The sequence below is a fragment of the Vibrio sp. PSi01 genome, from assembly GCF_054960695.1.
Genome location: NZ_JBHNYN010000024.1, coordinates 1 through 51,269 on the forward strand (window position 1 = coordinate 1; position 51,269 = coordinate 51,269).

At 43.9% G+C, this 51,269-nt stretch carries 41 protein-coding genes and 3 tRNA genes; 9 read left to right on the forward strand and 35 right to left on the reverse strand.

Annotated elements, in window-relative coordinates; translation table 11 throughout:
* Positions 1-388: 388 nt before the first annotated feature.
* The 7 genes from ACFI6G_RS20465 to dusA form a co-directional block, all read right to left on the reverse strand.
* Entirely contained in the window at positions 389-1,165 is a 777-nt protein-coding gene (locus ACFI6G_RS20465; protein ID WP_016799327.1) for a phosphoadenylyl-sulfate reductase, read from the reverse strand.
* Positions 1,158-2,885, reverse strand: a complete 1,728-nt coding sequence (gene cysI, locus ACFI6G_RS20470; RefSeq protein WP_016796224.1) for an assimilatory sulfite reductase (NADPH) hemoprotein subunit — start codon at positions 2,883-2,885, stop codon at positions 1,158-1,160. The genes ACFI6G_RS20465 and cysI overlap by 8 nt, the downstream gene beginning before the upstream one ends.
* A complete protein-coding gene (locus ACFI6G_RS20475) occupies positions 2,885-4,750 on the reverse strand; it encodes an assimilatory sulfite reductase (NADPH) flavoprotein subunit (RefSeq protein WP_016794666.1) in 1,866 nt (621 codons plus the stop codon). Before ACFI6G_RS20475 ends, cysI begins: the two co-directional genes overlap by 1 nt.
* Before the next feature lie 123 nt (positions 4,751-4,873).
* Positions 4,874-5,104: a hypothetical protein gene (locus ACFI6G_RS20480; RefSeq protein ID WP_004735813.1), complete on the reverse strand. Its 231-nt coding sequence runs from the start codon at positions 5,102-5,104 to the stop codon at positions 4,874-4,876.
* 204 nt (positions 5,105-5,308) lie between these two features.
* Positions 5,309-5,980 (reverse strand): TIGR04219 family outer membrane beta-barrel protein, encoded by a 672-nt coding sequence (locus tag ACFI6G_RS20485; protein WP_010434222.1) that lies wholly within the window; start codon positions 5,978-5,980, stop codon positions 5,309-5,311.
* Between the two features lie 135 nt (positions 5,981-6,115).
* A complete protein-coding gene (gene pspG, locus ACFI6G_RS20490; RefSeq protein WP_010434219.1) occupies positions 6,116-6,337 on the reverse strand; it encodes an envelope stress response protein PspG in 222 nt (73 codons plus the stop codon).
* 275 nt (positions 6,338-6,612) lie between these two features.
* A complete protein-coding gene (gene dusA, locus ACFI6G_RS20495; RefSeq protein ID WP_462710447.1) occupies positions 6,613-7,593 on the reverse strand; it encodes a tRNA dihydrouridine(20/20a) synthase DusA in 981 nt (326 codons plus the stop codon).
* A gap of 221 nt (positions 7,594-7,814) precedes the next feature.
* Here dusA and ACFI6G_RS20500 point away from each other — a divergent pair, with 221 nt between their 5' ends.
* Entirely contained in the window at positions 7,815-8,882 is a 1,068-nt protein-coding gene (locus tag ACFI6G_RS20500) for a tyrosine-type recombinase/integrase (RefSeq protein ID WP_462710448.1), read from the forward strand.
* A gap of 180 nt (positions 8,883-9,062) precedes the next feature.
* The gene (locus ACFI6G_RS20505; protein ID WP_462710449.1) at positions 9,063-10,124 is read left to right on the forward strand and encodes a tyrosine-type recombinase/integrase; all 1,062 of its coding nucleotides are present in this window, start codon (positions 9,063-9,065) and stop codon (positions 10,122-10,124) included.
* Between the two features lie 102 nt (positions 10,125-10,226).
* Here ACFI6G_RS20505 and ACFI6G_RS20510 read toward each other — a convergent pair whose 3' ends face one another.
* From ACFI6G_RS20510 to ACFI6G_RS20535, 6 genes are all read right to left on the reverse strand, one after another.
* Positions 10,227-11,792, reverse strand: coding sequence for a DUF3987 domain-containing protein (locus ACFI6G_RS20510; protein WP_462710450.1), 1,566 nt, complete (start codon positions 11,790-11,792; stop codon positions 10,227-10,229).
* Positions 11,793-12,036: 244 nt separating this feature from the next.
* A complete protein-coding gene (locus ACFI6G_RS20515; RefSeq protein ID WP_462710451.1) occupies positions 12,037-15,276 on the reverse strand; it encodes a type I restriction endonuclease subunit R in 3,240 nt (1,079 codons plus the stop codon).
* On the reverse strand, positions 15,276-16,646 hold the full coding sequence (locus tag ACFI6G_RS20520) for a restriction endonuclease subunit S (RefSeq protein ID WP_462710452.1): 1,371 nt from the start codon (positions 16,644-16,646) through the stop codon (positions 15,276-15,278). The genes ACFI6G_RS20515 and ACFI6G_RS20520 overlap by 1 nt, the downstream gene beginning before the upstream one ends.
* Entirely contained in the window at positions 16,646-18,688 is a 2,043-nt protein-coding gene (locus ACFI6G_RS20525) for a type I restriction-modification system subunit M (protein ID WP_462710453.1), read from the reverse strand. Before ACFI6G_RS20525 ends, ACFI6G_RS20520 begins: the two co-directional genes overlap by 1 nt.
* Before the next feature lie 372 nt (positions 18,689-19,060).
* Complete coding sequence (locus ACFI6G_RS20530) at positions 19,061-19,819, reverse strand: hypothetical protein (protein ID WP_462710454.1); 759 nt, start codon at positions 19,817-19,819, stop codon at positions 19,061-19,063.
* A 290-nt stretch (positions 19,820-20,109) separates the two neighbouring features.
* Positions 20,110-20,379 (reverse strand): hypothetical protein, encoded by a 270-nt coding sequence (locus ACFI6G_RS20535; protein ID WP_152549209.1) that lies wholly within the window; start codon positions 20,377-20,379, stop codon positions 20,110-20,112.
* A gap of 733 nt (positions 20,380-21,112) precedes the next feature.
* Here ACFI6G_RS20535 and zur point away from each other — a divergent pair.
* Both zur and ACFI6G_RS20545 read left to right on the forward strand, forming a co-directional pair.
* Positions 21,113-21,571 carry a zinc uptake transcriptional repressor Zur gene (zur, locus tag ACFI6G_RS20540; RefSeq protein WP_010434215.1) on the forward strand — a complete coding sequence of 153 codons (459 nt, stop codon included), beginning with the start codon at positions 21,113-21,115 and terminating at the stop codon, positions 21,569-21,571.
* A gap of 17 nt (positions 21,572-21,588) precedes the next feature.
* Complete coding sequence (locus ACFI6G_RS20545; protein ID WP_009847897.1) at positions 21,589-22,050, forward strand: chemotaxis protein CheX; 462 nt, start codon at positions 21,589-21,591, stop codon at positions 22,048-22,050.
* A gap of 139 nt (positions 22,051-22,189) precedes the next feature.
* On the opposite strand, the gene pgi is transcribed toward ACFI6G_RS20545, so the two are convergent.
* Complete coding sequence (pgi, locus tag ACFI6G_RS20550) at positions 22,190-23,842, reverse strand: glucose-6-phosphate isomerase (RefSeq protein ID WP_016787894.1); 1,653 nt, start codon at positions 23,840-23,842, stop codon at positions 22,190-22,192.
* 326 nt (positions 23,843-24,168) lie between these two features.
* On the opposite strand from pgi, the gene ACFI6G_RS20555 reads away from it, so the two are divergent.
* Positions 24,169-24,588, forward strand: a complete 420-nt coding sequence (locus ACFI6G_RS20555; RefSeq protein WP_010434207.1) for a secondary thiamine-phosphate synthase enzyme YjbQ — start codon at positions 24,169-24,171, stop codon at positions 24,586-24,588.
* Between the two features lie 118 nt (positions 24,589-24,706).
* On the opposite strand, the gene ACFI6G_RS20560 is transcribed toward ACFI6G_RS20555, so the two are convergent.
* Genes ACFI6G_RS20560 through ACFI6G_RS20570 form a run of 3 tightly spaced genes read right to left on the reverse strand, consistent with a single transcriptional unit; the run spans position 24,707 to position 28,398 of the window.
* Entirely contained in the window at positions 24,707-25,912 is a 1,206-nt protein-coding gene (locus ACFI6G_RS20560; protein WP_010434204.1) for a BamA/TamA family outer membrane protein, read from the reverse strand.
* Positions 25,913-25,914: 2 nt separating this feature from the next.
* On the reverse strand, positions 25,915-27,000 hold the full coding sequence (gene alr / locus ACFI6G_RS20565; protein ID WP_016767561.1) for an alanine racemase: 1,086 nt from the start codon (positions 26,998-27,000) through the stop codon (positions 25,915-25,917).
* Positions 27,001-27,006: 6 nt separating this feature from the next.
* Positions 27,007-28,398, reverse strand: coding sequence for a replicative DNA helicase (locus tag ACFI6G_RS20570; RefSeq protein ID WP_016767560.1), 1,392 nt, complete (start codon positions 28,396-28,398; stop codon positions 27,007-27,009).
* 175 nt (positions 28,399-28,573) lie between these two features.
* Between ACFI6G_RS20570 and ACFI6G_RS20575 the strand changes: the two genes are divergently transcribed.
* Positions 28,574-29,527, forward strand: coding sequence for a DUF481 domain-containing protein (locus tag ACFI6G_RS20575; RefSeq protein WP_462710455.1), 954 nt, complete (start codon positions 28,574-28,576; stop codon positions 29,525-29,527).
* Positions 29,528-29,689: 162 nt separating this feature from the next.
* On the opposite strand, the gene rplI is transcribed toward ACFI6G_RS20575, so the two are convergent.
* The 5 genes from rplI to rnr all read right to left on the reverse strand — a co-directional run bounded on the left by rplI (position 29,690) and on the right by rnr (position 34,586).
* The gene (rplI, locus tag ACFI6G_RS20580; protein WP_010434182.1) at positions 29,690-30,142 is read right to left on the reverse strand and encodes a 50S ribosomal protein L9; all 453 of its coding nucleotides are present in this window, start codon (positions 30,140-30,142) and stop codon (positions 29,690-29,692) included.
* Between the two features lie 38 nt (positions 30,143-30,180).
* Positions 30,181-30,408, reverse strand: coding sequence for a 30S ribosomal protein S18 (gene rpsR, locus ACFI6G_RS20585; RefSeq protein WP_000090472.1), 228 nt, complete (start codon positions 30,406-30,408; stop codon positions 30,181-30,183).
* A gap of 112 nt (positions 30,409-30,520) precedes the next feature.
* Positions 30,521-30,910 carry a 30S ribosomal protein S6 gene (gene rpsF, locus ACFI6G_RS20590; RefSeq protein ID WP_004741278.1) on the reverse strand — a complete coding sequence of 130 codons (390 nt, stop codon included), beginning with the start codon at positions 30,908-30,910 and terminating at the stop codon, positions 30,521-30,523.
* 277 nt (positions 30,911-31,187) lie between these two features.
* Complete coding sequence (gene rlmB / locus ACFI6G_RS20595; protein ID WP_010434114.1) at positions 31,188-31,928, reverse strand: 23S rRNA (guanosine(2251)-2'-O)-methyltransferase RlmB; 741 nt, start codon at positions 31,926-31,928, stop codon at positions 31,188-31,190.
* A gap of 156 nt (positions 31,929-32,084) precedes the next feature.
* Entirely contained in the window at positions 32,085-34,586 is a 2,502-nt protein-coding gene (gene rnr / locus ACFI6G_RS20600; protein WP_016799329.1) for a ribonuclease R, read from the reverse strand.
* Positions 34,587-34,833: 247 nt separating this feature from the next.
* Between rnr and ACFI6G_RS20605 the strand changes: the two genes are divergently transcribed.
* On the forward strand, positions 34,834-36,243 hold the full coding sequence (locus ACFI6G_RS20605) for an amidohydrolase (RefSeq protein ID WP_016790127.1): 1,410 nt from the start codon (positions 34,834-34,836) through the stop codon (positions 36,241-36,243).
* 171 nt (positions 36,244-36,414) lie between these two features.
* On the opposite strand, the gene motX is transcribed toward ACFI6G_RS20605, so the two are convergent.
* Together motX and ACFI6G_RS20615 are read right to left on the reverse strand one after the other, a co-directional pair.
* Positions 36,415-37,050, reverse strand: coding sequence for a flagellar protein MotX (gene motX, locus ACFI6G_RS20610; RefSeq protein ID WP_010434109.1), 636 nt, complete (start codon positions 37,048-37,050; stop codon positions 36,415-36,417).
* A 334-nt stretch (positions 37,051-37,384) separates the two neighbouring features.
* Positions 37,385-38,701 (reverse strand): adenylosuccinate synthase, encoded by a 1,317-nt coding sequence (locus ACFI6G_RS20615; RefSeq protein ID WP_010434108.1) that lies wholly within the window; start codon positions 38,699-38,701, stop codon positions 37,385-37,387.
* A gap of 172 nt (positions 38,702-38,873) precedes the next feature.
* Here ACFI6G_RS20615 and ACFI6G_RS20620 point away from each other — a divergent pair, with 172 nt between their 5' ends.
* The gene (locus tag ACFI6G_RS20620) at positions 38,874-39,062 is read left to right on the forward strand and encodes a DUF2065 domain-containing protein (protein WP_010434105.1); all 189 of its coding nucleotides are present in this window, start codon (positions 38,874-38,876) and stop codon (positions 39,060-39,062) included.
* Between the two features lie 189 nt (positions 39,063-39,251).
* Here the strand turns inward: ACFI6G_RS20620 and hflC are convergent, their stop codons facing one another.
* The 8 genes from hflC to tsaE form a co-directional block, all read right to left on the reverse strand.
* A complete protein-coding gene (gene hflC / locus ACFI6G_RS20625) occupies positions 39,252-40,229 on the reverse strand; it encodes a protease modulator HflC (RefSeq protein WP_010434102.1) in 978 nt (325 codons plus the stop codon).
* A 2-nt stretch (positions 40,230-40,231) separates the two neighbouring features.
* Entirely contained in the window at positions 40,232-41,434 is a 1,203-nt protein-coding gene (gene hflK, locus ACFI6G_RS20630; RefSeq protein ID WP_010434100.1) for an FtsH protease activity modulator HflK, read from the reverse strand.
* Positions 41,435-41,460: 26 nt separating this feature from the next.
* Positions 41,461-42,768 carry a ribosome rescue GTPase HflX gene (gene hflX, locus ACFI6G_RS20635; protein ID WP_010434098.1) on the reverse strand — a complete coding sequence of 436 codons (1,308 nt, stop codon included), beginning with the start codon at positions 42,766-42,768 and terminating at the stop codon, positions 41,461-41,463.
* A 44-nt stretch (positions 42,769-42,812) separates the two neighbouring features.
* Positions 42,813-43,076 (reverse strand): RNA chaperone Hfq, encoded by a 264-nt coding sequence (hfq, locus tag ACFI6G_RS20640; protein WP_010434097.1) that lies wholly within the window; start codon positions 43,074-43,076, stop codon positions 42,813-42,815.
* Positions 43,077-43,269: 193 nt separating this feature from the next.
* On the reverse strand, positions 43,270-44,202 hold the full coding sequence (gene miaA, locus ACFI6G_RS20645) for a tRNA (adenosine(37)-N6)-dimethylallyltransferase MiaA (protein WP_010434095.1): 933 nt from the start codon (positions 44,200-44,202) through the stop codon (positions 43,270-43,272).
* A gap of 167 nt (positions 44,203-44,369) precedes the next feature.
* A complete protein-coding gene (gene mutL / locus ACFI6G_RS20650; protein WP_065099537.1) occupies positions 44,370-46,565 on the reverse strand; it encodes a DNA mismatch repair endonuclease MutL in 2,196 nt (731 codons plus the stop codon).
* Between the two features lie 51 nt (positions 46,566-46,616).
* Entirely contained in the window at positions 46,617-48,338 is a 1,722-nt protein-coding gene (locus ACFI6G_RS20655) for a LysM peptidoglycan-binding domain-containing protein (RefSeq protein WP_010434091.1), read from the reverse strand.
* The gene (gene tsaE / locus ACFI6G_RS20660) at positions 48,332-48,796 is read right to left on the reverse strand and encodes a tRNA (adenosine(37)-N6)-threonylcarbamoyltransferase complex ATPase subunit type 1 TsaE (protein ID WP_004735870.1); all 465 of its coding nucleotides are present in this window, start codon (positions 48,794-48,796) and stop codon (positions 48,332-48,334) included. The genes ACFI6G_RS20655 and tsaE overlap by 7 nt, the downstream gene beginning before the upstream one ends.
* A gap of 240 nt (positions 48,797-49,036) precedes the next feature.
* Here tsaE and queG point away from each other — a divergent pair, with 240 nt between their 5' ends.
* Positions 49,037-50,215 carry a tRNA epoxyqueuosine(34) reductase QueG gene (gene queG / locus ACFI6G_RS20665; RefSeq protein WP_010434088.1) on the forward strand — a complete coding sequence of 393 codons (1,179 nt, stop codon included), beginning with the start codon at positions 49,037-49,039 and terminating at the stop codon, positions 50,213-50,215.
* Positions 50,216-50,865: 650 nt separating this feature from the next.
* On the opposite strand, the gene ACFI6G_RS20670 is transcribed toward queG, so the two are convergent.
* From ACFI6G_RS20670 to ACFI6G_RS20680, 3 genes are all read right to left on the reverse strand, one after another.
* Positions 50,866-50,941 (reverse strand) — tRNA-Gly (locus ACFI6G_RS20670).
* 75 nt (positions 50,942-51,016) lie between these two features.
* Positions 51,017-51,093, reverse strand: a tRNA-Met gene (locus tag ACFI6G_RS20675).
* Between the two features lie 51 nt (positions 51,094-51,144).
* A tRNA-Gly gene (locus tag ACFI6G_RS20680) sits at positions 51,145-51,220 on the reverse strand.
* Positions 51,221-51,269: the final 49 nt, after the last annotated feature.

The following is a 51,269-nucleotide window of genomic DNA, read 5'->3' on the forward strand; positions in this document are numbered from 1 at the left end:
TTTGCATCACTTCGGAAGAGGCGGCCATTCTAGCTATTTAATTCTCAGTGTCAAACACTTTTGAAAATTAATTTCTACTTTTTTAAAAGTAGGAGTAAATAATCACTCAAAGCTAGTAGCCTTACTAACATTCTTCGTTGAAGCCTTATGGCGTCTACCGTGTCAGTGAGGCGGCATTATAGAGATGTTCCTCACATTGGCAAGTGTTTATTAAAGAAAAATGCAAAAATAACGATTACATGACGAATAAACACCCAAACCCTTATTTTTGCAACTTTAACTACAAACTAACTACATAATAACCACAGACTTATCCACAATTGTTCTAATTTCATCTCCTAGAAACTAAAAAAGCTGCCTTATGGCAGCTTTTCGAATAGCAATGAGTTTAAATCCCAGAGCCATATTGCTCTCCATCATCCTCATGAAGGCCACATTCTCGTTTTAATCCATTGAAACGGGTTTCCTCTTCAGTCATGCCCGGTTCCCATTTCTTAGTTGTGTGTGTATCACCAATAGAAAGGTAACCCTGATCTCGAAGCGGGTGATAACTGAGACTATGCTCTTCTAAGTAATAGTGAACATCTTTATTCGTCCAATCGATTACCGGTAAGAATTTAAACACACCATTTTGGATGGATAAAATTGGTAGGTTCGCGCGCGATTGAGATTGCTCTCTTCTTAAACCAGAAAACCATGTTCCAGCCTCAAGCTCATCCAGCGCTCTTCTCATCGGTTCAACTTTATTAAGCTTGTTGTACTTTTCTATCCCTTCTATTCCTTGTTCCCAAAGTTTGCCATATTGCGCTTCTTGCCAATTAGGGCTCTGTTGTGCGCGAAATACTTGAAGGTTCAGAGTCAACTTCTTACTTAACTCATCTATAAATCGATATGTTTCAGGGAACAAATATCCAGTATCCGTCAGAATAACCGGAATATCTGGTTTCGCCTGAGTAACTAAATGCAACATCAAAGCCGCTTGGATTCCAAAACTAGAAGACACCACATGTGTCCCTTCTAAATTGTCTAAAGCCCACTTAACTCTTTCTAATGCCGTTAGCTGTTCTAACTCAACATTAATTTGTCCAAGACGAAGTATTTGCTCCGTCTTAGTCAATGCGAGTAGCTCTGCTAACTTCAGTTTTGAAGTGACAGAATTATGCATGCAGATCCCTCTTTGAAATTATCACCTCTTCGATGATGCCAGCTCGGATTGTAAAATCACCGAACCCTTCATTGTCGTTACGTTCCGTAGCCCAACGTCCCACCAGCGAATCAATCTCTTCTAAGATCTGAGCTGAAGTGATGTTCTCTTTATACATCTTCGGGATACGAGTTCCGGCTTTGTTGCCACCTAAGTGCATGTTGTAACGCCCCGGAGCCTTACCGACTAACCCCAGCTCAGCCAACATTGCACGACCACAACCGTTTGGACAACCCGTGATACGAAGGATGATATTATCTTCCTCTGGTAATCCATGCTTCTTTAGAATGTCTTCAACATCCGTTACAAACTCAGGAAGAAAACGCTCAGCTTCTGCCATTGCTAAAGGACATGTTGGGAATGCCACACAGGCCATTGAGTTTTTACGCTGCTCGGAAACGGCATCATCCATCAAACCGTATTGACGTGCCAGCTTTTCAATTTTTGCCTTTTGGCTCTTAGGCACACCTGCAACAATGAGATTTTGGTTCGCTGTCATGCGGAAGTCACCTTTGTGGATCTTCGCTATTTCAGCAACACCTGTTTTCAGCGCTTTCCCAGGGAAATCAAGTAAACGACCATTTTCGATGAATAACGCTAAGTGGTGCTTACCATCAATGCCTTCCGCCCAACCGATACGATCGCCACGGCCAGTAAACTCATAAGGACGGCTTTCAGAAAACTCAACGCCTGCACGTTTTTCTACTTCTGCTTTGAATACATCAATACCAACACGGTCTAGTGTGTATTTGGTCTTTGCGTTCTTACGGTTCGAACGGTTACCCCAGTCACGCTGAGTCGTTACCACCGCCGCTGCTACATCTAACGTTTTATCTAATGGCACAAAACCAAAATCGTCAGCTTTGCGCGCGTAAGTAGAAGTATCGCCGTGCGTCATTGCAAGACCACCGCCAACTAAGACGTTGAAGCCCACCAGCTTTCCGTCTTTAGCAATCGCGATGAAGTTAAGATCGTTAGCATGAACATCTACGTCATTCTGTGGAGGAATTACAACCGTCGTCTTGAACTTACGTGGTAAGTAGTTGCTACCTAAGATAGGTTCTTCGTCCGTTGTTGCTAGCTTTTCACCATCTAACCAAATTTCTGCGTAAGCACGAGTCTTAGGTAATAGATGTTCACTGATTTTTTTTGCCCACTCATAAGCTTCTTGGTGGAGCTCAGATTCAACCGGGTTTGTCGTACACAAAACATTTCGGTTTACGTCACCCGCTGTCGCAATCGAATCAATACCGATATTGTTTAGGGTTTGGTGCATTAACTTAATGTTCGGCTTCAACACACCATGAAACTGGAAAGTTTGACGGGTTGTAAGACGGATAGAACCATAAGAGGTACTTTCATCTGCAAACTTATCAATCGCCAACCACTGTTTAGGAGTAATAATGCCACCTGGCATACGAGCACGTAGCATTACATTATGCAAAGGTTCTAGTTTTTGCTTTGCACGCTCGTTACGAATATCACGATCATCTTGCTGATACATACCGTGGAAGCGGATCAACTGAAAGTTATCAGCAGTAAAGCCACCCGTAATTCTATCTTGAAGATCTTGTTCAATCGTACCGCGAAGATTTTTACTTTCACGCTTTAAACGCTCGTTGTCAGCCAAAGGTCCCAGTACTTGACCTAGCACTTCTTGCTCTATTACTTGCTTGCTCATTAGTACACATCCCTTTGGTAACGTTTCGCTTTACGTAAATCATTAATATATTGTTCAGCTTGTTCGCGGCTCTGATTGCCATATTTTTCCGCTATCGTAACTAACGCTTCATGGACATCTTTTGCCATTCGAGTCGCATCGCCACATACATAGAAGTACGCGCCTTCTTGAAGCCATTGCCAAACCTGCTCTGCCTGTTCAATTAATCGATCTTGAACATAAACCTTTTCTTTTTGGTCACGACTAAATGCCACATCAAGCTTGGTTAGCGCACCAGACTTAAGGTACTTCTGCCATTCAACTTGATATAAGAAATCTTGAGTAAAGGTTCGGTCACCAAAGAACAGCCAGCTCTTACCTTGAGCGTCATTGTTTTCACGCTCTTGAACGAAACTACGGAATGGAGCAATACCAGTGCCAGGACCAACCATGATGATTGGTGTATTGTCGTCTTGTGGCAGTTTGAAGTTATTGTTGTTCTCTACAAACACCTTAACTTCACCACCTTCTTCTAGGCGTTGAGCTAAGAAACTTGACGCTCCACCTAAACGAGATTCATCACCTTTTTGGTATTCAACCAGACCAACCGTCAAGTGAACTTCTTCATCTACTTCAGCTTGACTTGATGCAATAGAATAAAGACGTGGCGTTAACTTACGTAGAAGACCGATTAGCTCATCAGCTGATAGCTTGGTTTTCTTTTCAGCTAAAACATCGACAATTTGAGTATTACCCGCATATTCACGAAGCTTGTCTTTATCTTCCACCAGCTTGATTAACTTTTTGCTGCCAGATAACTCGGCAAACTTAGTCACAAATTGAGGGTTTGATGACGTAATCTCGAATTTACTCACTAGAGCACTATGGAGAGATAAGTTTTGACCATCTACATCGACACTTTCGATACCAGATAACCCAACCTTAGAAAGGATCTGATTGGCAAGTTCTGAACTGTTTTCAAACCATACACCTAACGCATCACCAGGTTGATAAGTAATACCTGACTCATCAAGATCAATCTCGATATGACGAACATCTTTACCAGAGTCGCGACCCGTGATCTTTTGACTCGTCAGTAATGTGGCTGTGTATGGGTTTTGTTTGGTGTATTGCGAATGACCCGCGGCCACTTGACCAACTGGTAACTGAACGACATCGGCTTCAGTGCCTGTCGATAGTGTCTCTTTTACTTGCTCTAATGCTTTAGCACGCCACTCTGTTGCCGATGCTTCGTAATCAACATCGCAATCAAGACGATCAACAAACGATTTAGCACCAAGCTTAGCTAAGAAGTTATCGAAATCTTTCGCGGTTTGGCAGAAGAACTCATAACTTGAATCACCTAAACCAATAACACCGTATTGTAGGTTTGATAATTTCGGCGCTTTCTTCGATTGTAGAAACTCGTGTAACTCAATAGCGTTATCTGGGGCTTCGCCTTCGCCATTGGTTGAAGCAACGAAAATGACGTGTGTCTCTTTGGCTAAGTTCTTGCCCTTATAGTCACTTGCGTCAAAAAGCTCGACAGCAATACCTAAAGCCTTTGCTTCTGCCTCAAGCGATTCAGCAACACCTTTAGCATTACCCGTTTGAGAAGCGAAGATAATACTTAACTTACCCGCAGGTTTAGCGGCTACTGCAGCGGCGGCTTGAGCGATTGGCGCGGCTGCACCTACAGGCTGAGCTTGACTCACACCCCAAAGATAACCACTGACCCAAGCCAGTTGTTGCGAAGATAACTCAGAAACCGATTGTTGAAGATGACCCAATTGTTGGTCATTAAGTGGTGCTGCTAGCCCAGGTAGCTCATTAGCCCCAGACTGTGCATTATTATTTTGTGAAGACTCTTTCTTATTTAAAGACATGGTCACGACATCCCTAATCATTGCGTGACGATAGATTAACCACTACTTTTAATAACAAGAAAGAATAGAAAAGTATGTTTTATAACTTTTTGGAAGTAAAAACCGATTGAACCATAAATTGACTTACTGATTTTCAATCCGCACTTGCTGAAAGCCAACCGCCATTGCCGACTTAGAAGCCAGATCTAAATCTGCATAATGGCACTCTTCACCATGGACATCAGTGAGCAGAACAAAGCCACCTCCCATATGGCGAAACTCCACAACCCAAGACCCTTCTTGAATTGAGGGCTCTATGATCGCTTCAACTAACAAGTTTTCTCTATATAAATTTCTTAATTCATTGAGTGTCATACACCATCCCTTGCTTTGACCTCACAACATAGACCTTATAAGAATAGACGCTAATTAGAACTCTGTAGTAAGGATGGTCGAAAGTGACGAATGTGCTAACTAATTCCAGAAAGATATATAACCAATAGATATAAAAAACGCCACTTAACAAAGTGGCGTTCCTAAAATTCGTTTTAGATGCTCTTTAAAATTAGCTTTAGTAGCCTAAAAACGCACTTCAGCGCCTGCGAACCAACCGTCAACCATAACAAAGCTCTTGCCTAGTTCAGAGCTAAAAAACTCATCCGAGTCTAGATCGATAACACGGTAACCACCACGCAAGGCAATCTCAGATTCTGATACAGGAATTCGGTACTGAACACCCGCCATCAAGTCAGTACTCTTGATGCCACTGCTATCACCGAACTCCATCGTACCAATGATATCGAAATTGGTATCAGGAACATTGATCTCTGCGTTGCCGTAGAAACTCCAAGTAAACTCATCAAAGGTTGATGTTTTTGCATCAGTAGCTTTTGGTTCAATATAGTTAGAGTTCGAGTACTGAGTAAATGTCACACCCGCGTCAAAGTTCATTAGCTTATGATCTAACAATGTGTAATAGAAGGTGTAATCGTACTTATCGAAGGCCAATGAATCCGCATCAACAGAGGTGTAGCGAAAACTAGCGTTTGGTAGCATTGGGGCATTATGCTCAAATGCGAAATACAACGAAGGAGAATTAGAATCATCGCTCTGTCTAACTTCGTTTAGCTTTGTACTTCCCCACCACATATCGGCACCGACTTTAGCCGTGTAAGAAAACTCTTCTTCAGCAGACACTGCCGAACTTAAAGATAGCATTCCCACTAAAGCAATTAATGGCATTTTATTCATTTGAGATAGCTCCAATTCCATATCGTTGTGCTAATTGTATGCACATTCATAGATTATTGGGGAAAATTCTATCACACATCTTAAATTCTCAAACGATAAACCGATGACGATCAAAGATTTGACGACACCATGACCTTAGTAACGTCTTTGGTTAGAACTGTGTACAAAGTTTTTGAAAAACCAGATACCCAATGCAATCACAATTAACCAAGGCAGCAACTTAAACACAACCCCCATCATACCTAAGACCAACATAACGGCTAACGCGATTCCGGTTGCAGCCAATACCGTCATAAACGTGATACCAGTGACAAGTAGAGTTGCGACGAAAATAAGAACAAAGATTAATTCAAACATAATGGTCTCCCTAATGAGTTAATGACCTATCTTTCCTACTATCTAACATTGCAGCTTCCATACCAAGTTAGTGAAATCAATAAAACTCTTACTTATCAGACAAATAAAAAGCCACACATCTAAATGCGTGGCTTTTAAAGAAACTATCAATGGCAAATTTAGCCTCTAGTGGCGAATTTAGCCTTAGGTTTTTAAGCTTAACTTTTTAACCTTTACTTTTTAAGCTTGGTTTTCAGCTTGGGCTTTTAAGCTCGAACTTTTCACCTCGAGGGAGGTTATACGTTTAGCTCTTTAGGGATCTTAGCCAATGCTGTCTGCATCACTTCGATACCTGCACCTTTCTTATGTGCGTTTTCACTGATGTAGCGGCGCCATTGTCTTGCGCCCGGCATACTTTGGAACAAACCAAGCATATGACGAGAGATGTGTCCTAAGCTTGCACCATTTGAAAGCTCACGTTCAATGTACGGGTACATTTCTTCAACCACTTGTGAGCGCTTCTTGATCGGCGTGTCTAAACCAAAGATCTGCTGATCGACTTCAGCCAAGATAAACGGGCTATGGTAAGCCTCACGGCCGATCATCACACCATCAAGATGTTGCAAGTGCTCTTTAGTTTGCTCCAGAGTAGTAACGCCACCATTCACTGCAATCACAAGATCAGAGAAGTCTTTCTTGATTTGGTATGCACGATCGTAATCTAGCGGTGGAATCTCTCGGTTCTCTTTCGGGCTAAGACCACTCAACCATGCTTTACGAGCATGAATAGTAAATTGCTCACAGCCGCCTTTTTCAGAAACCGTCGAAACAAACTTAGTTAAAAACTCATAAGAGTCTTGGTCGTCGATACCAATACGTGTTTTCACGGTAATTGGAATATCAGTGACTTCTTTCATCGCAGACACACAATCTGCCACCAGCTCAGGTTCAGCCATTAAGCACGCACCAAAGCGACCATTCTGAACTCGATCTGAAGGACAACCTACATTTAGGTTTACTTCATCGTAACCACGCTCACCAGCAAGTTTGGCACAAGCAGCAAGATCAACCGGGTTTGAACCGCCGAGTTGAAGTGCAAGAGGATGTTCTTGCTCGTTGTATTCTAGAAAGTCGCCCTTACCATGTAAGATCGCGCCTGTTGTTACCATTTCCGTGTACAGAAGAGTCTGCTGAGAAAGCAAACGGTGAAAGTAACGACAGTGGCGGTCAGTCCAATCGAGCATGGGTGCAACAGAAAATCTATTTGATTGATACATTGAAATTATTCCTTATAAAGCAACAACTTAAAAAGACACCGTTCAATTAACTGTTGCAAGGTTGAAACACTCAAACACCCCCATTTGTCCCCCAAGGGACATTTTAGGGGACAATTTGAGGGACAATAAAAACGAAATGCGGTGGATTATACACACACTGACATTTCGTGACAAAACTCACACTAGAAACAGCCTCTTTCAATCAATAAAAGAGGTTTACAATGGCGACATCTACAATAGAAACAATCAAGAGAAAAACGGGAACAAAATATAAAGCTCGTATCCGACTCACCCGCAAAGGGAAGAAGCTGTATGAAGAGTCAAAGACGTTTGATAAACGCACTGACGCAAAAAAGTGGGCAACAGAGACACTTGAGAACCTAGAGACAAACGGCATTCCTGATGGTAGCGCAAAGTCTAAGCCCATAACGATCGGTGACCTCATAACGCTTTATCTGAATGACCCCGTTATAGCACCAACTATTGGTCGCTCAAAACATGCTGTATTGAGTCGGTTGCGAACATACCCGTTAGCACTGCTGTACTCCCATGAAATACAAGCTTATGACCTCATCAAACACTGCAAAATGAGACAAGCTGAAGAGTCCTGCCCTCAACCTCAAACCATTTATCATGATATTACCTACCTGAAAAGCGTTCTTGATGTAGCTAATGCCATGTTTGGATATAAAGCGAATACGCAGGCTCACCACGAGGCTATAGCATCGTTGGTTAATTACGGGTTAATTGGTAGATCGAACCAAAGGGATCGACGTCCAACCCCTGAAGAGCTAAGAATTATGGAGGAGGGTTTACTTCAAAGGCAGCAACATCATGCTTCACACATACCTTTAGTAGATATTTTTCATGTATCTATTAACACATGCATGAGAGTAAGCGAAATCACGAAGCTACGTTGGGATGACTTCAATAGCTCCTCAGCAACTCTTATTGTACGAAATAGAAAGAACCCTCGTAACAAGATAGGGAACAACACCACAATCCCTTTAGACGAGAAAACTAAAGAAATAATCTTGCGACAACCACGAGTCAATGATCTAATTTTTCCGGTTGAATCGAGGTCAATCACCGCAGCTTGGCAAAGAGTCGCTAAAGCTAATGGTATTCATGACCTTAGGTATCACGACTTACGTGCCGAAGCTGCTTGTAGGCTATTTGAAAGAGGATTAGATGTAGTTCAAATAAGTAAGATCACAGGACATCGAGACATCAATGTTCTTAACAATATCTATCTTAGATTAGGGGTAGAAGCCATGCATAACCGCTAACTCTGCGCCAATGAAGCGAGGAGGAATGTGCCCTCGCTTTCTTGGCACTAAAACATCTTATCTCAACTTTGGTACACCAAATCACCTAATTTACTAAAATCATTCGGATTATTTGCGCTGGCACCTGCCCCAATTATAGATTGAGCCACAGATAAAGTCACACACATAAGTAAAGGCGACATGGCAACAATGATTGAAGTAGTAAGAAGAAAAGATGAGTTAAGATATAAGGCTCGTATTAGAAAGTACCTCTTTGGAAAAAAATTAATTGAAGTTTGCAGAACATTTGATTCAAGACAAGGAGCAACACGATGGCTAGAAGAGGCGAAGCAAATTGAAAAAAAAGAAGGCTACAAGGGATTAGTTTATCTAAAGCGCAACAAAAAAGTTACCGTAGGATGCGCTTTAGATAAGCTAATGTCTGATCAGACATTTTTGAAAACAACAAGCCAAAAGGTCATTTCAAATCTAAAGATGTTAAAGGGGTTTTCTATTGCCAACATTGAGCTCGCCTATCTCATGCCGAGCCACTTAATTGAACACGCTGAAGAAAGGCAAACAAGAAACCCAGCTATCTCACCTGCAACTATCAGCGTAGATTTTTCAAATTTGAAGTCTGCTCTCAAGCAAGCAAAAACCATATTTACTTTAAAATTCGATGCTGAGGTTTTCAAAGATGCATGTGACGTCCTTCGTCAACGCAAAGTCATAGCACAAAGCATACCAAGGGAACGCCTTTTAAAAAGCGAAGAGATGAAACGACTAATGAAATTCGTGAAAGCGGAAAATACAGCACTTCCTTTGGATGACATTGTTGAGCTCTCTAGTGAAATAGGTTCAAGACAAGGAGAGATAACAAAAGTATCTTGGGATGACTACAACAGAGATAAACAGACCCTAACCATACGAAACAGAAAAAGCCCAACGTGCCGAAAGCCAACTTCAGTATTACAGCTAACTGAATCACAGGTTCATCTAATTGAAAGGCAAATACAAAGGAAGGCGGATGATGACCCGCGAATATTCCCTTATATTGGGAGTAGCATCAGCGCTGCGTTCCGTAAGGCTGTAAGAAAAGCAGGAATCGAAGACTACCAATTCAGAGACTTAAAAGCCCATGCAGTCACAACCATGTACAAAGCTGGGAAAAGTCTGGAAGAGATTGGAAAAATAACAGGTAATCAGAGTACAAAAATTCTCTATGGGCACTACTTACGGTTGATCGAACTGTCTACTAGGTAGAGCTCAAGTTAAGTCTAATGCACCTCAAGTGCCACCACTCAGTTCAAGTTCAGCGAATGATGGCTACTTTTTAAACGGTTGATTGAGCACCGCTAGCAAGCATCAATCAATATAACAAGGGTGTACACGATAACCTTTGACGAGTCGACCGTCATTTTTCGAGGGGATCTGGTCTTCAATGATATAACCCAGTTTTTCTAGCATTTGAATTGCATCAGCACGTTCATATTTGTCTTTCAGATCTTTCCATTTTGCCCACGCAATGTCTTGAGCGGTGAAATGTGGGTATAAGTGTCTTAGTTTAGACTCCAGCTTCTTCGCAGAGTCGTAACTGATGATTTTAGAGTTTGATAACGCAATAATACGTTGTGCATGCAGCTCTAGATAACTGCTCCAACTGATAGCCTGCAACAGGGCACGCTTAGATATGCGCAGGTTCGGCTTAAATGACGTCTCACGTAACTGCTCTGTAGCTTGATCGACAAGGTGGAATACTAGGGCTAACTTGGCGCAGTGGGCAGGTCTTTTTCCATAGAACGATTGAAGCGATTCTGTCGCTGATAGCTGCCTTTTTACAGCTTGTTTATTCCAAGTATCCCAACGTTTTTGAGCTTCGGGACTAAAGGTGAATGTCACTGGTTCAAGCGGTGTATCGAACTGGCTAAATAACTCAAAAAATTTCATCACAGCTTTGGTGAGGTCGCCATCAATTTTTGTATCTGTAGCTTTAATGTCGTGGATATCAGGCATGACACCCATCTGCAAAAATCGTTCGAGTAACCCGTCGTCTTTGACACCTTTGAGCTTCTCAATAACCTCTCTTCGGAGCATTTTGGGTTGGATACCGCCAACGACAGACATACATAATCGTTTCAGTACGATATTTTTTCTCGTCACTCGATTTTGTTTATATTCACTATTCGAGGCATCATGTGCAGTAAGGTAAAATGCTCTCTCTTCCTCTCGCCCATTTTTTCTTAGTGAGTCGAACCACCCACTCAGCTCATCTCTTACGCAGAGGACTCCGCTTGGATTAGTTTCTAATAACTGACAAGCCGCTTCCATCGTAGTGTCATTGCAAACAAGTTCTCTAGCGAGTGGAGCCTCAGGCTCAATCAAGTTAGATAAGCGCCCTGCTAACTCCATGGCTAGCAGATCATCCTCCTGCTCCGTGGCTGCATCGAGTTCGGATATCAACTGCTTATACTCTTTTTCATAACGCCTTTTATTGGAGGCGTAAAGGATGTTCTTGAGCTTATTGTCTTCTTCAAGTGCGTTTTTCTGGAGCTCTTGCAAAAATCTGACGCCAGCATTGAGCGCAGGGCTTTTCATGTCTGAGGCATAGCCAACAATCATCGAGAAAAATATTGGATTGAGCGACCAACTATCATTTTGTTTCGGCTGCACCTCCACGTTGCCACCGAGGACAATACTCAAACTTGAAATTAAAGTGACAGCTAAAAAGTCAGGCGCGGTATTGTTAAGTGAATACGCTGCACTGTAGCAATAAGCTCTCAGCGCTTTGGGCAACATTTGCGGGTGAAGAGGCTTCACACTTTTTAAGTCAAATCGCTCTTCATCTTCAGGGATTGGTTGAGGAGTTCCCCAAGAAAACTCAACTTTGTTTTGTACTTCTGCTAGGGTTAAAACATCATTCTTTTCTTTCATAAGAATCATTTTTCTTAAACATGAATCTTATTGAGTGGCAATGCAAATTTTTTTGCTTATCTCAAAAAAAACCGCACTGGTATAGTGCGGTCTATGAATGAACTAAATCAAAGTAAACAGTAGGTATATCCACATCACCCACACATTCCACATCTTGATGGTATTAAGTACAATTCTGCATTCGCAGAGCCTCGCCCCTTGATCTGCAAACTACGTTTACAGCATCAAAAAACGAGGTTGAACTCTATTGCTTTGCCCCACCACGCACCAACATATCAAACACCAAGCTAGCAATACCCTTAGAAACCAACTCCTCGGATAGTGCTTTCATTGCCATATCGTTATGCGTTTCCATACTCTCAATGATTGCGGTTTGAATGGCTTCAGGGAACTGACCTAACATCGCTTGTTCTTTGGTGTTGTTCTTCACCTGATCCATTGCTACTTCATTCTCGGCAACCTTGCACATGATGGTGTTTGCGTAGTTGAGCATATCGTTCTCTGATAGCCCATCTTCGATAAACAAATCATTCATGCGTTCGATGATTTCGTTGAGTAGCTCGGTTTTCGGGTCTTTTGGTGTTGCGCCTGAACCCTCTTTGGTTGGAGCAAGGTAATGTTTTTGCTCTTCACCGACTTTGTAACCTAATTGCAAGTCTGCTTCACGCTGTTCATGCAAGCGGTAATGCGTCATGACAACATCTGAGAGGTCGACATCGTCCTCGACAACATCTAGGCGAAGTAATGGGTGTAAGTGCTTCGCGAATACACTTAGCTTCTCTAACTCAAAGTCATCGAAGTCTACGATCTGTGAGGTGAACTCGTAGTAACGGTAGAACGAGATTAGGTCTTTCTTAAATACCTCAAGAATGTCTCGTGCCTCTTTGGCATTCTTAACACTGTTCTCGCAATACTTAATCGCTTTGTCGTTCTTCTCAATCTTGGCTTTTGACAGCTCAGCTTGTGCCGATTGAAGAACTTGCGTGGCTTCTTTGTAGCGGATCGTAAAGCGATCAACAGCTGGCTTACAAAGGTTAGCAAGTTTTGCTTGGTTCGTTTGTTTACTGTTGTAGGCTTCAATGAAAGACTCAACCTCGAACCACTGGTAGATGCCCGTTTCCGCAAGCTTGTTCATTAGGTCATAAACAATGTTTGGATCAGATACGCCAGCTAGCTCAGCGGTTTGGAAGTAAACCTTAAACTCATTCAAGATCTCTTCTGGGTCGTTCACAAAATCGAGAACGAATGTCTTATCTTTGCCCTTACAAGTTCGGTTTAGGCGTGAAAGTGTCTGGATACATTCAACGCCTTTTAGTGGTTTATCAACATACATTGCCACTAGTTTAGGTTGGTCAAAACCCGTCTGAAACTTGTTTGCCACCAACATTACTTGATAGTCAGCGGTATCAAATGCTTTACGCATGTCACGACCATTGAGCTTAGGGTTCATGGTCTTTTCTGTGAACTGCTCTTCAGGTAAATCTGGGTCATTCACCTCACCAGAGAACGCTACCATCGCATTCACGTTCTCATAGCCTTTACTCTCGACATACTTTTCAAAGGCAAGCTTGTAGCGCACCGCTTCTAAACGGCTACTGGTGACAACCATCGCTTTTGCCTCACCACCTAACAAGTGCTTAATCTTGCTATTGAAGTGCTCGATGATAGTTTCTACTTTCTGAGCGATATTGTGTGGGTGCAAACGAACCCACTTCGCCATCTTGGTTGCGGCTTTCTTGCTGTCTACCTCTTGGTCTGACGCTGGATTGTCGTGTGCTAATTGGTAGGCAACTCGATAACTGGTGTAGTTTTGCAGAACATCTAGAATGAAGCCCTCTTCAATCGCTTGGCGCATCGAATAGACGTGGAAAGGCAATGGCTTGTTATCGTCGCTTAGTGGTGCGTCTGGATCTTCAGGGCGACCAAATAGCTCTAGCGTTTTACCTTTTGGTGTTGCTGTGAACGCAAAGTAACTGATCTTGTTTGAGCCTTTACGAGCTTCAAGTGACAAACGCAGCATATCTTCACTATCTAGTTCTTCATCACCCTCTAATTGCTCAGCCATAAGAACTTCACGAAGCTTGCGAGCAGTAGTACCTGTTTGGCTTGAGTGCGCTTCATCGGCAATCACCGCATAGCTACGTCCCGCAAGTGTTGAGTCTCTGCGGATTGCTTCAAGCACATGAGGGAACGTTTGAATGGTCACGATAATGATCGAGGTACCTGCCTTTAGCTCGCCTGCTAGTTGGCTAGACTTGCTGCCTTGTGCTTCCTCTCGATTTACACGAGCAATCATGCCCTCGTTATGGTCGAACTGATAGATGGTGTCTTGCAGTTGGCTATCCAGTACCGTTCGGTCAGTGATAACAATCACCGAGTCAAACACCTTATCGCCTGTTTGCTTACTTAGCTCTGGGTGATCGGTGTAGTAGTGTTTGGATGCGAGTTGGTGGGATAGCCAAGCAATCGAGTTAGATTTACCTGAGCCAGCACTATGTTGAATTAGATACTTATTGCCTGTTCCCTCCATATCGACCGTGCTCAGTAACTTTGATACTACCGCCCACTGGTGATAACGAGGGAAGATCATGGTTTCTTTGGTTTTGATTGAGCCGTCTAGTTGCTCTTCTTCTTTCACTTCGAGGTGAATGTAGCGACCAAGAATCAGTAATAGATTGTCTTTCTGGAAGATCTCATTCCAAAGGTAAGCGGTAGCGTATTCACTTTCATTCTCTGGCTGTTCATTACCCGCACCACCATCGGCTGTACCTTGGTCAAACGGTAGGAAGAATGTACTCTTACCATTGAGGCGAGTCGTCATTGCTACGTTGTACTGGCTAACTGCAAAGTGAACCAATGCGCCACGCTTAAAGGTTAGTAGCGGCTCTGGCTTATTGGTTGCTGGGTCTTTTGGCTGCCTGTCTTTCATGTACTGAACTTTGGCATTATCAATCGACTGCTTAAATTCAGATTTCAGCTCACAGGTAGCAACAGGAATACCATTAACGAATAGCGTTAAATCAATTCTGTACCTTTTAGCAACCTTCTCTCCCTTAAACTCTGGAGTTGTATGCGGTGAGTACACCAGCTCAGGTACAACACGCAAAATATTTTGCTCATAGCGAGCGGTGGCATCTGGGTTTAGGTCGTGATCTGGCTTAAAGCTACAAAGGCTAAACTTCGCCCCACGATCTTTCACTTGGTTACGCAGAACCCAAAGCGTGCCTTTGCTTTTTAGTTCTCGCTCTAATGACTTTAATAGTGCGTCTGCTGTAGCGGTTGGATTGCGGTCTGTCTCTGGGTAATGCTTTGCTAGCTTATCCCATTGCTCAGGTTGAGATTGCTTAGCAAAGGCAATGACATCTTCAGTATATAGAGCTAGCTCTTTGTTGTACTTGTTTGACTCACCCACCAGCCAACCGTGAGACTGCATTTGGTCAAGGATGTCGTTTTGAAATACCTTTTCCTGTGCTGCATCTGACATTAGTTAACCTCCCCGTCTTTCAAGGTGAAGTGACGCACGTCAATCTTGCCTGTTACTGCTGCTAATATAAGGGCTGTTTTGCGTTCTTTCATTAGCTCGATAGAGCGCTCTGCGCTAGTAATAAGGTTTGAAAATTTAGCATCTTGATTTTCTATATAATCAAATAGTTCACACTGTTCAGACAAAGATGCTGGTAACGTAATGATTGTATTTATCAATGACTCTGAGTAGATAACTTCTATCGTGGTGGAATTACTTGAAACAAGAATCTGCTCCATAGCGTACCCACTGCGTTCAATAATCAAAGCTAACAGATCAGGCATAATCTTGTTTTCATTACACTGCAAACGGATTAGACAAGGATGCAGAATACCCAATGTATCGGTATCGTAAATAAAGGTACGTCCAAGTGTGCCTCGAGTAGTGATAAGCAAGTCGCCCTTTTCTATAGTGAAAGCTTTTAATTCTTCGTACTTTTCCCAAGATATAAATGCTTCTCCCACTCTAATATCTTTTGATATTACGTTTTTTTGAGCTATTACCTTTACATCTTCACCCAACATATCCGTATTTTTCAAGTGGCTACCAAAAGGACCTACTTTTACAGCCCCTTTTCGGTCACTTATGAAATGCTTGATAGGGGAAACAACCCAATGCTCTGGCACTTCACCCAACCATTCCACACCAGAATCTTTCATAGGTGCTTGTGGATTAAGTCCTTTGGTTACAGCGTGAGAAATTACCGCTTGGCGCTTTTCTTTTAACAGCTCAATCAGCTTTTCTTGCTTGGTGATTAAGGTGTCGATCTTGGCTGTTTCGTGATCGAGGAAGTTGGCGATTTTTTGTTGTTCGCTTTTTACTGGTGCAGAAACTTTTAATGATGCAACTTTCTCTTGATTAATATTTGGTTGACCACCTCCAGAGGACAGCTGAATGATCTCCTCTTTGAATGCCCATAACCAATAGAAAAGGTATTTGTTTTCTAATTGCTTAGAAGCAGTCATTACACAGCAAGCTTGGTTTGTTGTCGCTTCTACACCAAAGATGCCTAGTCGACCAATCGTTGCACCATACATGGCAATAGCTATAGAGCCTACTGGGTATTTCCTTAGTGTGGGAAAGGATTTTAAAGTATCTTCAGACAGCTTCTTTTTGGTATCTGTAATTACTTTCTCTCGAAGTTCCCCTGTAGTAATCCACGGAATGTCACCTTTGAACCATTCTTCATTACTTGTTGGTGGCGTTGTTCCTGATCCAATTTCATTAAAAGCATGTGATAGTTTCCACATCGACCAATCACTAGGAATATCACCAACCCATTCGACACCTGAATCTTTGTACTCAGAATACGCTTTATAACGCCCAGTCATTACGAATGCACCTCTTGAAGCAACTGCATAATATCAGCCGATACCGCATCCAAATCCGCATCAATCGCTTCTAATGCTCTCGGTGATTCGTAAACATAGAAGTGGCGGCTAAATGGGATCTCATAGCCGACAATACCCACTTCACCATCTTTATCATCGGTCTTACTTTCGTCAATCCAAGCGTCTGGAACATGTGGCAACACTTCGCGAGCAAAGTAATCTTCAACGGTTTCGGTTAGTGGTACGTTTTCGTTATCACGCAGGTCTGGGTTGGCTTCTACCTTGCCTTTGGTCTTACATACTTCTGCGGCATCATCGTGTTCACCAAGGTGTTTCACGATAAGTTTTAGCTGTGCTGCGCTTAGTTTCTCTGGTGCTAGTTTTGCTTTTAGGGTGTTGTTGAATATGTCACGAGACAGGAGCTTTTCTTCATCAAAAGAGGCTAGCGCTTCAAGAACTGCTTGTTGTAGTGCTTCATCTAGCTTCGCCCATGCTTTATCGGCTTGCAGTGTTTCTAGGCGAACTTCATCTTTTGGATAGATAGCCAGTTGCAGAGGACGTTCAACCGTTATTCTACGGTAGCCGAACTCTTTGTAGTCAAATAGCTTACTAAAACCGTTTTCAGCAAATTGACCGTAGGTTTTTACGATAGTCTCGATACTCTCTTCGGTTAGCTCTTTACGCTTACTGCCAAGTGACTTACGCATTGCTGAGTAGAATACGTATTCGTCATTACCCTCAATTTCAGCACCACCGCTGCGACCTCGACCACCAGCTTTTGCACGCTCTTTCGATGCGTTGATTAGCTGAACCTTGCCTTTACGGTGCTCTGGCTTATGGCTTGATAGAATCCATACATAGGTAGCGATACCCGTGTTGTAGAACATATCAGTAGGTAGAGCGACAATCGCTTCAAGTAGGTCGTTCTCTAGGATGTAGCGACGAATCTCACTCTCACCACTACCCGCACCACCTGTAAATAGTGGCGAGCCGTTCAGGATGATGCCAATACGAGAGCCACCCTCATGCTGTGGACGCATTTTGCTAACAAGGTGCATCAAAAACAGCAGTGAGCCATCAGAGACACGAGGTAGACCCGCGCCAAAGCGTCCCTCAAAACCTTTCTCTTTGTGTTCATCGTTTATGTGCTTTTGAATCTTCTTCCAATCTACACCGAATGGCGGGTTAGACAGCATGTAGTCAAACTTCTCGGTGCGCAGTTGGTCGTTCGATAGGGTGTTACCTAGTTTAATGTTGTCGACTTTCTGCCCTTTGATAAGCATATCTGCTTTACAGATAGCGTAAGACTCAGGGTTAAGTTCTTGACCAAATGCCGACAGTGATGCCTTTTCGTTTAGTTCGTGCACATACTCCATACCAGAAGATAGGAAGCCACCTGTACCCGCCGTTGGGTCATAGATAGAGCGCACTAAGCCTGATTGGGTGAGCACTTCATCATCATCGCTAAATACCAGTGATGTGGTCAGGCGAACGATGTCTCTTGGCGTAAAGTGTTCACCCGCTGTTTCGTTTGAGCTTTCTGCAAAGCGTCTGATTAGCTCTTCAAACACTAAACCCATGCCGTAGTTGCTGATGGTGTTTGGGTGTAGGTCTGTTTTAGCGAACTGCTTAGCGACTTTGTAAAGTAGGTCTGCTTCTTCAAGCTTGTCGATGGTATTGAAGAAGTCGAAGTGCTCAAAGATTTCACGAGCGTTAGGGCTGAATGACTGAATGTAACTCTCTAGGTTGCTTGCCACACCTGTTTCACCAAGGCGGTTTAAGTCCATCTTTGAGGTGTTGTAGAAGCTTAGCTTTGCTGTGTGCGTCAGGAGCTTTTCTTGCGCTTCTACTGGCATTGCTTTTACGGCTTCAAACTTAGCAATCACTTCTGGCTTGGTTTCTTCTAGTACACACTCTAGGCGTCTTAGTAGTGTGAACGGTAGGATGATGCGACCGTATTGAGATTGTTTGAAGTCACCACGCAGGAGATCGGCTACCGACCAAAGGAATGCGGCTGTTGAAGAGAAGTTGTTGTTAGTCATTATAATCAGCACATTGAATATGAAAAATTGTGCTGATTATATCTGAAAAATCAAAGATTGATGTGATCTAATCGGGGGGAGAGATAACGAAAATTATTCGCCCTTATATCATTCCAAAGTATTTCAGCAACTAAGGCAGCGACTCTTTTAGCACTGACATCGCTACAGCCAGAGTTTAAGTCCCCTTCGGCTTTGATGCCTAAGCTTTCTAGCAGAGGGGTGACCATCATGATGAATGACGCATATTCAAATAATAAGTCGTTTTCTTTGTATCGCTGTCGTAGATTCTTTTCAGCTCTTTCAACAATTGCTTGGTGGTAGCAATAGGGAAAATGTATGAGTTTTATCATCATTTTTCTTAACTGTAGAAATTTAAAAAAGACGACGCAAACTTTTTTTCAGCTCGCTTTCACCGTTGCCACTTCTCTTGCTATCGACTTGCTCTAACAGTGTTTTTAACATTATCGACAACTCTTTATCTTCCACAGAGGCACCTAGGGTATCGACCAAGTTAAGTTCTTTTTTCATACGGTTGTATTGTCGATTCATTTGCCTAGAGTCTTCTGACTTGAATGCTTCTAACCACTTAGTTGCCTGACTCATCAGCTTCATTAATCGCTGCGTTGTTTCATTCGCTTTATCGTCAATTTCTTGATTACGGCGAGCGGCTTTAACTTGCCACTGTGGTGCTCGCCTCTTCGCCTGACCAAGATAACTTTTCTTGGGTGAATAACTTCGATGATCAATCTTCATCACCTCAAGTATCGCTGTATTGAAAGCTTGCTTAACGAGTCTCGTGGTGGACTTTCTTTGCAGATCTCGTAAGTAAACTAGATCATTAGTGAACTTTCCCAATAAGAGGTGTAAATGATCTCCAGAACCTCTTATCTCCTGAGATTGATCCTGTTGATGTACTACCGCTCTCGTGATCTGAGCTAAGTCCCTGCCAGTGACATCAAGAGAGCAGGCAAGGTTGCGCATAATGATGTTGAGTATCTTACGCCATTCTTGGCTGTTGGGGCGAATGCCTTTGGGGAGAGTAAAAACGAGTTCAATCGCAGCCTTGGGTGGGCGGCCGCCTTTGCGTTTGTGCGCTTGACGAAGAGAGTATTTGTCGCAATTTCTTATCATGTTCAGCGATGTGTCCTCGCTGCCATATAGATTCAAAATTGCTTCTGTATTGCGGTGGTTCTTGTGCTTTACGTCGTTCAGATATCTCTCTCTAGAAAGCACACACTTTGCTGACTCTGTTATGACTGTCCAGTTTTTTAGCATCTCTTTATTGTAATGATACAAATAAAGTCAATGGTTTCAAAACCTTACTCTAAACATGCAGCAGTCAAGATAGGCAAACCTAGCAACAAGTTGCTTCGTCCTGTTTGCCATCTTGCGGGGAGACCCTGCGACCCCAACTCTACCATTTAAAATGGTAGTTCAATTTGCTTACCCATCAACACTTGAGCTGCGTCTTGCACTATTGACTCAGCCAACTCTTGAGACTCTTTTTTCAACCGAGAGAAGTCGTCAATATCTCTCAATGGCTTTATAGTCGGTGCAGCTAGAATCATCGCAGGGAAGTCTCTATTAAAAACCCTTTCTAGAAACTGAAATTCTTTACTTTTTTGTCGTATATCTTGCTGATCTAGGTAGCCTTTCTCTATGCATTGCTCGATGACAGCTTCCCATGTCATGACTTTAAAGTTTTCAAATTTATGAAATTCACACGCAACGAGAAGTCGTTTCGTAAATATAAAATGGTTGTCGCTCATAGTTTTATTTAAGCGTACATTTTTTTTCTAAGTGCACAAATTTTTATTTGCAACTGCACTTCACGCTGTCGTCACTACTGGCTGAAAGGTGATGTGGGTGATGTGGGTGATGTGGGTGATGTGGATAAGGCTACTCTAATATAAAAAGATTAAAAGAGAATTGTCCCCTAAAAAGATCCTACTGTATGATGAGGTTGGCTGTTTCAAATTTGAGAGTTTTTTATCCCTCAAATGTCCCCCAGAGTGTCGACTCAATCTTAAAGCTATGATTTATAATGTTATGTTCAGCAGTTGCACATATCGAGCATTGGAGCGACAGACAATCTACATGAATGTGTCATGGTAAAGTACCCTGGTAGCGAGTCAAAAAAATATGCTGGAATACCCAGCAAAAGCAAGGTCGGCTATTGTAAATGCTATGCTCAGTTTGTGCTATATGAACTTTACCTCACATTTTTTATTTAAACCTATTCACCAAACCTCTAATTCAGCCTCACTAATCAGTTATGCCTTGAGTCACACTGTCATTTTGAGTTACCTTGTCTTATTCAAAGTCGTAGGTCACAATACGCTCTGTACCTGACTTTAATAGAAATCATTGGCTCCCAAAACGTAGTAACCTAGAAATAGGGTTTGAATAGGGATGTCCGATTGAATGGTGAAAAATTTGGACCACACATTAATAGAGCAAGTTGAAGGGATATGCGCATCGCGAGGAGTTAGATTAACGCCTCAGAGAAAGCGAGTGTTTGAGCTCATTTTCTCTAATAAAAAAGCCTCCAGTGCTTATGAATTATTAGAGCAGTTGAAAGTCAGTGAACCGCAAGCCAAGCCACCTACTGTTTATCGCGCTTTGGATTTCTTGCTGGAACAAGGTTTCATTCACCGAGTTGAGTCAACCAATAGCTTTATATGCTGCTGTTCTTGCAATGCCCATAAACATTTCTCTCAACTACTGATCTGCGATAAATGTGGCACAGTGGTAGAACTGCAAGACGATGCGCTTGTTACTCTACTCGCTAGTAACGCTGAGAAGCACGGTTTCCAATTGACAAATCAAGTCATTGAATCGCATGGCATTTGCCAAACTTGCTCCTCCGATATGAAAGAATAAGATTATAGAAGAACATTATGCGCGCTGAATTTGTAAACCCGTTTTTAGCTTCTTTGATGAACGTATTAAAAACGATGGCTTCTCTAGAATTAAAGCCACAAAAACCAAGAGTTAAGAAAGATGAGATCGCTCGTGGTGATGTATCCGGCCTAATTGGCATGGTGGGTACACAATCTCGTGGTTCAATGTCGATCACCTTCGATGAGGGTCTCGCTCTTGAAATCATGGAAAACATGCTAGGTGAACGCCCAAACGGCTTGAACGAAGAAGTCACTGATATGGTCGGTGAAATCACCAACATGGTGACTGGCGGTGCAAAACGTATTCTTGCAGAAAGCGGCTTTGACTTCGATATGGCCACGCCAATCGTCGTTTCAGGCAAAGGACATACTATCCGTCACAAATGTGAAGGAGCAATCATCATCATGCCTTTCTCATCTCAATGGGGTAATGCCTTCATCGAGATCTGTTTCGAATAGAGACAATCGAGTAAATAAAAAAACGAAAGGCTGACGTATATACGTCAGCCTTTTTTATTGCCGTAAAACCAACGGACATAAAAAACGCCAACCGAAAGGTTGGCGTTTACAGTTATTACTTGGTGTTACTTAAACAGTCTTAAGCTTTAAGCGCTTTAAATGCATTGATTAGACCGTTTGTTGAGCTGTCGTGAGAGGTTACTTGAGCATCGTCAGCAAGCTCTGGAAGAATTTGGTTTGCTAGTTGCTTACCAAGCTCTACACCCCATTGGTCGAAGCTGAAGATGTTCCAGATTACGCCTTGAACGAAAATCTTGTGCTCGTACATCGCGATTAGGTTACCTAAAGAGCGAGGAGTGATTTGCTTAACAAGAATTGAGTTCGTTGGACGGTTACCTTCAAACACTTTGAAAGGCGCAAGTTCAGCTGCTTCTTCTGCTGTTTTGCCTGCCGCTAGGAATTCAGCTTCTACTGTCTCTTTTGTCTTACCGAAAGCAAGCGCTTCAGTTTGAGCAAAGAAGTTAGACATCAACTTCTGGTGGTGATCAGATGCTGGGTTGTGGCTGATAGCAGGAGCAATAAAGTCTGATGGGATCAGCTTAGTGCCTTGGTGAATCAGTTGGTAGAAAGCGTGCTGACCGTTTGTACCTGGTTCACCCCAGATGATAGGACCAGTTTGGTATTCTACTGGATTGCCGTCACGGTCAACAAATTTACCATTCGATTCCATGTTGCCTTGTTGGAAGTAAGCCGCAAAACGGTGCATATATTGATCGTAAGGTAGAATCGCTTCTGACTCAGCGCCGTGGAAGTTATTGTACCAAACGCCGATAAGCGCAAGGATAACAGGAATGTTGCTTTCAAATTCAGTTGAAGCAAAGTGGTTATCCATCTCATGAGCACCATCTAATAGCTCAACGAAGTTATCGAAGCCGATAGAAAGAGAGATAGACAGACCAATCGCAGACCATAGTGAGTAACGACCACCAACCCAGTCCCAGAATTCGAACATGTTGTCAGTATCAATACCAAACTCAGCGACCGCAGTTGCGTTAGTTGATAGTGCAGCGAAGTGTTTAGCAACGTGCGCGTTGTCACCTGCTTCAGCCAAGAACCAATCACGTGCAGAGTGCGCGTTCGTCATTGTTTCTTGAGTGGTAAATGTTTTAGATGCCACTAAGAATAGCGTTGTTTCTGGATTCAGAGGCTTAAGTGTCTCAACAATGTGAGTACCATCTACGTTCGAAACAAAGTGCATGTTTAGACGCGTTTTGTATGGCGTTAGTGCTTCAGTCACCATGTATGGACCAAGGTCTGAACCGCCGATACCGATGTTGACAACATCAGTGATCTCTTTACCGGTGTAACCTTTCCACTCACCAGAAACGATACGGTGTGTGAACAGTTCCATTTTTGCTAGTACTGCATTAACTGCTGGCATTACGTCTTTGCCATCAACCATTACTGGCTTATCGCTACGATTACGTAGAGCAGTGTGAAGTACTGAACGACCTTCAGTCTTGTTGATTGCATCACCGCTAAACATAGCTTCAATTGCAGACTTAACTTCAGTCTCATTTGCAAGAGCAAATAGGTGCTGCATCGTTTCAGCGTCGATAAGGTTCTTAGAGTAATCCACTAAGATGTCCGAACCGAAACGAGTAGAAAAGCTCTCGAAACGCTTTGCATCTTGAGCAAATAGTTCTTTCATATCCATATCTTGAGCAGACTCAAAATGTGCAGTTAGAGCTTTCCACGCTTGTGTTTGCGTTGGGTTGATATTTTTCAACATGGTATCTATCCCGATATTACTGTAGGTTTTATTCTAGACGTCACCTAAGTGATGAATAGAACCCCCGATTAGGCGAAAGTTTATATTTTTCTATGATGACCAGACCGCATCACCACTGAAAGATTCTTTGTAATTTTTTTTCACGACGTATTATGCCGTATATGAAGAGCGCCACCTTGAGATAAATCAGGATTCGATTTCCTGATAGAGAGATCGATGCTGACTCAGGCTCTAACATAATTAAATGTGAGCGATAGCTGATAAATTCAAGTTCAAAAGATAGCGTTAAACCACTTTTTTTCCAAACACATTATAAAGGATGGCGTATGTGGATTCAGAAGACTATACACCTAAATGCACGAAAGCGTGGATTTCATCTCATTACTGATGAAATTGAACAACAGATAAACGATATCAATTCTCTATCTGTTGGTTTATTACATCTTTTTCTTCAACATACTTCTGCCAGCCTCACACTCAACGAGAACGCCGATCCGACGGTTCGCCGCGACATGGAATCACACTTCAATAAGTTCGTACCCGAGCGAGCCGCTTATTACAGACACACCTATGAAGGTGATGATGACATGCCTGCTCATATTAAAGCATCGACACTTGGCACCAGTGTGACAATTCCGATAACCAACGGTCGTTTAGCTTTGGGAACATGGCAGGGAATATACTTGGGTGAACACCGTGATTGTGGTGGCAGCCGCACAGTGATTGCGACTATTCAAGGTGAGTAGACCATTTGAAAGCAAGATTTTATTAATAAAAACAGTGCCTTTTTAATACAAAAAGAGTGGTGTGTTTCCACGACCACTCTTATCAAGATAGTATTTGGCCTACTGTAGGCCGAAAGCTTTAGAAGGGCTGGTTTATCATAACCCTAAAGGTCCCTTCATCACCGCCTCGCGCTAATTCTGCACGAACAACAATGCCTTCCACTTGAAAACGAACCGCGCCGCCTAAGCTCCATTTCATATCGGTGTGCAATTCTTTGATATCGTACTCATCAGCCACACGCCCTACTTCGGCGAATGCGACCCATTGCCACCAAGGCAGGTCGTAGTAGTTGATCAGCGGAATATCACCGAGTGGCTGCCAATCTGGGAGCACTCGATACTCTGCAGAATAGTGAACAGCAGATCGCCCATGATATCGACCTCCGGTATAGCCACGTAAACGATACAAACCACCCAATCGAGCTTGTTCTGTTTCCGGTGGACGAGCACACTCCTGCCCAGAACAGTTATCCCAGGTTGGTGTATCAGCAGTATAGAAATCGAGTGCCACAACTTGTTGGTCGAACAAGTCTCCTAGAGGACCTAAAGCGAAGTACTGACTGTTTTGAAAAGTCCATTTCAGCCACAAATCGTCGTTAGACCAACTTTCAGCGCCCGTCGTGAACTCAAGATTGGTATGAGATCCTTTGGTTGGGTTACGTGTGCTATCACGATTATCCCAATCGAACGCCAAACTAAAACCGGTCGCCTCTTCAGTATTATTTAAACCTTCTAGCTCACGAGCAGTATAAAAAGGTGTAAATAAAATCGAACTGACACCCGATTCGACTGGCGAAGCAAAACTGACCTCTTTGATTGGTTGAAACGCGCCGAGTAAGCCATGCTCTGCAACATTGCCCCAAGGCAGCAGATATTTAAATTCAAACTGATAATTCTGCTCTAAGCCATCAACTATAGTTTTGTCATCGATAGATGAATCGTTATCGCCTTGAGAGCCAATATAATAAGGATTGTCGTTGAAGCGCGCTTGGTACATCTGAGTACTAAACAAGATATTCTCAGACAAGGCATAATTAAAGGCCGATAGAAAACCGACATAGCTGTCTTTGTCTGAATACAAAGCCATACCAAACAGAGCCGCTTGAGGTTGCCAAACGCCCTTTGCGACACCAGCAACCCCAAAGGTATTGCCCATGGTTTCAGTACTGAAATAGAAAGGAACAAAAGCGGAATCTTTTTCTTCACTTAGAACAGAAGAAGAAAAGCTGACACCAGTTACTGCCATTGCAGACATTAACCAGTATCGAGAAGTTCGCTTGAACATATCTATTTTACGTATTCCATTGCCACGCGAGACGTCAGTTTAGTCACGAGCTCGTAAGCGATAGTGCCGATATGTTCTGCCACTTCTTCTGAGGGTAAGTCTTTACCCCAAAGCGTCGCTTCGTCACTCACTTTATCCGTAGCATCAGGACCAAGGTCAACCGTTAGCATGTCCATAGAGACACGCCCTGCGATTGGTACTTTTCGTCCATTAACGAATACTGGGGTGCCGTTAGGTGCAGTGCGAGGATAACCATCGCCGTAACCAATTGCGATAACACCAACCTTGGTATCACGCTCACTGGTCCAGTTACCACCATAACCCACACTTTCACCAGCCTTCACATCACGAACCGCAATTAAGTGTGAAGTCAGAGTCATCACCGGCAAAAAGCCCAGCTCTTGCGCTGATTTATCAACAAACGGAGAAACACCATAAGAGATGATTCCGGGGCGAACCCAATCAAGATGACTATCAGGCCAAGCTAATAGACCTGCAGAGGCCGCAAGTGAACGCTCCCCTTCACAACCGTCGGTAAGAGATAAGAAAAGCTCAGTCTGCTCAACTGTTGTGGTTCTATCTAACTCGTCAGCACATCCAAAATGGCTCATGTAGCGCAATGGCTTTGCCACATTTGGGCATTGATGCAAACGCTCAACAAAGTTCTGGTATTGCTCAGGGCGAACGCCTAGGCGGTGCATACCACTGTCGACTTTTAGCCATACCACAACGGGTGTTTCCAAATCGGCATTCTCTAGCGCGCTTAATTGCTCTTCACAATGCACCACGGTTTGAATGTTATTGGTTACTAGAATGGGTAAGTCACCCGAAGAGTAAAAGCCTTCCAGCAACAAAATAGGTTTAACTATGCCACCAGCACGAAGTTGTAATGCTTCTTCAATACGCGCCACACCAAAAGCATCAGAACTTTTTGAATGCTTAGCGATATGCAGTAAGCCGTGTCCGTAGCCATTCGCTTTCACAACGGACATTACCTTGCACTGAGGCGCTTTCGACTTTATCTGGTTCAGGTTATGTTCGAGCGCGTTTAAGTCAATGCTCGCCGTCGCCGCTTTCATGTAAGTCATTAGCGATTACTCATCATCAAATGCAGGGCCTGCATAGTTATCAAATCGGGAGTGTTGCCCTTGGAATGTCAGACGAACCGAACCGATCGGGCCGTTACGCTGCTTACCCAGGATAATCTCAGCGATGCCTTTCAATGAACTGTCTGGGTTATAAACCTCATCACGATAGATGAACATGATCAAATCGGCATCTTGCTCAATCGAACCTGACTCACGCAAATCCGAGTTTACTGGACGCTTATCAGCACGTTGCTCTAGGGAACGGTTAAGCTGAGAAAGTGCAACAACCGGAACGTTGAGCTCTTTTGCGAGCGCTTTCAATGAGCGAGAGATCTCGGCGATTTCAAGAGTACGGTTATCAGATAACGAAGGTACACGCATTAATTGAAGGTAATCTATCATGATCATAGAGATACCATCATGCTCGCGAGCAATACGTCGAGCACGAGAGCGTACTTCTGTTGGTGTCAGACCCGAGCTATCATCGATATACATATTCTTCTTATCCATAAGAATACCCATACTCGATGAAATGCGCGCCCAATCTTCATCATCCAATTGACCGGTACGAATCTTGGTTTGGTCTACACGAGAAAGTGACGCAAGCATACGCATCATCAGCTGTTCGGCTGGCATCTCAAGAGAGAAGATCAGAACAGGCTTATCTTGTTTCATCGCTGCGTTTTCACACAAGTTCATCGCAAAGGTGGTTTTACCCATCGATGGACGAGCCGCGACAATAATTAAGTCAGAACCTTGTAGACCTGCAGTCTTCTTATTGAGGTCGTTGAAGCCAGTATCGACACCTGTCACACCATCTTGCGGCGTTTTGTACAGGATCTCGATACGCTCTAGTGTCTTCTCTAGAATGCTATCAACGTTTTGTGGACCTTCATTTTCACTTGCACGGCCTTCAGCAATCGCGAAGACTTTACTTTCAGCCAGATCAACAAGTTCTTCCGATGTACGACCTTGAGGATCGTAACCAGAATCAGCAATCTCATTCGCAACACCAATCAGACTACGTACCAACGCACGTTGTGCCACGATATCCGCGTAAGCGTTAATGTTCGCCGCACTTGGGGTATTTTTAGCTAGGTCAGCCAGGTAAGCAAAGCCACCCACTTCTTCAAGTTGCTCACGCAGCTCTAGATGTTCAGAGAGTGTAATAAGATCCAAAGGAGAACTTTCTTCAAGGATATCTTTTACCGCTTCAAAGATCAGACGGTGAGGACGACTATAAAAGTCTTTGGCCACAACCTTTTCGGCAACTGTATCCCAGCGTTCGTTATCCAATAACAAACCGCCAATAACAGATTGCTCAGCTTCTAATGAATGTGGCGGGACCTTGATGGCGTCCACCTGATCGTTGGCTGATTTCTGACTTTTGGTATCCACTATGACTACACTCAATAACTAATAATGATCGTTCATTATACCCAAGAACATCCATTTGTAATCCGATCCTATGAGTTTGTTTTATTCTTCAGAAAGAATTTACTTATTGCTGACGGAATTAACCAAGGGTAGCATTACGATCCTTCCATTCATTCACTGTATAACTGGGGTATGCGTGTCCAAATTATTGGCTCTGAGCACTGGTCTTCTGAGCTCTAGTCTTCTAAGCATCGGTCTCCTGAGCACTCCGTTGGCCTTAGCTGATGATACTAAAGCCTCTGTTGATGCTAATACCTCTGTTGATGCTAATACCTCTGTTGATGCTAATACCTCTGTTGATTCTATTCTCGACTCTATAGTAGTACCAGAAACTACAGCTGAGCCGATCGTCGTTGCACCGACACCTGAAGAAAAAGAGTTGGATATCGCACCAAGTGATACGGCTGATACAGAGCTGCCTAACCCACTAAAGACTGAGGTCGAATTTGGATATCAGTCGCATACTGGTAATTCGGATTCACGATCGCTTAACGCACGCCTGAACGGTGAGTATACCGCTGGTCGTCATAGAACCAGTGGCGAATGGAAATACTACAATCTCTATAAAGATGGTGAGGAAGATAAAAGGCAATCGACTTACTCGGCTCAGAGTGACTACAAGTTAAGTCCTAAAACCTACCTTTACGGCAGCTTCAAAGGTGTTGATTCACGATACAGTGCTTACTTTAAGGACTATACCGTTTCGAGTGGTCTGGGTTATCAGTTTTCGAATACCGAAGAGTTTGTTTTGGAAGTGGAAGTCGGGCCGGGTTTTCGTTATCAAGAACCGAATCTCGATGAACTAGACGACGATGACATCATCTTTCCTGAAATTGTTGAAGAAGCGATTTTCCGTGGCAATGTGAATACATCATGGCAGGTGTTGAAGAACTTGCAGTTTAAAGCGGACGTGACGTTAGTGTCTGGTCACAGCAACCTTAAGTTTGATACCGAATTAGAAGCCATCAATGATATCACTGACAATATCGCGCTGAAGATCGCTCACTCTCGTCAATACCACGACAAAGTTCCTGAAGGATTAAGCAAAGAAGACTCTGTGCTGTCGATTAACCTACTCTTTCAATTCTAATTCCATGGCTGGTTGTTCAGCCATCAGAGCTTTTGGATCATAGTAGGCTTTTAACCTAATGTAACCCTCTCTTACCTTTTCCTATATTCCAGACATAAAAAAACACCAGCCGAAGCTGGTGTTTAAAACTTTCAAAAGAAAGAATTCGTCTTGGTACTGAAATTACTCAGCTGCAACGATAGCGATTTTCGCAGTAGCAAAAACTTCAGAGTGAAGTTGGATGCTTACTTCGAATTCGCCGATGTTACGTAGAGCGCCTTCAGGTAGGCGTACTTCGCTCTTAGCTACTGCAACACCTGCCGCTGTAATAGCGTCAGCGATGTCACGAGTACCGATAGAACCGAATAGTTTACCTTCGTCACCAGCTTTAGAAGCGATTGTAACGCCTTCTAGAGTGTTAACGCTCTCTGCACGAGCTTCAGCAGCAGCTAGTTGCTCAGCAACTTTAGCTTCTAGTTCAGCACGACGAGTTTCGAACATAGCAACGTTGTCTTTAGTTGCCATAACTGCTTTACCCTGTGGGATAAGGAAGTTACGAGCGTAACCAGATTTAACGTTTACTTGGTCGCCAAGGCCACCTAGGTTACCGATCTTATCAAGTAGAATAACTTGCATTATCTTAGTCCTCTTAAACTATTATTAACTATTACCGATTACTGATGCTTGTCAGTGTACGGTAGTAGAGCTAGGTAACGAGAACGCTTGATAGCGCGAGCTAGTTGACGCTGGTACTTAGCGCTTGTACCAGTGATACGGCTAGGTACGATTTTACCAGCTTCAGTGATGTAGTTTTTAAGAGTTGCTACGTCTTTGTAGTCAATCTCTTGTACGCCTTCTGCAGTGAAACGGCAGAATTTACGACGACGGAAGAAACGAGCCATGGGCTATCTCCTGATCTTAAATTTAGTAAAGCGGTCTTTCACAATTATCGAAATAACTATCAATGACCTTAAACAAGTTGAGAATTTTTTAAGGCATTAAGCCAAAAAAGAATTACTCAGCAGCTGCTTCTGGTTTAGCTTCTGTACGCTCTTCGCGACGAGGAGCACGCTCTGCACGCTCTTCTTTTTGCTTAAGCATAATAGATTGCTCAGTCACAGCGCCTTTAGTGCGCATGATCATGTTACGTAGAACTGCATCGTTGAAACGGAAAGCAGTTTCTAGCTCGTCAATCACTTCTTGACCAGCTTCAACGTTCATAAGAACGTAGTGAGCTTTGTGAAGCTTGTTGATTGGGTAAGCCATTTGACGACGACCCCAGTCTTCTAGACGGTGGATAGTACCGCCAGCTTCAGTGATAGAACCAGTGTAACGCTCGATCATGCCAGCAACTTGCTCGCTTTGATCAGGGTGAACCATGAATACGATTTCGTAATGACGCATTTGGTTGCTCCTTACGGATTATTAGCTTCCACGAGTGGCCCGGTCGTCCAGAGGAAGCAAGGAACTAAAGATAAATGACCGAGTTTTAAGGACGGCAAATGTTATAGAAAGAACCCGGTATTGGCAAGCGCTATTTGGCGAATAATAAAACAGTTTTTCTGTCGCCATCTAGCCATCCGACAAACCGATGGATTTTGCTATAACAGCCTAAAAAGAAACGCCCACCAGCAAGTGGTGAGCGCTAATAAATTCATAGACTTAAAGCAGCGTTAACGCATTACTGAGCTAAACGCTGTCTTACCGCTTCGAACAGGCAAATACCCGACGCCACAGAAACATTTAAGCTCGATACGCTACCTGCCATTGGAATCTTAATCAGATCATCGCAAGTTTCACGAGTTAAACGACGCATACCGTCACCTTCGGCTCCCATCACAACTGCAAGTGGGCCTGTTAGTTTCGCTTGGTAGATATCATGCGTTGCTTCGCCGGCTGTACCTACGAACCATACGCCTTGTTCTTGCAATGCACGCATAGTACGAGCAAGGTTAGTTACACGTACAAGAGGAACCGTTTCAGCCGCACCACACGCTACCTTGCTAACCGTTGCTGTTAACGGCGAAGAACGGTCTTTCGGTACGATAACCGCAGCAACACCCGCCGCATCTGCGTTACGCAGACAAGCGCCTAGGTTGTGCGGATCTGTTACACCATCTAGAACCAACAGTAACGGTTGTTCGTGCTGCGCTAGGATGTCGTCTAGGTGAGTTTCATTAAGCTGCTTAGCAGGTTTCACCTTAGCGATAATGCCTTGGTGATTCGCGCCTTGTGATTTTTCATCAAGCGGCTTACGACCCATCTGTTGAATCGACACACCAAACTGCTGCAGTTGGTTCAGTAATGGAAGAAGACGCTCGTCTTGGCGGCCCTTCAATACATAAGCTTCGATAAAGCGCGCAGGATCTTTTTCTAGTACGGCTTTCACCGCGTGAATACCGTAAATAAATTCGTTACTCATTGTCTCAAATTACTCTTATTGCTCAGAGATGAACGACATCAAACCCGATGCATCCATCTCTGTATTGTTTATTTCGAGAGCATGCATCTTCCGCCTGATACTCTCGCATTTAAATCCGTTAGACGTTAAGCCTTGCTGTCATTGTAAAACGATAACTTAAGACTTATCAGCCTTTGGCTTACGGCTTGCTGCGCGCTTTTTCTTAGCACGAGCTTTAGCAGCACCGGTTTTATTCGCGGGCTTTTTCTTCTTAGCTGAGCTTTCGCTACTTCCATCTGGTCGTTTAGTTGGCTCAACTAAAGGCGTTGCAGGTACGCCCGGCTTATTGCTCTTCACCGCTGAACGCTTTTTGCTTTTCGCCTTTTTCATCGCTTCAGCAGCACGCTTCTTGGCGGTTTTACCTTTACCACGCGGCTGACGATCGGTGTCTTCTAAATCAAAGTCGATTTGACGAGTTTCTAAGTTAACCGCCGAAACCTTCACTTTAACCGAATCACCCAAGCGATAGATATTACCTGAGCTTTCACCGACTAAACGCTGACCAACAGCATCGAATTGGTAGTAATCATTCGCTAGCGCTGAGATATGTACTAAACCATCGATGTGCAGTTCAGTTAGACGCACAAAGAAACCGAAGCCAGTCACGTTGGCAATCACGCCATCCATCACTTCACCGACATGGTCTTGCATGTATTCACACTTCAGCCAGTCGTTTACTTCACGCGTTGCGTCATCAGCACGACGCTCAGTCATTGAACACTGCTCGCCGTAGAAGTCCATATCATCGAACGTGTAGTGGTAACCACCGGTAGGCGTCCAACGTTCGCTGTTACGCCCACCTTCTTTCGCAATAAGGTACTTAATCGCACGGTGCAATAACAAGTCAGGGTAACGACGAATCGGCGAGGTAAAGTGAGCGTAGCGTTTAAGTGCTAAACCAAAGTGACCCGCGTTATCCGCGTTGTATACCGCTTGCTTCATTGAACGCAGCAGCATAGTTTGGATTAACTCACGATCTTCACGCTCGTTAATCTGTTGCATCAGTTGTGCGTAGTCTACTGGAGATGGCGACAGGCCACCTTCCAGTGTTAAACCTAATTCACTTAAGAAGCTCTTGAAGCCCATTAAGCGCTCTTCGCCCGGAGTTTCATGAACACGGTACAGAGCAGGCTCTTTCGCTTTTTCTACGTAAGATGCCGATGCGATGTTCGCAAGAATCATACATTCTTCGATGATCTTGTGTGCATCGTTACGGATTACTGGTTCAATACGGTCGATCTTACGATCCGCATTGAAGATGAATTTCGTTTCGACCGTTTCAAACTCAATCGCACCACGCTCATCACGCGTTTTCTTAAGTACTTTGTACATCTTATGCAGTTCTTCAAGATGCGGTACTTCTGGCTCGTAACGCTCGCGAAGTTCTTCATTGCCATCTAAGATTGCGCCTACTTTGTTGTAAGTAAGACGAGCATGAGAATTCATTACTGCTTCGTAGTGCTTGTAGCCCGACAGTTTACCTTTGTCTGAGATAGTCATCTCACACACCATACATAAACGGTCGACTTGAGGGTTCAGTGAACATAAGCCGTTAGAAAGGACTTCTGGCAGCATTGGCACCACTTGTGACGGGAAGTATACCGAGTTACCACGGTTAATCGCTTCTTTGTCTAGCGCAGTATCAGGGCGAACGTAGTAACTTACGTCAGCAATCGCTACCCATAGGCGCCAACCTCCGCCTTTCTTCGCTTCACAGTAAACGGCATCATCGAAGTCACGTGCATCTTCACCATCAATGGTAACTAATGGCAGTTTACGCAGGTCAACACGTCCTTCTTTTGCTTCCTCAGGAACATGCTCACCAAGGTTTTCGATTTGCTTATCTACCGCTTCAGGCCACTCTTGTGGGATCTGGTGAGTACGGATCGCAATTTGCGTTTCCATACCCGGCGCCATGTTCTCACCAAGAACTTCAGTGACTTTACCCATCATGTTACGAGAACGACCACCGCGATCCGTAATTTCAATCACAACCACATTACCCATTCGAGCACCGCCTTTATGCTCAGTAGGGATCTGAATATCATGACTAATACGTGAATCATCAGCAACCACATAAGAATGGCCGTATTCTAGGAAGAAGCGACCAACCAGTGGCGTTTTGCGCTCTTCAAGAACACGCACTAAACGACCTTCACGACGACCACGCTTACTGTTATCAGTCGGCTGAGCCAACACGTAATCCCCGTGCATGATGGTTTTCATCTGATGATGCGGCAACAAGATATCGTTATCTTTACCTACACTGCCATCTGGGCGAACCCAACCATGACCGTCTTTATGACCGATCACATAGCCTTTAATCAGTTCCATCTTCTCGGGCAATGCATAGCACTGACGACGAGTAAAGATTAGCTGTCCATCACGCTCCATTGCACGTAAACGACGACGCAGCCCTTCATATTGCTCCTCTCCAGCAAGACCCAAAGCTTCGAATAGGTCATTACGGTTCATTGGAATATTCGCTTCTGTTAGGAACGAAATAATGAACTCTCGGCTTGGTACTGGGTTTTCGTAATTTTTCGACTCTCGGTCGGCAAAAGGGTCAACAGTGGTTGTCGCTGTCGTGTTTTCTGGCATTGGTGTGTTTTTTGACATAGGCGGGCCTGCTTAAGCAAGGAATGTATATACCCCTAGTATATCTGATGCTAGAGGTAACCTACAGATATGCTTTGGAAAAGCCTAAAATAACCTCAGATTGATGTCCATTTTCATGCTGTGAAACATTATTTCATAGCCACGTTTATCATCAGAATTTGAAGCAAACGATAAAACAAACGTTTGCGCCATGAATGAAATACACTATTATCCACACACTTTACCAACTCCTGTTCTGAGTATTGATATGAAATTAAAACGCACCCTACTGGCTTCAGCAATGGCAAGCCTCGCTCTATTTCCATTTGCAAGTTCAGCGATGGAAAAAGCCGATCTAATGATTACCGATGCGATGGTTCTCACCATGAATCAAGACAAAACGGTTTATGAAAGCGGCACTGTTGTCGTGAAAGACAATAAGATCATTGCGGTAGGCGATGCTTCATTAGAGAAGCAATACCAAGCTAAGCAGGTACTCGATGTGGATGGTGACATCGTTATGCCAGGTCTCATCAATACTCATACTCACGTATCAATGACGGTTTTCCGCTCACTAGCCGATGATGTGCCTGATCGCCTGCACCGCTACATCTTCCCATTAGAGAAGAAGTTGGTGTCACGCGACATGGTACGTATTGGTGCTAACCTAGGTAACGTCGAAATGGTAAAAGGCGGTGTAACCACTTACGCCGACATGTACTACTTTGAAGATGAAGTAGCGAAAACCGTCGATAAGATCGGTATGCGTGCCATTCTTGGTGAAACCGTGATTAAGTTCCCAGTCGCTGACGCAGCCAACGCCGAAGAGGGCATTAAGTACGCATTGAACTTCATTGAAGAATACAAAGATCACCCGCGTATCACCCCAGCGTTTGCCCCACATGCGCCTTACACAAATACGACTGAGATCCTGCAGAAAATTTCCAAGCTCTCTCTAGAGTTAGATGTACCTGTGATGATTCATCTTGCTGAATCGCACCGCGAAGAAGAGAAAATCGCCGAGCGCTCAGAAGGCCTATCCCCAGTTCAATACATGGACAGCATTGGCGCACTCAACAAAAACTTGGTGGGTGCACACATGATCTTGGTTGATGACCATGATATCGAACTGGTGAAAAAGTCAGATATGGGTGTCGCTCATAACATGAGTGCTAACATCAAATCAGCAAAAGGCGTATCACCAGCACTTAAGATGTATGACGAAGACGTGCGTATTGGTCTAGGTACTGATGGTCCAATGTCAGGTAACACACTGAGCACCATTGATGAGTTCAACCAAGTGGCTAAAGTTCACAAACTGGTTAATAAAGATCGTGCTGCAATGCCGCCGATCAAAGTGATCGACATGGCGACAATGGGCGCAGCAAAAGCGCTACACATGGAAGATAAGATCGGTTCTCTTGAGGAGGGTAAGCTAGCCGACATCATAGTAATCGATACTAAGGCTCCGAACATGGTACCTGTCTACAACCCATACTCTGCATTAGTGTACTCAGCTAACTCTGGCAACGTTCGCCACACCATTGTCGATGGCAAGATAATCATGCAAGACCGCGACATGTTAACGGTAGACGAAGATAAAATCCGCCAAGAAGCACTCGACTTCACCAAAATTGTTCGTGAAACGGTGATTGAGTCTGGTGAAGTAGTTCAATAACGACTCCAACTCATTCGCTACGCTTTCTGTTAACTCTAAAAAGCGGGTAAATCGAGACAACGGTTAAATCAAAAAAGGCCTCATCGGTATATACCTATGAGGCCTTTTTAATGTAGGTCAATCATTAACGAGTGCAGTCATTAATCATCAACGCTCATTCAATAATCGCTCTTACCAGAACACGTCTCGACGTTTTGCTCGTGCAATAATATTGTCTGGCATTCTCTGTTCTAAACCGCTACGAAGCACAGTGATGCGTTTGTGTTGTCTTTGATCAGCCGTTACCGAGTTATACAACCAACGGTAAGCATCTTCATAATCTAACGGGCTACCGTAATCACGCAGCAAGAGTTCCGCTAAGTGGATACTCGCACTTAGGTTCCCCATAGAGGCGGCTTCACGTAAATACGGAATCGCGCGCTCTTTGTCTTGTTGTACCAAAGTACCACGAGAGTAATAACGCCCTAGCTGTTCTAGCGCAGCTGGCAAACCTTGATGTGCCGCGTTTTCCATATAGTAAAGGCCAAGCTCTACATCTTGTGGAACACACACGCCCCACGCCAACATATCGCCGTATAAAAACTCATAAGAAGGCAAACTAATACGCGTTGCACGCGCAACGATGTCTTCCACTAGTTGGCACTTATCCGCTTTCACACGCTCAAGATGTTGATTATTTTCGATTAACTTAATCAGTTCAGCTTCTGTGTATATTGGAACAGGCTCTCCCACTTCAGCCAAATTTGCATGACTCAAGGGTGAGCTCAGCGCCATTATCAATGAAGCTGCCACAATTCGTAGCTTCATACCTGCACTCTATTATCTGTCGCTAAAGTTATCTCTTGGTGGATGCAGACAATCTCTACAAGCCCCAAAATAGGGTGAACTTCACTTTCCATGATATCTGTATCGGCAATAACCCTGACGGCTTTAGACAAAACTTGCCGCTAATGGGCAATATTTTGCCTGATGACGCTTAAAATATCACCATCAAAGAGTGCTTAGCCACATTGCAGGTATTAAAAAGCCGACTTAATAAAGTCGGCTTTTAGAAAACTATTTCATTATCAGAGCACTTTAACTAGCAAAGTACTTTAATTACCACAGTACGATTTGTGCTGTGGTAATCACTCAACGGGCATTATGCGCCGTATGGGTGAACCTTGATGATAGTTTCGTTACGATCTGGGCCAGTTGATACGATATCAATTGGAACACCAGTTAGGTCTTCGATACGCTTGATGTAATCTAGAGCAGCTTGTGGAAGCGCGTCGATAGATTTAGCACCAAATGTGTTTTCAGACCAACCAGGCATTGTTTCGTAGATTGGCGTTGCTTCTTCAAATGACTCAGCAGCCATTGGAGAAACTTCTAGGATAGAACCATCTTTCATCTTGTAACCAGTACAGATTTTTAGCTCTTCTAGGCCATCTAGAACGTCTAGTTTAGTTAGACACATACCAGATAGAGAGTTGATTTGGATTGCACGACGCATAGCAACAGCATCGAACCAACCAGTACGACGTAGACGACCCGTTGTTGCGCCAAACTCGTGACCAACATCGCCTAGGTGTTTACCAACTGGGTCTTGCTTCTCAAGGCCATCGTATAGCTCAGTTGGGAATGGACCTGAACCAACACGAGTACAGTAAGCCTTAGTGATACCAAGGATGTAACCGATATGACGAGGACCGAAACCAGAACCTGCAGCAACACCACCAGCAGTCGTGTTAGAAGACGTTACGTATGGGTAAGTACCGTGGTCGATATCTAGTAGCGTACCTTGAGCACCTTCGAACATGATCTTGTCGCCGCGCTTACGTGCTGCGTCTAGTTCGTCAGTTACGTCGATAACCATCGCAGTTAACATGTCTGCGTAGCTCATCGCTTGCTCAAGAACTTCTTCGTAGCTTACTGTTTCAGCTTTGTAGAAGTGCTCTAGTTGGAAGTTGTGGAATTCCATAACTTCTTTTAGCTTCTCAGCGAATGCTTCTTTATCGAAAAGGTCGCCAACGCGTAGACCGCGACGAGCAACTTTATCTTCGTAAGCAGGACCGATACCACGACCCGTTGTACCGATAGCTTTAGCGCCACGAGCGATTTCACGCGCGTTGTCGATAGCAATGTGGTACGGAAGAATTAGAGGACAAGCTTCAGAGATGAAAAGACGCTCACGTACTGGAATACCGCGATCTTCAAGAGGCTTCATTTCTTTTAGAAGTGCGTCAGGCGATAATACTACACCGTTACCAATAACACATTTAACGTTATTGCGTAGGATACCTGATGGAATTAAGTGAAGAACGGTTTTTTCACCGTCAATTACAAGTGTGTGACCTGCATTGTGACCGCCTTGGTAGCGAACCACGTATTTTGCATCTTCAGTTAAAAGGTCAACGATTTTACCTTTACCTTCATCACCCCATTGGGTGCCTAGAACGACTACGTTATTTCCCATCTTTCCAATTTCTGTTGCTAATTAAAAATGGATTCTAGCACTGAATCACACTTCTTGCAGTCACTTTTTGTTCATAAACGTTAATGCTGTACAGAAATAAACCACCCGTAACTGAAGGCGAATGTGTAAAGATGCTGATATCATTGCGTTTTTACAGACAAAAGGCAGAAGCATGTCTCAATCAATTTGGCTCGCTATTGGGCTCGTACTTATTGTTGAAGGGCTCGGCCCTTTGATTGCACCCAATGGCTGGAGAAACATGGTCGCGCAACTGAGCGAACAACCCGACACGCAACTGCGACGCATTGGCGGTTGTCTTGTGGTCGCTGGCGCCGTTATCGCTTTCATGACCTACCGTTAGTTTCTATAAGTACTAATCTGTTTATAAGTACCACTCTGTTAAGCGCCTTCCCTCGCGCCCCAATAGCGAATCCGCAAACATGTCTCGTCCTGAAATAGGTCATAGAAAACAAAAAGGCTCCCATAATAGGAGCCTTTTGAGTTTTAACGTATTTTGCTTATTGAGCTAAGCATTCGCTAACGCATCAGCTTATTTTGCTGGAGCGCCGCTTGCTTGATTCATGTATTGGAAGAAGTCAGTCTTCGGATCCAGTACTAGAATGTCGCTCTTATCGCTAAATGATGTCTCATAAGCTTGCAGTGAACGCATAAAGCCATAAAACTCAGGATCTTTGCTGAACGCATCAGAGTAAATCTTCGCAGCTTCTGCATCAGCATCACCACGAGTGATTCGAGCTGTACGGTCAGCTTCAGCAAGAACTGTTGCCACTTCTAGCTCAGCTTGAGCACGGATAACTTCCGCTTTCTCACGACCCTGTGAACGGTGTCTACGAGCAACCGACTCACGCTCTGCACGCATACGGCGGTAGATAGATTCACTGATTTCGTCAGGAAGGTTAATCTTCTTCATTCGGAAATCAACAACTTCAACACCTAAATCAGCCATCGCACTTTCTGCCGTTCCAGACAAAACGTTTTCCATGATCTTATCGCGTTCGCCATCAACTTCTAGTGCTTCTGCAGCCGCTACCGTTGTGACGACTTCGCTATCAGCAGAGTCTGGCAGGATGTCCTTATTACGAGGGCCTGATACGATCTGCTTAATTTCACGAGAACCAATTTCAGAACGAAGAACATCTGTCACTTTACGCTCAAGAAGTGCTTCTGCCGTCATGATATTGCCGCCGCCTGTACTCAGATAAAAACGTCCAAAATCAGCAATACGCCATTTTGCGTAGGTATCAATTAGAACGTCTTTTTTCTCTGACGTTACGAAACGGTCAGAACGACCATCCATCGTTTGAATACGAGCATCAAGCACTTTTACGCGATCAAACATAGGCAGTTTAAAGTGCAGGCCTGGTTCATAGATTCGTGATACGCCGTTGTCATCGAGAACTCGACCAAAACGAATTACCATGCCACGTTCGCCTTCTTGAATCACAAATAGTGACATCAATAAAAGGGCAATCGTCACAACTAATACAGGGATCATTAATTTACGCATTATTAGTATCTCCCTTGACGTGAACTGTCTGAACGAGTTTGAGTGCTAGACTTTGGATCCGCTTGAGTTTCTAACTCAATTTGATCGTAAGTTGATGATGCTTTTGCAGGGCGAGTGCCCGACTGAGAACCACTTTGTGCGCCTAGCTTATCAATTGGTAGGTATAGCAAGTTACCACTTGATTCAGAATCAATCAGGACTTTCGATGTGCTTGAGTACACTTTTTCCATTGTATCAAGGTACATACGGTTACGTGTTACTTCAGGAGCTGCTTGGTATTCAGGTAGCAGTTTCTCGAACTGAGCCACTTGACCTAGAGCACCATTAACTGTGCGCTCTGAGTAACCCACCGCTTCTTTCTTCAAACGCTCAGCACGACCTGTTGCTTTTGGAAGAATGTCATTTCGGTAAGCTTCAGCTTCACGCTCGAAACGCTCTTCATCCTCACGAGCCGCGATAGCATCATCAAATGCATCTTTCACTTGCTCAGGTGGACGTGCTGACTGGAAGTTCACATCAACAATCAGAATACCCATGTCGTAGCTATCAATAATACGGTTCAACGTTTCTTGAGTGCTTTGACGAATCTGTTGACGACCACTTGTCAGGATACTATCCATTAGTGAGTCACCAATTACCGCACGAAGCGCAGAATCGGTTGCTTGGCGTAAACTGTCGTCTGCATTCGTTACACGATACAAGTACTTGTATGGGTCAGAAACACGGTATTGAACACCCATTTCAACGGTCACAACGTTTTCATCTTTCGTTAGCATCGTGCCAGCAGCACGTAGAGAACGAATCGCTTGAACGTTTACTAGTTGCTCATCTTTGATTTCATCGATGAAGCGTGGGTGCCAGTTAAGACCAGGCTCTTCGATACGGTCAAACTGACCCAATCGAAGTACTACTGCTCTTTCTGCTTCGCCAACGGTGTAGAAACCAGCGAAGAACCAGATAGCAATCGCAATAACGGCAATGACACCAAAGCCAATTGCACCGCCACCACCAATAGATGGTCCGTTACCGCTACCACCCTTTTTACCAAACTTGCCACCTAACTTTTGACTTAGTTTACTAAACACTTCGTCTAGATCTGGCGGTCCTTGATCTCGGCCGCCGCGATTATTATTCTTACCCCAAGGGTCGTTATCGCGGCCGTTATTATCGCCGTTGTTGTTATTTCCAGGCTCATTCCACGCCATTAGAAAACTCCATCATTGATATGACGTTATACTGTAGCAGTCTCTTTGGTAACGATAAAGTCACCTAAGAGCGCCCCTTCTCTTTTTTCGAGTTTAGACCAATCTATTTGTTGCATTCTAATATCTATCAACAAGTTACCATTTTCATCATACTCTTCCTGTTGAATACATTTCATCTCAAAGAATAAGCTACGAATACGGCCCTGATGTTGATGTGGAATACACAACCGGAATTGAACCATCTGACTCGCTAAACGCTCAGTTAAAGCTTCAAACAGCAGTTCAATACCTTCTCCTTCCATTGCAGAAACCCAAACAGCGCGTGGTGCGCCCTCTTCGTCTCTTTCAATTCGAGGTTTTTGGTCTTCCATGCAGTCAATCTTATTCATGACTACAAGGGTTGGCACTTCATGAGCATCGATCTCTTCTAATACATCATGAACAGCCTGAATATTCTCACGAAAGCGGTCATCACTGGCATCAACAACATGTAACAAAATGTCAGCTTCCTGCGTCTCTTGTAACGTTGCCTTAAATGCAGCGACCAAATCATGTGGTAGATGGCGGATAAAACCTACGGTATCTGCGAGAATTGCAGGCCCGACATCTGCCAAATCAATCTTACGTAGTGTTGGGTCTAGGGTTGCAAACAGCTGGTCTGCAGCATAAACACCTGCACTTGTGATGCGATTGAAAAGTGTTGATTTCCCTGCGTTGGTATAACCAACCAAAGAAATTGTTGGGATTTCAGCTCGATTACGAGCACGTCGTCCTTGTTCACGCTGCTTAGCGACTTTCGCTAAACGACGCAATATTGCCTTTATACGGTCACGCAGCAAACGTCGATCGGTTTCCAGTTGAGTTTCACCTGGACCACGAAGACCAATACCACCTTTCTGCCTTTCAAGGTGAGTCCAACCTCGAATCAGTCGGGTAGAAATATGACGCAGCTGAGCGAGCTCAACTTGCAGTTTACCTTCGTGAGTTCGTGCACGCTGTGCAAAGATATCTAAGATCAAACCCGTGCGATCAATCACACGACATTTGCACAACTGTTCAAGGTTTCGCTCTTGGGCAGGAGAGAGAGAGTGGTTAAAAATCACAATTTCAGCTCCGGTCAGCTGAACGGCTTGAGCGATTTCTAGGGCTTTACCTTCTCCAACGTAGTATTTAGGGAGTGGGGATTGTCGGCTACCAGTAATAACTTGTAGCGTTTCTACCCCCGCAGAAGAGACCAGCATTTCACACTCGCTTAGATCTTCCCATTCTCCCTCTTGCGTGAAGTTGATATGAACAAGTACGGCTCGCTCGCCAGATTCATAACGGTCAAACAAGCAACCAACTCCTTATTACAGCGCAAGCTGTATCAATTGAACGATTAATCTTCAGTCTTCTCTGGACGATCAGATGGAGCACGTTGCTCGCCGCTGTGGTGACTAACTGCACGAGCAGGAACCACAGTAGAGATCGCATGCTTGTAAACCATTTGGTTTACTGTGTTCTTCAATAAGATCACGAATTGATCGAAAGACTCGATCTGACCTTGCAGCTTAATGCCGTTAACAAGATAGATAGAGACTGGAATGCGCTCACGACGGAGTGCATTTAGGAATGGGTCTTGTAGCGATTGCCCCTTAGCCATTTTATTTTCCTTATTTATATTTTGTTGTAATTATTTAGCTAGTGGTGCACAAAAAGGTGCGGCCTTTGCATCTGAGCTAAACGAATAAAAAAACTCCGTTGTTATTGAAAGGCTGTGATTTTTTAAAAGCCTCAATAACTGATCCTTTCCAGAGTATATTCACGCAAAAGCGATCACATTATACACAGCAATACTAATCAGATGCTATTGCATCTGAAAGAGTTTCTAACGCTTGATCAATGTTTTCGCTATCTAACCAAGTTAAATCATCCCAACTGCGCAACCAGGTGATTTGTCGCTTGGCCAACTGACGAGTTGCACAGACACCACGGAAAACCGCTTCGTCTAAATCACAATTCCCGTCTAAATAATCCCACATCTGTCTATAACCAACGCATCGGATCGAAGGTAGCTCTGGGTGAAGATCTTTTCTGGCATACAACGCCTTCATTTCATCCTCAAACCCCGCTTCTATCATTTTCTCGAAACGCAGCTCAATACGACGATGGAGTTCAGTCCTTTCCTTGGGAGCTATAGCAAATTGTTTCACACGAAATGGCAGGCTATCGCCTTTCGTTTGAGTTAGCTCAGTTAATGTTTTACCCGAAATTCGGTAAACTTCCAATGCCCTTGAAAGCCTTTGTGGATCATTTGGGTGTATTCTTTCAGCGGATACGGGATCTATCTCTCTTAATTGATCATGCAAAGCTTGCCAACCTTGCTCGATAGATTCCGCTTCAATCTGCTTGCGTATCTCTTGATCCGCTGCGGGTAGTGGCGATAAACCTTCCAACAACGCCTTGTAATACAGCATCGTGCCGCCAACCAGTAACGGGATTTTTCCTTCCGCTACAATCTTATTCATTTCGCTGATCGCATCACGACGAAAATCTGCCGCAGAATACGCTTCGCTTGGATCCAGAATATCAATCAAGCGATGAGGCGCGAGCGCGAGCTCTTCCGCATCGGGTTTAGCGGTGCCAATATCCATGTCTTTATAGATCAATGCAGAATCAACACTGATGATCTCTACTGGGTATTTCTGACGTAAGCGGATAGCTAAATCTGTTTTTCCTGATGCCGTTGGGCCCATTAAAAACAACGCTAAAGGTAATTTTTCAGTCATGATATTTTGTATTTGTTTCTCTGTTAGAGCGCTTTATAAAAAGGCTTCATGTCGCGATGTGCCCTGTAACTAAGGTCAATGCCATCACAACACATTAAATCGTAAACAGCCGAAGCCGAAATAAGCTTAATTTATCTAAAACTCAGCGGTGAAAATTCACCTACAAACTAAGCCATAAAAGCCGCAATAGTCGCCGAAAAGTCGATAGGATTAACAAACTCTGGATCATCTAATGGAAGTAGACCATGCCAAAGCTGCTCAAGTTCCCCAACTAGTTGAACCGCTTCAGATAAAGTGTAGTCGCTTTTTACTTGTGCCGTTTGAATCCCGACCCAGTTAACCAATGATGGCAACAGGTCGTTCAAAACATTACCCGCGTTATTATCTAAAATCTGAGTATTTATTGAAGCCGCGTACGATAACAGATCTGGGATCAAAATTTGTAAGTTTTGCTGTCTCAGAGGAGAAGGAACTCCCATCACCATCACTGCTTCACTGTTTCGTGCTTTAAGCTCAATACCAAGCAGCGCCAATGTTTGGCTCAGCGCTTTCGCGACTTCCACCAATTCACTACCAAGCTTGATCGACAAAGGCACCAGTAATGGTTGGCTTTTTAATGGCCCGTTACGAGCATCGAGTTGACCCACAACACGCAATAATTCAGCTTTTGCTAAGGAAACCAGAACACAACCATTCTTATTGCCCATGACCAGATACTGCCCCTCAACAATTGAAACCGCTTTGCCCAAATCAGTGACGGGTGCTCGCGGTTTCGAGTTAACGGGATTCTGTTGAACAGACTTAGCTTCTATATTTTCTATATTTTCTCTGGTTTCGGCTGGTGCGACATGCTCTTGAGGAGATGATGGAGCTACAACTTGAGCATCAAAATCTGGCGTTTTCAGAAGCTCTTTGTAGGCTTTCACTTCACGCTTAGAGGGCGCAGGTTCAGCATGATGTTGGTGCGGTTCTTTTTCTTTCTTCGGCGCAGGTCGAGACTCAATCCACTCTTGTCGAGGAGAGCCCGTAAAACTGATTTCGCTAGATGACGAGCCTGTGGTAGATGATGAGCCTGTATTAGATGACGAGCCTATATTAGAAGATGAGCTATAGCGTTGGCTCGCATCATTAACGCTGTGTTGGGGTTTCTCATAAACCTGCTCAGATTCAGCTTTTCTTGGATAGGCTGGCGTTTGCTCGATGGCATGTCGCACCCTTTCTGAAACCAAATCTGGCTCTGAGTTGGAAGGCACCGTGTCTTCTTGATCAGAAAAACGCGTCGCATCGCCAGAAGCATCTTGCTGATAATGATCAGTATCTGACTGATGGAACGCAGATTGATTGAGCGGAGCTGCATCAATTTGCTTGCTTTGTGCCAGGCCATCACTCAAGGCTTGATAAATAAAATCATGTACTAATCGTGCTTGATGGAAGCGCACTTCATGTTTAGCTGGGTGAACATTCACATCCACTTGATGCGGGTCTAATTCAATGAATAGCACATACGTTGCGAATTGATCTGGGCGTAGGCTGGTCTCATAGCTTTGACGAATCGCATGATTGATCAGCTTATCGCGCATCATACGACCATTCACATAGCAGTATTGTAGGTCGCTTTGTTGCCTTGCCCCTTCAGGTGTGGTGATCCAGCCATGAAGCTTCAAACCTTGATGCTCCAGCTCAATCTTAAGCATATGACGAACAAAAGGATTACCACATACCGCTGCAATGCGTTTTTCAGCCTGAACATCGGTTTTGGCCGCACGGTATTGACGAATCATTTTACCGTTATGACGAAGGTTAATCGTCACATCAAAGCGACTTAACGCAATTCGCTTAAGCAATTCATCAATGTGAGTAAATTCGGTTTTCTCAGTACGTAAGAACTTGCGACGTGCTGGTGTGTTGAAGAACAGGTCCAACACCTCAACCGAAGTGCCAATGGGATGCGCTGCAGGTTGCAGTTTCACCTGCATGTCTCGGCCCTCGCTGTGCGCAGCCCAAGCTTGATCTTGAGTCGCAGGGCGCGAAGTCATGGTTAAACGTGCAACCGAGCTGATACTCGCGAGCGCTTCACCACGGAAACCAAGGCTGACGATCGCCTCGAGGTCATCAAGGGTATGAATCTTAGAGGTCGCATGACGGCTCAATGCCAACGCAAGCTCATCTTTAACGATGCCCTTACCGTTGTCACGCACGCGGATCATCTTGGCGCCACCTTTCTCGATATCAATATCGATACGTGTGGCACCTGAATCCAAACTGTTTTCAACCAACTCCTTCACAACAGAAGCGGGTCTTTCTACCACTTCACCGGCTGCAATTTGGTTCGCTAACCGAGCTGGCAGTATTTTGATCGTCATATTTATAGCTACCTTACTGCCATTGATGGAAACATGTCTGCGTTAAAAAGATTACTTATGCGGAATAATCAACACCTGCCCCACCGCTAGGCTGTCAGAGCGTAGGTTATTCGCTTTACGGATAGCATCAACACTCACACCGTACTTAGAGGCTATCTTACCTAGGTAATCACCTCTTGCGACTTTGTGTTTACGCAGAGGTATGTCTTTTACTTCTACCGTAATACGTAGCTTCTGACCCACTCTCAATGTTTCAGATTTTAAACGGTTCTCACGCTTAATGTCCGCTACCAATACTTTATAACGGCTGGCGATCTTGCCTAGGTACTCTCCAGACTTAACCGTGTGAGTAATAGTCTTAGTTTTGACTGCACTGCTTGATGATGAACCTTGAGCGCTGCTTGGTATCTTAAGTACTTGACCAATCGCTAGGCTACTCGACTTCAGATTATTGAGTTTCATCAAGGCTTGCGTCGAGGTGCCATATTTACTCGCAATCACAGATAAAGACTCACCACGCGATACTTTATGTTGGCTTACGCTGCCTGTTGAAGATGTCGCATTCGATAAGATAATCCCTTCTGGCGGGTTAGCTTTCAAATACTTAACAACGGCTTTAGTCACAGCACGAGCCAGCTTGTCTTGGTGCGAACGTTGGAAAAGAAGCTTCTCTTCCGTCGGGTTTGAAATAAAGCCTGTCTCGACCAACACTGATGGAATTTGTGGTGAGCGTAATACCGCTAAGCTGGTGTTTATTGGCTTACTGTTATGCAGCTTCGCCACTTTACCCATTTCAGATAGAATCGCCGTTGCCAGTTTATAGCCCTCTTTTTGAGAGTGACTAAACTGCAGATCAAGCAGGGTTTGGTTTACGTTCTTATCATCAATATTGCCAGTGAACGCAGCACCACTGCCACCGAGCAACTCTGACTGTTTCTCTTTATTCTCAATCCAACGCGAAATCTCAGTATTGGCACGTCGAGTGTTCAACACAAACACCGAACCACCTCTTGGTTGTGGTGTCGTAAACGCATCTGCGTGAATAGAGATCAACAAGTGAGCTTCATTCTCACGAGCAATAGCAACACGTCGATTCAGGTTTACAAAGTAGTCAGCATTACGTGTCAAACGAGTCTTAATACCCGGAACGGCATTCAACTGGGCGGCAAGTTTTTTCGAAATGCTGAGAGTCGCATTCTTTTCATATTTACGAGATGGACCGATTGAACCAGGGTCTTCGCCACCGTGTCCAGGATCAATCACGATCAGAATGTCTTTCTGACGCTTCACCTGATTAATGTCTTTGCTTACCGTTGGCTTACTCGGCGTCGACGTTGTTGTCCCTTTGCTTGCCGCACCATGAGGTAAATCGATCACCAAGCGGTGTCCATACTGACCACCCGGAGTCGGGCTCAGTTTAAACAACTCTGCTTTAGACGACTTCTTTAACTCAAAAACCAGACGATAAGTACTCTTGTCTGGCGGTGAGCTCTTACGTATCTTAGATAGAACAGGGCTATCTTTCACCACGACCGGTAACTTGGTTGCAAGGTTGGTGTTTTTTAAGTCGACAACCAAGCGGCTCGGGCTACTCAGTGTGAAATAGCTAAAGTCCGCTTCTGACTTTAAATCAATAACCACACGAGTTTCTTCTGGAGAAGGCCAAACCCTCAAACTTTTCAAGGAGTTTGCTGAAACAAGCGAAGAAAACAGTAAAGAGAAAACAGCAGCCATCATGGCCGCTGTTGAAAAAAGGCGTTTAGAAATCAACATAACTCCAACTGACTAAGTAAGCGCTGTCCGTATTCACTATTAGCGGTTAAAGAAACAATACGGTGATCGTCTTGGTAACGAATATCAATGTCCAAATCCGCTTCTGGTAGCATCCCATAGCCTTTCTCAGGCCATTCAACCAAACAGATAGCATCTGGCGTGAAGTAATCACGAATCCCCATGAACTCTAATTCTTCAGGATCGGCTAAGCGATAAAGATCGAAGTGATATACCTGCCAGTCGGCAAGTTGATAAGGTTCAACTAGAGTATACGTAGGGCTCTTTACATTTCCTTGATGGCCAAGCGCTTTTACAAAGCCACGACTAAAGGTCGTTTTGCCTGCGCCAAGATCACCATGCAGATAAATAGTCGTCTGCTGTGAGCAAAGATTAGAAAGCTCCGTTCCTAGTTGAATCGTTGCTTGTTCATCTTTCAAAGTAAATTGTTTCGTGCTCATGAATACGTTCTCTAAAAATCGATCGTTGACTATATAAAAATCAAAAGAACAAGAATAGTAAACCGTGATGCTTTTGGGAGACAAGCACTCAAGTGTAAGTTCTATGAAAAATACTGATCAAAACGCGTCTGTTCTGGTCAACACCACTCAGATCCGTTAAGATCCGCCCCCATTTTTGCCGAACCTAATTTTAATTAGCCTTATCTCTAATTGTAAAACAGAGAAAATAAGAATTAAGCCATGAATCTAGACCATCTTGCTGAAAAAATTAAAATCTGGGGAAAAGAGTTAGGCTTTCAAAAAGTTGGCATCTGCGATGTTGATTTAAGTGAACACGAAGCCCCTCTTCAAGCATGGCTAGATGCTGGTAATCACGGCGAAATGGATTGGATGGCTCGACATGGAATGATGCGAGCTCGCCCTAATGAGCTTCATCCTGGCACCATTCGAGTGATCAGCGCCCGAATGAACTACCTACCACCGGAAGCGCAGTTTGCCTCTAACCTAAGCGATACCACTCAAGGTTATATCAGCCGTTATTCTTTAGGCCGCGATTATCATAAATTGTTCCGTAACCAATTGAAAAAGCTAGGACAAAGAATCGAGAAGGAAGTCGAAGGTTTAGACTCACGTCCTTTCGTCGATTCAGCACCTATTTTGGAAAGACCGCTCGCTCAAAAAGCGGGGTTGGGTTGGACAGGTAAACACTCGTTAATTCTCGATAAAGACGCGGGCTCTTGGTTTTTTCTAGGGGAGTTATTAGTTAACATCCCGCTTCCTGTTGATGAACCTAGTGTCGATGAGTGCGGCAAATGCACCGCATGTATCACCTCTTGTCCAACGGGTGCCATTATTGCTGATGGTGTCGTGGATGCTCGAAAATGTATTTCGTACTTAACCATTGAATACGATGGTGTGATCCCGGAAGAATTTAGAGACGCAATTGGTAATCGTATTTACGGTTGCGACGACTGCCAGTTAGTTTGCCCATGGAACCGTCATGCTGAACTCACAGAGCAAACAGACTTTCACCGCCGAGAAGATTTCCAAGAAGCCGATCTGGTTTTGCTTTCAAGTTGGGACGAAGCAACCTTCTTGAAGAAAATGGAAGGCTCTGCAATAAGACGCATCGGCCACACCCAGTGGTTACGCAATATCTTTGTTGCTATGGGCAATGCACCATTCCAGCAACGCATTGTTGAAACACTGGAATCTCATCAAGGGAAAAACGATATGTTGGATGTGCATATTGAGTGGGCTTTGAATAAACAACTACAGCAGTTGCCTAACGTTAGCAGTGTGCAAGAAGATAGCTCTACGCAGAAAAATAACTGTATGCAAAAAAATAGCAGCAAAATACTCACCAAAAAGCACAGGCTGATACGCATTGTTGAAAAAGGACTACCAAGAGACGCCTAGCTCTTTACGTACCTACCCAGTTCTTTATATACCAATGTTTAACTGGCTAGTTCATACCAACCATCCAATATTTAAGACAACTCGTTGCACATAATTTTAGAACAATGTTTGACCTTGTTCTCAATTTTAACAATGTGGAAAAAATTCAGATTTCTCGTAAACTTCCGACACCCTCACAAAGTTAAACACAGTACCGATAAATGATTAAGATCAAAAAACAACAAGTTAACGATCTTTTACCAAATTCAACACAAGCACTCAACTTGATAAAAAACAACAAGTTACGATCGCTACGATTCCGCTAATATATTGAAAACAAGAAAGATCTTTTAGAGGTATGTGGAGAATTAAGCCTGAAACAACTTTATCAACCAAGTTATCCACACCTAACATTTTGTGGATAAGTCTGTTTATAGATATGAAAAACCTCAAGCATCTGCTTCAGAGACCTGATGTTTACTAGCATTCCAGTTGCTAAGAAATATTTAAGACAAAAAAATATCCACCATGATGGAGGATTATTTGCTTTTTGGGGGGATTATGCTTCGCAGCATTAAAGAAAGAGCGTGACCCTTAGGTCGTCTTTAAACTCTGTGATCTAAAGAAAAACACGGTGGCTTAAAGGGTCTTAATAGCTTTTAGAAGAAAGCTGGAGCGATACATCGGGTTCGAACCGATGACCTCAACCTTGGCAAGGTTGCGCTCTACCAACTGAGCTAGTATCGCATTCGTTAATCGCTGCTTTTACTGCCTTGGGCAACTCTTACCGCCTTGAGCAACAGATAGCGCTTAACTGTAATGTGGTTGCGGGAGCCGGATTTGAACCGACGACCTTCGGGTTATGAGCCCGACGAGCTACCAAACTGCTCCATCCCGCGTCCGGATGCATTGTTTAAGACAATGACTCTGTTCTCTAAAAAGAGAGAATTTGGAGCGATACATCGGGTTCGAACCGATGACCTCAACCTTGGCAAGGTTGCGCTCTACCAACTGAGCTAGTATCGCATAAGCTAACCGTTCATCTTTTCTGCTACAAAGCATCAAATCAACGTTC

Coding starts and splice junctions, on each gene's coding strand:
- hflK (WP_010434100.1), bottom strand. CDS start 41,434: ATGGCGTGGAATGAGCCTGGAAATAACAACAACGGCGATAATAACGGC.
- ACFI6G_RS20515 (WP_462710451.1), bottom strand. CDS start 15,276: ATGTCAGATGCAGCACAGGAAAAGGTATTTCAAAACGACATCCTTGAC.
- ACFI6G_RS20500 (WP_462710448.1), top strand. CDS start 7,815: ATGGCGACATCTACAATAGAAACAATCAAGAGAAAAACGGGAACAAAA.
- ACFI6G_RS20545 (WP_009847897.1), top strand. CDS start 21,589: ATGCGCGCTGAATTTGTAAACCCGTTTTTAGCTTCTTTGATGAACGTA.
- ACFI6G_RS20505 (WP_462710449.1), top strand. CDS start 9,063: ATGGCAACAATGATTGAAGTAGTAAGAAGAAAAGATGAGTTAAGATAT.
- miaA (WP_010434095.1), bottom strand. CDS start 44,202: ATGACTGAAAAATTACCTTTAGCGTTGTTTTTAATGGGCCCAACGGCA.
- pspG (WP_010434219.1), bottom strand. CDS start 6,337: ATGTTTGAATTAATCTTTGTTCTTATTTTCGTCGCAACTCTACTTGTC.
- rnr (WP_016799329.1), bottom strand. CDS start 34,586: ATGTCAAAAAACACACCAATGCCAGAAAACACGACAGCGACAACCACT.
- pgi (WP_016787894.1), bottom strand. CDS start 23,842: ATGTTGAAAAATATCAACCCAACGCAAACACAAGCGTGGAAAGCTCTA.
- ACFI6G_RS20520 (WP_462710452.1), bottom strand. CDS start 16,646: ATGACTGGGCGTTATAAAGCGTATTCTGAGTACAAAGATTCAGGTGTC.
- ACFI6G_RS20555 (WP_010434207.1), top strand. CDS start 24,169: ATGTGGATTCAGAAGACTATACACCTAAATGCACGAAAGCGTGGATTT.
- motX (WP_010434109.1), bottom strand. CDS start 37,050: ATGAAGCTACGAATTGTGGCAGCTTCATTGATAATGGCGCTGAGCTCA.
- ACFI6G_RS20525 (WP_462710453.1), bottom strand. CDS start 18,688: ATGACTAACAACAACTTCTCTTCAACAGCCGCATTCCTTTGGTCGGTA.
- rpsR (WP_000090472.1), bottom strand. CDS start 30,408: ATGGCTCGTTTCTTCCGTCGTCGTAAATTCTGCCGTTTCACTGCAGAA.
- hfq (WP_010434097.1), bottom strand. CDS start 43,076: ATGGCTAAGGGGCAATCGCTACAAGACCCATTCCTAAATGCACTCCGT.
- hflC (WP_010434102.1), bottom strand. CDS start 40,229: ATGCGTAAATTAATGATCCCTGTATTAGTTGTGACGATTGCCCTTTTA.
- tsaE (WP_004735870.1), bottom strand. CDS start 48,796: ATGAGCACGAAACAATTTACTTTGAAAGATGAACAAGCAACGATTCAA.
- alr (WP_016767561.1), bottom strand. CDS start 27,000: ATGACTTACATGAAAGCGGCGACGGCGAGCATTGACTTAAACGCGCTC.
- ACFI6G_RS20615 (WP_010434108.1), bottom strand. CDS start 38,701: ATGGGAAATAACGTAGTCGTTCTAGGCACCCAATGGGGTGATGAAGGT.
- zur (WP_010434215.1), top strand. CDS start 21,113: ATGGTGAAAAATTTGGACCACACATTAATAGAGCAAGTTGAAGGGATA.
- ACFI6G_RS20465 (WP_016799327.1), bottom strand. CDS start 1,165: ATGCATAATTCTGTCACTTCAAAACTGAAGTTAGCAGAGCTACTCGCA.
- cysI (WP_016796224.1), bottom strand. CDS start 2,885: ATGAGCAAGCAAGTAATAGAGCAAGAAGTGCTAGGTCAAGTACTGGGA.
- queG (WP_010434088.1), top strand. CDS start 49,037: ATGAATCTAGACCATCTTGCTGAAAAAATTAAAATCTGGGGAAAAGAG.
- mutL (WP_065099537.1), bottom strand. CDS start 46,565: ATGACGATCAAAATACTGCCAGCTCGGTTAGCGAACCAAATTGCAGCC.
- rlmB (WP_010434114.1), bottom strand. CDS start 31,928: ATGAGTAACGAATTTATTTACGGTATTCACGCGGTGAAAGCCGTACTA.
- ACFI6G_RS20530 (WP_462710454.1), bottom strand. CDS start 19,819: ATGATAAGAAATTGCGACAAATACTCTCTTCGTCAAGCGCACAAACGC.
- ACFI6G_RS20475 (WP_016794666.1), bottom strand. CDS start 4,750: ATGTCTTTAAATAAGAAAGAGTCTTCACAAAATAATAATGCACAGTCT.
- ACFI6G_RS20485 (WP_010434222.1), bottom strand. CDS start 5,980: ATGAATAAAATGCCATTAATTGCTTTAGTGGGAATGCTATCTTTAAGT.
- ACFI6G_RS20560 (WP_010434204.1), bottom strand. CDS start 25,912: ATGTTCAAGCGAACTTCTCGATACTGGTTAATGTCTGCAATGGCAGTA.
- ACFI6G_RS20605 (WP_016790127.1), top strand. CDS start 34,834: ATGAAATTAAAACGCACCCTACTGGCTTCAGCAATGGCAAGCCTCGCT.
- ACFI6G_RS20655 (WP_010434091.1), bottom strand. CDS start 48,338: ATGTTGATTTCTAAACGCCTTTTTTCAACAGCGGCCATGATGGCTGCT.
- rplI (WP_010434182.1), bottom strand. CDS start 30,142: ATGCAAGTTATTCTACTTGATAAGATCGGTAACCTAGGTGGCCTTGGC.
- ACFI6G_RS20480 (WP_004735813.1), bottom strand. CDS start 5,104: ATGACACTCAATGAATTAAGAAATTTATATAGAGAAAACTTGTTAGTT.
- ACFI6G_RS20535 (WP_152549209.1), bottom strand. CDS start 20,379: ATGACATGGGAAGCTGTCATCGAGCAATGCATAGAGAAAGGCTACCTA.
- ACFI6G_RS20620 (WP_010434105.1), top strand. CDS start 38,874: ATGTCTCAATCAATTTGGCTCGCTATTGGGCTCGTACTTATTGTTGAA.
- ACFI6G_RS20510 (WP_462710450.1), bottom strand. CDS start 11,792: ATGAAAGAAAAGAATGATGTTTTAACCCTAGCAGAAGTACAAAACAAA.
- dusA (WP_462710447.1), bottom strand. CDS start 7,593: ATGTATCAATCAAATAGATTTTCTGTTGCACCCATGCTCGATTGGACT.
- rpsF (WP_004741278.1), bottom strand. CDS start 30,910: ATGCGTCATTACGAAATCGTATTCATGGTTCACCCTGATCAAAGCGAG.